Annotated in this window: 54 protein-coding genes (2 of these 54 cut by a window edge); 29 read left to right on the top strand and 25 right to left on the bottom strand. The window is 42.4% G+C overall.

Annotated elements, in window-relative coordinates; genetic code table 11:
• The 4 genes from KJK34_RS12135 to KJK34_RS12120 all read left to right on the top strand — a co-directional run.
• A protein-coding gene (locus tag KJK34_RS12135) for a ribonucleoside-diphosphate reductase subunit alpha (protein ID WP_223054154.1) crosses the window boundary here: on the top strand, positions 1-1220 show its 3' portion. 1192 nt of this gene lie to the left of the window's left edge; 1220 of the gene's 2412 nt are visible here — the last part of the coding sequence; the start codon falls outside the window, past its left edge; it ends in the stop codon at positions 1218-1220.
• Between the two features lie 80 nt (positions 1221-1300).
• Positions 1301-1807, top strand: a complete 507-nt coding sequence (locus KJK34_RS12130; RefSeq protein WP_223054153.1) for an RDD family protein — start codon at positions 1301-1303, stop codon at positions 1805-1807.
• A 12-nt stretch (positions 1808-1819) separates the two neighbouring features.
• Positions 1820-2053, top strand: coding sequence for a hypothetical protein (locus tag KJK34_RS12125; RefSeq protein WP_223054152.1), 234 nt, complete (start codon positions 1820-1822; stop codon positions 2051-2053).
• A 96-nt stretch (positions 2054-2149) separates the two neighbouring features.
• Positions 2150-3490 (top strand): deoxyguanosinetriphosphate triphosphohydrolase, encoded by a 1341-nt coding sequence (locus KJK34_RS12120; protein WP_223054188.1) that lies wholly within the window; start codon positions 2150-2152, stop codon positions 3488-3490.
• A gap of 36 nt (positions 3491-3526) precedes the next feature.
• On the opposite strand, the gene KJK34_RS12115 is transcribed toward KJK34_RS12120, so the two are convergent.
• Together KJK34_RS12115 and KJK34_RS12110 are read right to left on the bottom strand one after the other, a co-directional pair.
• A complete protein-coding gene (locus KJK34_RS12115) occupies positions 3527-4474 on the bottom strand; it encodes a DUF3078 domain-containing protein (protein WP_223054151.1) in 948 nt (315 codons plus the stop codon).
• Between the two features lie 44 nt (positions 4475-4518).
• Positions 4519-6282: a 1-deoxy-D-xylulose-5-phosphate synthase gene (locus KJK34_RS12110; protein ID WP_223054150.1), complete on the bottom strand. Its 1764-nt coding sequence runs from the start codon at positions 6280-6282 to the stop codon at positions 4519-4521.
• Between the two features lie 108 nt (positions 6283-6390).
• Here KJK34_RS12110 and KJK34_RS12105 point away from each other — a divergent pair, with 108 nt between their 5' ends.
• The 4 genes from KJK34_RS12105 (at position 6391) to pbpC (ending at position 16241) form a co-directional block, all read left to right on the top strand.
• Positions 6391-7779 carry a T9SS type A sorting domain-containing protein gene (locus tag KJK34_RS12105; RefSeq protein WP_223054149.1) on the top strand — a complete coding sequence of 463 codons (1389 nt, stop codon included), beginning with the start codon at positions 6391-6393 and terminating at the stop codon, positions 7777-7779.
• A gap of 33 nt (positions 7780-7812) precedes the next feature.
• On the top strand, positions 7813-8259 hold the full coding sequence (locus tag KJK34_RS12100) for a nucleoside deaminase (protein WP_223054148.1): 447 nt from the start codon (positions 7813-7815) through the stop codon (positions 8257-8259).
• Positions 8260-8373: 114 nt separating this feature from the next.
• A complete protein-coding gene (locus KJK34_RS12095; protein ID WP_223054147.1) occupies positions 8374-13878 on the top strand; it encodes an alpha-2-macroglobulin family protein in 5505 nt (1834 codons plus the stop codon).
• Between the two features lie 14 nt (positions 13879-13892).
• A complete protein-coding gene (pbpC, locus tag KJK34_RS12090) occupies positions 13893-16241 on the top strand; it encodes a penicillin-binding protein 1C (RefSeq protein ID WP_223054146.1) in 2349 nt (782 codons plus the stop codon).
• Positions 16242-16243: 2 nt separating this feature from the next.
• On the opposite strand, the gene KJK34_RS12085 is transcribed toward pbpC, so the two are convergent.
• The 3 genes from KJK34_RS12085 to ileS form a co-directional block, all read right to left on the bottom strand.
• Positions 16244-16885 (bottom strand): lipoprotein signal peptidase, encoded by a 642-nt coding sequence (locus tag KJK34_RS12085; protein ID WP_223054145.1) that lies wholly within the window; start codon positions 16883-16885, stop codon positions 16244-16246.
• 147 nt (positions 16886-17032) lie between these two features.
• Positions 17033-17413: a TraR/DksA family transcriptional regulator gene (locus tag KJK34_RS12080; protein ID WP_159799263.1), complete on the bottom strand. Its 381-nt coding sequence runs from the start codon at positions 17411-17413 to the stop codon at positions 17033-17035.
• 6 nt (positions 17414-17419) lie between these two features.
• Positions 17420-21019, bottom strand: a complete 3600-nt coding sequence (ileS, locus tag KJK34_RS12075; RefSeq protein ID WP_236937646.1) for an isoleucine--tRNA ligase — start codon at positions 21017-21019, stop codon at positions 17420-17422.
• Between the two features lie 174 nt (positions 21020-21193).
• Between ileS and KJK34_RS12065 the strand changes: the two genes are divergently transcribed.
• The gene (locus KJK34_RS12065) at positions 21194-21490 is read left to right on the top strand and encodes a hypothetical protein (RefSeq protein ID WP_223054144.1); all 297 of its coding nucleotides are present in this window, start codon (positions 21194-21196) and stop codon (positions 21488-21490) included.
• A gap of 11 nt (positions 21491-21501) precedes the next feature.
• On the opposite strand, the gene KJK34_RS12060 is transcribed toward KJK34_RS12065, so the two are convergent.
• The 3 genes from KJK34_RS12060 to KJK34_RS12050 all read right to left on the bottom strand — a co-directional run bounded on the left by KJK34_RS12060 (position 21502) and on the right by KJK34_RS12050 (position 24204).
• Positions 21502-21885, bottom strand: coding sequence for a hypothetical protein (locus KJK34_RS12060; RefSeq protein ID WP_223054143.1), 384 nt, complete (start codon positions 21883-21885; stop codon positions 21502-21504).
• Between the two features lie 61 nt (positions 21886-21946).
• Positions 21947-23506, bottom strand: a complete 1560-nt coding sequence (locus KJK34_RS12055; protein ID WP_223054142.1) for an Rne/Rng family ribonuclease — start codon at positions 23504-23506, stop codon at positions 21947-21949.
• Positions 23507-23883: 377 nt separating this feature from the next.
• Complete coding sequence (locus KJK34_RS12050) at positions 23884-24204, bottom strand: HU family DNA-binding protein (RefSeq protein ID WP_297334169.1); 321 nt, start codon at positions 24202-24204, stop codon at positions 23884-23886.
• Positions 24205-24309: 105 nt separating this feature from the next.
• Between KJK34_RS12050 and mutY the strand changes: the two genes are divergently transcribed.
• The 5 genes from mutY to KJK34_RS12025 are packed head-to-tail and all read left to right on the top strand — an operon-like array spanning position 24310 to position 28239.
• Positions 24310-25347 (top strand): A/G-specific adenine glycosylase, encoded by a 1038-nt coding sequence (gene mutY / locus KJK34_RS12045; RefSeq protein WP_223054140.1) that lies wholly within the window; start codon positions 24310-24312, stop codon positions 25345-25347.
• Positions 25348-25389: 42 nt separating this feature from the next.
• Complete coding sequence (locus tag KJK34_RS12040; protein ID WP_223054139.1) at positions 25390-25866, top strand: single-stranded DNA-binding protein; 477 nt, start codon at positions 25390-25392, stop codon at positions 25864-25866.
• A 23-nt stretch (positions 25867-25889) separates the two neighbouring features.
• Complete coding sequence (locus KJK34_RS12035; RefSeq protein ID WP_223054138.1) at positions 25890-27176, top strand: gliding motility-associated protein GldE; 1287 nt, start codon at positions 25890-25892, stop codon at positions 27174-27176.
• Positions 27177-27746 carry a gliding motility lipoprotein GldD gene (gene gldD, locus KJK34_RS12030; RefSeq protein WP_223054137.1) on the top strand — a complete coding sequence of 190 codons (570 nt, stop codon included), beginning with the start codon at positions 27177-27179 and terminating at the stop codon, positions 27744-27746.
• A 13-nt stretch (positions 27747-27759) separates the two neighbouring features.
• A complete protein-coding gene (locus tag KJK34_RS12025) occupies positions 27760-28239 on the top strand; it encodes a YcxB family protein (protein WP_223054136.1) in 480 nt (159 codons plus the stop codon).
• Between the two features lie 45 nt (positions 28240-28284).
• On the opposite strand, the gene KJK34_RS12020 is transcribed toward KJK34_RS12025, so the two are convergent.
• Positions 28285-28854 (bottom strand): heavy-metal-associated domain-containing protein, encoded by a 570-nt coding sequence (locus KJK34_RS12020; RefSeq protein WP_223054135.1) that lies wholly within the window; start codon positions 28852-28854, stop codon positions 28285-28287.
• Between the two features lie 125 nt (positions 28855-28979).
• Between KJK34_RS12020 and KJK34_RS12015 the strand changes: the two genes are divergently transcribed.
• Positions 28980-29846 (top strand): DMT family transporter, encoded by an 867-nt coding sequence (locus KJK34_RS12015; protein WP_223054134.1) that lies wholly within the window; start codon positions 28980-28982, stop codon positions 29844-29846.
• 70 nt (positions 29847-29916) lie between these two features.
• Here KJK34_RS12015 and KJK34_RS12010 read toward each other — a convergent pair whose 3' ends face one another.
• Together KJK34_RS12010 and KJK34_RS12005 are read right to left on the bottom strand one after the other, a co-directional pair.
• On the bottom strand, positions 29917-31959 hold the full coding sequence (locus tag KJK34_RS12010) for a M16 family metallopeptidase (protein WP_236937645.1): 2043 nt from the start codon (positions 31957-31959) through the stop codon (positions 29917-29919).
• Positions 31960-31974: 15 nt separating this feature from the next.
• Entirely contained in the window at positions 31975-33300 is a 1326-nt protein-coding gene (locus tag KJK34_RS12005) for a M16 family metallopeptidase (RefSeq protein WP_223054133.1), read from the bottom strand.
• A 196-nt stretch (positions 33301-33496) separates the two neighbouring features.
• Between KJK34_RS12005 and rplU the strand changes: the two genes are divergently transcribed.
• From rplU to KJK34_RS11990, 3 genes are all read left to right on the top strand, one after another.
• On the top strand, positions 33497-33859 hold the full coding sequence (gene rplU / locus KJK34_RS12000; RefSeq protein ID WP_223054132.1) for a 50S ribosomal protein L21: 363 nt from the start codon (positions 33497-33499) through the stop codon (positions 33857-33859).
• Between the two features lie 26 nt (positions 33860-33885).
• A complete protein-coding gene (gene rpmA, locus KJK34_RS11995) occupies positions 33886-34146 on the top strand; it encodes a 50S ribosomal protein L27 (protein WP_223054131.1) in 261 nt (86 codons plus the stop codon).
• A gap of 125 nt (positions 34147-34271) precedes the next feature.
• Positions 34272-34826 carry a CPBP family intramembrane glutamic endopeptidase gene (locus KJK34_RS11990; RefSeq protein ID WP_223054130.1) on the top strand — a complete coding sequence of 185 codons (555 nt, stop codon included), beginning with the start codon at positions 34272-34274 and terminating at the stop codon, positions 34824-34826.
• Between the two features lie 3 nt (positions 34827-34829).
• Here KJK34_RS11990 and KJK34_RS11985 read toward each other — a convergent pair whose 3' ends face one another.
• From KJK34_RS11985 to KJK34_RS11970, 4 genes are all read right to left on the bottom strand, one after another.
• Complete coding sequence (locus KJK34_RS11985; RefSeq protein WP_223054129.1) at positions 34830-35243, bottom strand: hypothetical protein; 414 nt, start codon at positions 35241-35243, stop codon at positions 34830-34832.
• 14 nt (positions 35244-35257) lie between these two features.
• Complete coding sequence (aat, locus tag KJK34_RS11980) at positions 35258-35893, bottom strand: leucyl/phenylalanyl-tRNA--protein transferase (RefSeq protein WP_223054128.1); 636 nt, start codon at positions 35891-35893, stop codon at positions 35258-35260.
• Positions 35894-36037: 144 nt separating this feature from the next.
• The gene (locus KJK34_RS11975) at positions 36038-36430 is read right to left on the bottom strand and encodes a DUF3127 domain-containing protein (RefSeq protein ID WP_223054127.1); all 393 of its coding nucleotides are present in this window, start codon (positions 36428-36430) and stop codon (positions 36038-36040) included.
• Positions 36431-36475: 45 nt separating this feature from the next.
• Entirely contained in the window at positions 36476-37357 is an 882-nt protein-coding gene (locus KJK34_RS11970) for a flavin reductase family protein (RefSeq protein WP_223054126.1), read from the bottom strand.
• Positions 37358-37540: 183 nt separating this feature from the next.
• Between KJK34_RS11970 and KJK34_RS11965 the strand changes: the two genes are divergently transcribed.
• Positions 37541-38707 carry a sensor histidine kinase gene (locus KJK34_RS11965; protein ID WP_223054125.1) on the top strand — a complete coding sequence of 389 codons (1167 nt, stop codon included), beginning with the start codon at positions 37541-37543 and terminating at the stop codon, positions 38705-38707.
• Positions 38708-38760: 53 nt separating this feature from the next.
• Here the strand turns inward: KJK34_RS11965 and KJK34_RS11960 are convergent, their stop codons facing one another.
• From KJK34_RS11960 to KJK34_RS11950, 3 genes are all read right to left on the bottom strand, one after another.
• The gene (locus KJK34_RS11960) at positions 38761-39813 is read right to left on the bottom strand and encodes an Omp28-related outer membrane protein (RefSeq protein WP_223054124.1); all 1053 of its coding nucleotides are present in this window, start codon (positions 39811-39813) and stop codon (positions 38761-38763) included.
• 34 nt (positions 39814-39847) lie between these two features.
• Positions 39848-40573, bottom strand: a complete 726-nt coding sequence (locus KJK34_RS11955) for a T9SS type A sorting domain-containing protein (RefSeq protein ID WP_223054123.1) — start codon at positions 40571-40573, stop codon at positions 39848-39850.
• Between the two features lie 102 nt (positions 40574-40675).
• Positions 40676-42148 (bottom strand): T9SS type A sorting domain-containing protein, encoded by a 1473-nt coding sequence (locus KJK34_RS11950; RefSeq protein ID WP_223054122.1) that lies wholly within the window; start codon positions 42146-42148, stop codon positions 40676-40678.
• A 281-nt stretch (positions 42149-42429) separates the two neighbouring features.
• Here KJK34_RS11950 and KJK34_RS11945 point away from each other — a divergent pair, with 281 nt between their 5' ends.
• The 3 genes from KJK34_RS11945 (at position 42430) to KJK34_RS11935 (ending at position 45709) form a co-directional block, all read left to right on the top strand.
• Complete coding sequence (locus KJK34_RS11945) at positions 42430-42906, top strand: TlpA family protein disulfide reductase (RefSeq protein ID WP_223054121.1); 477 nt, start codon at positions 42430-42432, stop codon at positions 42904-42906.
• A gap of 4 nt (positions 42907-42910) precedes the next feature.
• On the top strand, positions 42911-44626 hold the full coding sequence (locus KJK34_RS11940; protein WP_223054120.1) for a DUF6029 family protein: 1716 nt from the start codon (positions 42911-42913) through the stop codon (positions 44624-44626).
• 108 nt (positions 44627-44734) lie between these two features.
• Positions 44735-45709, top strand: coding sequence for a Gfo/Idh/MocA family protein (locus tag KJK34_RS11935; protein WP_223054119.1), 975 nt, complete (start codon positions 44735-44737; stop codon positions 45707-45709).
• A 158-nt stretch (positions 45710-45867) separates the two neighbouring features.
• Here KJK34_RS11935 and KJK34_RS11930 read toward each other — a convergent pair whose 3' ends face one another.
• Positions 45868-46182 (bottom strand): HPF/RaiA family ribosome-associated protein, encoded by a 315-nt coding sequence (locus KJK34_RS11930; protein WP_223054118.1) that lies wholly within the window; start codon positions 46180-46182, stop codon positions 45868-45870.
• 213 nt (positions 46183-46395) lie between these two features.
• Between KJK34_RS11930 and KJK34_RS11925 the strand changes: the two genes are divergently transcribed.
• The 6 genes from KJK34_RS11925 (at position 46396) to KJK34_RS11900 (ending at position 52961) form a co-directional block, all read left to right on the top strand.
• Positions 46396-47481, top strand: coding sequence for a mechanosensitive ion channel family protein (locus KJK34_RS11925; RefSeq protein WP_223054117.1), 1086 nt, complete (start codon positions 46396-46398; stop codon positions 47479-47481).
• Between the two features lie 100 nt (positions 47482-47581).
• Complete coding sequence (locus KJK34_RS11920; RefSeq protein WP_223054116.1) at positions 47582-48337, top strand: SDR family oxidoreductase; 756 nt, start codon at positions 47582-47584, stop codon at positions 48335-48337.
• A 25-nt stretch (positions 48338-48362) separates the two neighbouring features.
• Positions 48363-50579 carry a hypothetical protein gene (locus KJK34_RS11915; protein ID WP_223054115.1) on the top strand — a complete coding sequence of 739 codons (2217 nt, stop codon included), beginning with the start codon at positions 48363-48365 and terminating at the stop codon, positions 50577-50579.
• A gap of 73 nt (positions 50580-50652) precedes the next feature.
• Complete coding sequence (locus KJK34_RS11910; RefSeq protein ID WP_223054114.1) at positions 50653-51084, top strand: response regulator; 432 nt, start codon at positions 50653-50655, stop codon at positions 51082-51084.
• A 62-nt stretch (positions 51085-51146) separates the two neighbouring features.
• Complete coding sequence (locus KJK34_RS11905; RefSeq protein ID WP_223054113.1) at positions 51147-52193, top strand: AI-2E family transporter; 1047 nt, start codon at positions 51147-51149, stop codon at positions 52191-52193.
• Between the two features lie 48 nt (positions 52194-52241).
• Positions 52242-52961 (top strand): porin family protein, encoded by a 720-nt coding sequence (locus tag KJK34_RS11900; protein ID WP_223054112.1) that lies wholly within the window; start codon positions 52242-52244, stop codon positions 52959-52961.
• A 1-nt stretch (position 52962) separates the two neighbouring features.
• Here KJK34_RS11900 and KJK34_RS11895 read toward each other — a convergent pair whose 3' ends face one another.
• From KJK34_RS11895 to greA, 5 genes are all read right to left on the bottom strand, one after another.
• Positions 52963-53580 (bottom strand): hypothetical protein, encoded by a 618-nt coding sequence (locus KJK34_RS11895; protein ID WP_223054111.1) that lies wholly within the window; start codon positions 53578-53580, stop codon positions 52963-52965.
• A gap of 3 nt (positions 53581-53583) precedes the next feature.
• A complete protein-coding gene (gene rpoN, locus KJK34_RS11890) occupies positions 53584-55044 on the bottom strand; it encodes an RNA polymerase factor sigma-54 (protein ID WP_223054110.1) in 1461 nt (486 codons plus the stop codon).
• Positions 55045-55230: 186 nt separating this feature from the next.
• Positions 55231-55671, bottom strand: a complete 441-nt coding sequence (locus tag KJK34_RS11885; protein ID WP_223054109.1) for a lipocalin family protein — start codon at positions 55669-55671, stop codon at positions 55231-55233.
• Positions 55672-55751: 80 nt separating this feature from the next.
• Entirely contained in the window at positions 55752-56141 is a 390-nt protein-coding gene (locus tag KJK34_RS11880) for an HIT family protein (protein ID WP_223054108.1), read from the bottom strand.
• A 19-nt stretch (positions 56142-56160) separates the two neighbouring features.
• Complete coding sequence (gene greA / locus KJK34_RS11875; RefSeq protein ID WP_223054107.1) at positions 56161-56637, bottom strand: transcription elongation factor GreA; 477 nt, start codon at positions 56635-56637, stop codon at positions 56161-56163.
• Positions 56638-56796: 159 nt separating this feature from the next.
• On the opposite strand from greA, the gene KJK34_RS11870 reads away from it, so the two are divergent.
• Positions 56797-57228 carry a Rieske (2Fe-2S) protein gene (locus KJK34_RS11870; RefSeq protein ID WP_223054106.1) on the top strand — a complete coding sequence of 144 codons (432 nt, stop codon included), beginning with the start codon at positions 56797-56799 and terminating at the stop codon, positions 57226-57228.
• A 147-nt stretch (positions 57229-57375) separates the two neighbouring features.
• Here KJK34_RS11870 and KJK34_RS11865 read toward each other — a convergent pair whose 3' ends face one another.
• On the bottom strand, positions 57376-57671 hold the final stretch of the coding sequence (locus tag KJK34_RS11865; protein ID WP_223054105.1) for a TonB-dependent receptor. It continues 1876 nt past the right edge of the window; only the last 296 of its 2172 coding nucleotides appear in the window; its start codon lies off the right edge, out of view — the gene reads right to left on this strand; its stop codon occupies positions 57376-57378.

The following is a 57671-nucleotide window of genomic DNA, read 5'->3' as shown; positions in this document are numbered from 1 at the left end:
AGACCGGACTGCCATACATGCTGTATAAAGATGCAGCCAACCGCAAATCGAACCAAAAGAACTTAGGTACCATACGTTCGTCTAACCTGTGCACGGAGATTATGGAATATACGGCTCCCGATGAGGTGGCGGTGTGTAACTTAGCCTCTATATCGCTGCCAATGTTTGTAGAAGACGGCGTGTTTAACCACCAGTACCTTTTTGAGGTTACCAAGCGTATAACGCGCAACCTTAACAAGGTTATAGACAGGAACTATTACCCGATTAAAGAGGCAGAGAACAGTAACATGCGCCACCGTCCTGTAGGGCTTGGTGTGCAGGGGCTTGCCGATGCGCTAATATTAATGAGGCTACCGTTTACCAGTGATGAGGCGAAACAGGCCAACCAGGAAATATTTGAAACCATCTATTTTGCTGCCGTTACCGCCAGTATGGAAATGGCAAAAGAAGAAGAGCCTTACTCAAGCTTTAAAGGTTCGCCGATTAGCGAAGGGCAGTTTCAGTACAACCTTTGGGGGCTTAATGACAGCGACCTGAGCGGCCGTTGGGATTGGGCATCACTTCGTAAAGAAGTTATGGAAAACGGGGTAAGGAACTCACTGCTGCTTGCACCAATGCCAACAGCTTCTACATCTCAGATACTCGGTAATAATGAGGCGTTTGAGCCTTATACCAGTAACATATATACAAGAAGGGTACTTTCGGGCGAGTTCATCGTGGTAAACAAACACCTGTTGCGTGACCTTGTTGACCTTGGCCTGTGGAACGAAAACCTGAAGCAGGAAATAATGAGGGCAAATGGCTCGGTACAGGATATAGATGGTATCCCTCAGGATATAAAAGAGCTGTACAAAACCGTGTGGGAGATGAGTATGAAAGATATCATAGACATGTCGCGCCAAAGGGGTTACTTTATAGACCAGAGCCAGTCGCTTAACCTGTTTATGGAAAATGCTACATTCGGCAAACTGACCTCAATGCATTTTTATGCATGGAAGAGCGGGCTTAAAACCGGTATGTACTACCTGAGGACGAAGAGTGCGGTAGATGCTATTAAGTTTACCCTTAATAACGACAAGAAAGAGCAGCCACAACCGGCAGTTGTGGAAGCGGTTGCGGCAGGCGCCGAAGCCGAAGGCATGAGCCAGACCGAATTTAAAGCCATGCTGGAGCGCTCCAGGAACGCAGATCCTGAAGATTGTGAAATGTGCGGATCTTAATTACAAATAAACACAAATAGGATTATCAACCAAAAAACTAAGGAGCAGCCTGTCTGCTCCTTGTTTTAATTTTATCGACTATGAATACAAACATTACTATTGATGTAGATCACACCTTAATGGCATCTTCAGGCAAACGCTTTGCCAACTTGTTGTTAGACTGGGTTGTTGTTTATGCATTCTCGCTGCTTACAGGTGTTTTTCTGGGGCTGCTTTCGCTTTTGGGTATAGATGGGCCTTTAATCTGGTTGTCTCAGGCTGATGGCTTTGATAATCTCGTGGTAACGGTATTTATATGGACCTTTTATTACAGCTTTACCGAAAGTGTTTTTTCACGCAGCATCGGCAAGTTCATAACCGGTACAAAAGTGGTAATGCAGGATGGCAGCAAACCACCGGCAGGCGTAATTATCTTACGCTCGTTTTGCCGCCTTATTCCCTTTGAGGCTTTTTCATTTCTGGGTTCGCCACCGCGTGGCTGGCACGACAACCTTTCGGAAACCTATGTTGTAGATGCGAAGAAACTTAAGGAAGCGATGGAGCTTAAAAGTGCATTTGATGAAATTGGAAAGCCTGAAGTGCTTTAAAACAAACAAAACATGTCTAAAGATAAAAAAGCAATATACACAGGCAAGATAGAGCAGGATGCCGAAGGCAATTATTTTTGCGATATATACCTGCTTGATTACCGGAAAGTTGCTTCAGGTTTTTCACTGGGAGAAGAAATACATATCAACTCGGTAGAAGAAAACCAGAGCGATAAAAGCAACACAAAATACCCGTTTAAATCGAAAAACTTTGTTTCGGCAAGCAAGTCGAAGTTTATAAAGTAGCTGGATGTCCGGTATCCGAAGTATGGGGTAGTTCAAAGTTTAAGGTTTTGTACTTAATCTGAATTCTTAATTCTGAAATCTGAAATCAAAAAAATGATGCAATGGGAGCAGCTCCTGTCATTAAAAAGGCAGGGCGATACAAGCAAGAGGCTACGCAAAGAACAGGACGATACCCGTTTGGGTTTTGAGGTAGATTATGACCGTATTATATTCTCGTCGGCTTTCAGGAGCCTGCAGGATAAAACACAGGTAATACCCCTCTCTAAAACTGATTTTGTGCACACCCGCCTTACCCATAGCCTTGAGGTTTCGGTAGTGGGCCGCTCGCTTGGCAGGCTTGTAGGGAAGCAGATTTTAGAAAAAAGGCCGTACCTGCAGGACATCCACGGTTTCCACATGAACGACTTTGGTGCTATAGTAGCCGCAGCCGCCCTTGCACATGATATTGGCAACCCGCCTTTTGGGCACTCAGGCGAGAAAGCGATTGGTGAATATTTTAAAACAGGGAAAGGGCAGCAATATCGCGACAGCCTTACCGATAAAGAATGGCAGGATTTGGTAGATTTTGAAGGTAACGCTAACGGTTTTAACCTGCTTACGGCCTCACGCCCCGGTATAGAGGGTGGTCTGCGCATATCCTATGCCACGCTAGGGGCTTTTATGAAGTACCCTAAAGAATCATTGCCTAAAAAGCCAACAGCTAATATAGCCGATAAAAAATACGGTTTCTTTCAGTGTGATAAGGATTTCTTTCAGGATGTGGCGCAGGAGCTTGGACTTATACCGAATAAAGAGGGAGAAGATACCGGTTATGAGCGCCACCCGCTTGCCTATCTTGTGGAAGCGGCTGACGATATTTGTTATACTATAATCGATTTTGAAGACGGTATCAACCTTGGGCTTATCGCCGAAGATTATGCTTTGGAATACCTTATAAAGCTGGTTAAGAATACCGTTCAGGTAGAGAAGTATAAAAGCCTTACTACAAAAGAAGACCGTATAAGCTACCTGAGGGCACTCGCCATCAGCAGCCTTATAAATGATGCAGTTGCTGTTTTCCTTGAAAATGAAGAACTAATACTGGAGGGCAAATATCCGTATGCGCTTACAGAGCAGGGGCAATATACCGCACAGATAAAAGATATACTGGATATAAGCCGTAAAAATGTGTACCAAAGCCGCGAGGTGGTAGAAAAAGAAGTTATAGGTTACCGCATTATAAACACGTTACTGGATACCTTTTGTACCGCTTATAACAATAAGTTTGAAGGCAAAGAGAGCAACTATGATAAACTGGTACTGAAAATGCTGCCGGAACGCTTTGTAACCGATAAAATGAACCTGTATGACAGGCTGTTGCACATTTGCCACTTTGTATCAACGCTTACAGATGGTAAAGCAGTATTGCTTTATAACACCATTACCGGAGCGAGATAAACTATGTGTTTTTAATGGATAAGGAGTCGCAGGCTATTAAAAAGTATAGCTTAACCCGAGTGACAACATTTGTTTTAGCTGTAGCTTAGGGCCGCCTTCAATCACTTCTCCGTTAACTTCTTCTTTCGACTTAATATCGTCGTCATAAATAATATGTGCGCCAATATTGGCTTTTACATATTCGTTGACCGTCATATCTAAAGACCATTGCCAGTCAACATCTATATTACCGAAGTTATTGAGGTAATCGGTGTAAAAGCTTATCTTATGGTCAAGCATTATATTCTTAAATATCTGTCGTTTTAAGCTGTTGGTGACTAATATACCTATCTCTGTGCGCGAGGTGCGCCCGTTGCGTATCAGGTTGCCATCTGCATCATAAACCGCTCCTTCTACCCCGAATGCGCCCTGGTTGGCCAGCGTTCGGTTCAGCACAAGGGTGGTTTTATTAGTAAGCGGCGAAAAGTAAGCATTAAGTCCTAAGTCTTTACGTATGTATTCAGAACCTACCCCCAGGAAAATATAAGCAGGTGAGAACGGCCCTGATATCTCGTCTTCGGTGTTTGGATAAGCATAACCGTTGGCAAACTGGGTATTAAAATTAAACTTGGCACTGTAATACCAGTTAGAAACCGTATCGCGCCTGTAGCCGAAAGTTGATGTAAGCTGAATCTGGTCATCCGTTTTTCGCATTTCCTGCCCTTCCTGGCTGTTAAGGCCATAGCGCAGCACCAGCTCATTATCCCAGTTCAGGTTTTTTTTATGGTAGTTCCGTGCAAAATTACCTTTACCCAGTACGGTAACAGAGTTGTTACCACCCACACTCCAGTTAACAAAGGCAATCTGAGAAATATCCATCCCTACTTTATTTGTACGCTCCCAATATGTAATAGAGTCGGGCAGGGTAGTAACTATCATTTGAGGATATGCAAATTGTATAATGGCTGTAACCAGCAATGCTGTCAGGCAGGCTCTAAGTCTCATTAAAATGTGGGTTTAATTTAGATGCGGTGCAAAATTCGTTATTTTCAGTAAGCTGAAAAAATTTCTTTTAAGCTTTTAACGTCAATACCGCAGTATTGTTGTAGTTCCGCTACAGTTCCGTGTTCTATGAACTTATCAGGTACGCCTAAAATACTGATTTTTTGCTGGTAACCGTTTTTTGCTGCAAAAGAGGCAACACTGCTGCCGAAGCCTCCTGTAACGGTGCCGTCTTCAATAGTAATTATATTAGTGTATTGCCTGAAAATAGTGTGCAGTACTTCTTCATTCAGCGGCTTTACAAACCCGAAATGATAGTGCGCGATGGTATTATCAAAACAGGCAAGCGCTTTTATAACGTTATTGCCTATGGTGCCAGTAGAAAGTACTGCTGTATCAATACCCTGTTTTAGCCGGGTTACGCGGTTCATTTCAATAGTTTCAAAAGGTTTTTGCCAGTCGGCGCCCTCAGCCCTGCCGCGCGGATAGCGTATGGCAACGGGGTGGGGCAGCCCAAGCTGTGCGGTGTAGAGTATATTGCGCAGTTCGGCTTCGTTTAGCGGAGCAAAAATAATAAGGTTAGGTATGCAGTTAAGATATGCCAGATCAAAAACACCGTGGTGGGTAGCGCCGTCTTCGCCAACAAGCCCCGCCCTGTCAAGGCAAAAAATTACGGGCAGGTTTTGCAGTGCCACATCATGTATAACCTGGTCATAAGCCCTTTGCAGGAAGGTGGAATATATGTTACAAAAAACCGTCATGCCCTGTGTAGCCATGCCTGCCGCCAGTGTTACGGCATGCTGCTCGGCTATGCCCACATCAACAGCCCTTTCGGGGAAGGCTTCCATCATAAACTTCATAGAGCTGCCCGATGGCATGGCAGGGGTAATGCCTATAATCTTTTCGTTCTGCTCTGCCAGCTCTACCAGCGTAAGCCCGAAAACATCCTGGTATTTGGGTGGAAGCCCCGCTTCGGCTTTGGCAAGTATTTCGCCGGTAAGCCTGTCAAACCTGCCGGGTGCATGGTAGCGCACCTGGTCTTCCTCGGCCTGTTTTAAGCCTTTGCCTTTAGTGGTTATTACATGTAGGAATTTTGGGCCTTTTACCCGTTTTAACCGCTCTAATTCTTTCAGTAGGGCAGTAAGGTCATGACCGTCTATTGGGCCTGTATAATCAAAATTAAGTGACTTGATCATGTTGTTGCTGCGGGGGTTACGCCCTTCCTTAACTTCGGTAAGGTAATTTTTAAGGGCACCCACGCTGGGGTCTATCCCAATAGCATTGTCATTAAGCACAACAAGCAGGTTGGCATCGGTTACGCCGGCATGGTTAAGCCCTTCAAATGCCATACCTGATGCAATACTCGCATCACCAATCACGGCTATATGGTGTTTTTCGGTGTCGCCCTTTAACTTAGAGGCAACCGCCATACCCAGTGCGGCAGATATAGAGGTGCTGGAGTGCCCCACGCCAAAAGTATCATACTCGCTTTCGCTGCGTTTCGGGAAACCGCTTATGCCGCCCCACTGGCGGTTGGTTTCAAACTTATCCTTTCGCCCGGTTAGTATCTTGTGTCCGTAAGCCTGGTGGCCTACATCCCAAACCAAAAGGTCATTTGGAGTATCAAAAACATAGTGCAGGGCAATGGTAAGCTCTGTTACACCCAGGCTGGCACCCAGATGGCCTTCTTTAACCGACACTACATCTATAATAAAACTGCGCAGTTCTGCCGCTAGCTGTGGCAGTTGCTCCGGCTTTAGCTGCCGCAGGTCGTGTGGTGTGTTTATGTTCGCCAATAAGGTGTTTGCCATTGCCGTTTAAGAAAGTTAAGCAAATTTACAATATTAATTTTGTGTGTGCTAAAGCGTTGTAGGGCTTTTAAGCTATATAAAAAAGTGTATTTTTGAAGAAAAATTACTATGAAAAAATTATTTACTTTTTTGATGTCGGTTATTGCGGTAACCGCTTTTGCACAGGCAGGCAGTTGGGACGATACTTTTAATGTGGGTACAGGTGCTGACGTAGATGTCTATTCCATACAGCAGTTATCAGACGGTAAAATACTGATAGCAGGCCAGTTTACCGAATATAACGGGCAACCGGCCGAAAGGATAGCAAAACTGAATGAAGATGGCAGCCTTGATGCGTCATGGGTTTCGGAATATGATGGCCCGGCCGTAGCCCAGGTTATGGAAGAACCGGACGGCAAATTGCTGTTAGGCGAGCTTTTTGGCGGACTTAAAAGGTTGAATGCCGATGGCACTTTAGATACAGGCTTTAGTGCGCCTTATAACTTCGGATATGATACCAGCTTTATTGCAAAGCAGGGCAATAAGTACATTATTTCGGGCGTGTTTAATATTTATGCAGGCGATGGCTTTTACCGAAATATTATGAGGCTTAATTATGATGGCAGCATAGATACTACTTTCCCTCCGGTACAGCTTTATGGTGATTATGCAAGGGCTTATGTGCTTGAGGATAACCGCATTTTTGTTGTTGGAAAAATAGAGTATCATAATGATACGCCAGTAGGGAATGTATTTATTTTAGATGAGGATGGCGCATTAGATACTTCTTTTGCCCAGGGTACAGGCTCAGATAATGGAGTTGTAAGGTGTATGGCGGTGCAGCCCGATGGAAAATTTGTTATAGGAGGTGCTTTTTCAATAGTAAACGGCGAAGAAAGGTATATGCTGGCAAGGCTGAATGCAGATGGCAGCCTTGATGACAGTTTTATTCCACAGACAGGTGACGCTATAAATGTCATGAACATGGTAATACAGCCTGACGGTAAAATTATAGGCGGAGGATATTTTTTTGATTCTTATGTAGATCTTAATGCCCCTGTAGATGATAGTGTGCCTGTTTATTTAATCAGGTATAATACTGATGGCACTATAGATACAACTTTTGATACCGGTAGTAATTTTGGTAATGTTGTGCTTAGTGTAGCCCTGCAGGATGATAACAAAATACTTGCAGGCGGCTCGTTCGAGTCTTTTGATGGCGAAGAGCGTCCACGCGTTGCAAGGCTTAATCCGGGTGCTCTTTCAATAAAAGATACCAAAGCCTTTTCTGTGTCTCTGTATCCTAACCCTGTAACTGATAATCTTACACTTAGCCATAATAACCTGAATGCTGATGCAGAAGTTATAGTTACCGATATAACCGGCAAAACAGTACACACAGCAACTTGTAACGGTGCTGTGGCTACTATAGATATGTCAGGATTGCAACAGGGGCTTTATATAATAAAAGTAACTGCCGGGCAGCAGAGCTTTACTTCTAAAGTTATAAAGCAGTAGTCATGCCAATGTAAAGTGTGTAACAGCTAAAGTATGGATGTATTTACCGACGAATATTTCATGAGGAAAGCCCTGCAGGAAGCGCAGGCTGCTTATGATAAGGGCGAAATACCCGTAGGCGCTGTGGTTGCTGTTGACGGTAAAATAATAGCCCGTTCGCATAACCTTACAGAACTACTTCATGATGTTACCGCCCATGCCGAAATGCAGGCCATTACCTCGGCTGCAAATTTTTTGGGAGGTAAATACCTAACAGGCTGCACACTTTATGTTACGCTCGAACCCTGCCAGATGTGTGCAGGCGCATTATACTGGAGCCAGGTTTCGCACGTTGTTTTTGGCGCTGCCGATGAGCAGCGCGGCTATCGGGCAATGGGCACAAAGCTGCACCCGAAAACAACCGTAAAAGAGGGTGTCATGGCTGAAGAATGCGGCAGCCTGGTATTGCAATTTTTCAGGGAGAGGCGAAAAGGGCACTGAGTCATTGCCTTCCTCCATAGTTTAAAAAAATAATCCTATATTTATTACAATATTGCTGTGCTTCTTTTTGTTACAGTGGTAAACCCATACATTAACCTGTAAACCCATCCTGCCATGAAAAATTTCCGCCTGCTGCTGCTATTTTCGGCAATGCTGCTTGTACTCTCATGCTCTAAAGATTCCCGTGAAGATTTTGAATCAGATCCTTCCCTTTACAGGGAATACATAACCAGCTATACCTCCGGCGTTATTTCTGCAAAAGCAGATATACAGGTTGGGCTTACCTTTATGAATAAGGACTGGGCAGTGAATAAGGAACTCGACCGTGACTATTTCAGCATATCGCCGGCAGTAGATGGTAAGGTGCTGTTGCTGGAAAATAATATGCTTACATTTCGGCCTGATGAGCGGCTTGATGAAAATAAGGAATATCGCATTACACTGCACTTAGGTAAAATTACAGATGTACCGAAAGAGCTGGAGGAGTTTCGCTTTATCGTAAAGACACTCGAGCAGGATTTTATGGTAACCTCACTCGATTTACAGTCGCACTCCCGCGACTGGCAGTACCTCAACGCAATGATTAAAACCAGCGATTATCTTGATGCGCAACTTGCAGCCAAGCTGGTAAGCGCAGAGCAGGATGGCAGGAGGCTGCCCATTCGTTTCGACCAGAAGAAAGGTGAGGCAACACAATTCTTGTTTGTAATTGACAGTATTGAACGAAAGGTTGAGGACAGTAAAATACTGATAAGTTGGAACGGCGGTGCTATAGATAAAGACAAGGCAGGCAAAGAAGAGTTTGTAATTCCTGGTAAGAATAACTTTAAGGTTATAAGTATAGACCCGGGTACCGATGATAATAAATCATTGCTCATTAACTTTTCTGACCCGGTAAAAAAAGACCAGAATTTTGACGGGCTTGTGGCGGTTGAAGGAGCAGGCAGTATGAAGTTTGCTACCGATGGTAACCTGCTTAAGGTATTTTTCGACCAGCCGCTTAACGGTAAATCAAAGGTTGAAGTTTTTCAGGGGATAGAAAGCACAGACGGTTATAAAACCAAAGCCACTTATACAGCAGAGGTGTCGTTTGAGCAGATGAAGCCCGAGGTGCAGTTTTTAAAGAGCGGTACCATACTGCCTGCATCAAGCAACCTGAAGCTTAACTTTAAAGCGGTTAACCTTAGCGCGGTAGATGTTAAAGTGTACCGTATTTATGAAAACAATGTATTGCAGTTTCTTCAGGATAATGAGCTTAATGGTGCTTACAGCCTCAGAAAAGTTGCGCTGCCTGTTGCCAAGAAAAAGATTGTGCTTAACGCCGACAAGATGTTTAATTACAGCCGTTGGAACAATTATGCGCTCGACCTTTCTACCATCATCAAGCCTGAGCAGGGTGCTATATACCGTGTAGAACTTACTATCCGCAAATCATATTCCCTCTACCGTTGCGGAGCAGGTACGGTTAATGAAGAAGAGGAGGAAGAAGATGAATCACGCGAGGATGCTGAATTTTATGGTGGCTTTGATGATGAATACTATGACTATTATGATTACGACTACAACTGGAGCGAGAGGGAAGACCCTTGTGCCAGGTCATATTACTACAATAAAAAGGTTGCCACCAACGTACTGGCAACTGATTTGGGCGTAATAGCCAAAGGTGGCGAGAACAACACCTATTTCTTCTCCGTAAACAGCATTACTACTACAGAGCCGGTAAGCGGCGCTAAAATAGACATCTATAATTTCCAGCAGCAAAAAGTAGCTTCTGCCGAAACAGGGCCTGAAGGCTCGGCAACTATTACGCTTGATAAAAAAGCCTTTTTTGCCATTGTGAAAAAGGGTGAGAATACCACCTATGTAAAAATGGCTGACGGCAACTCCCTCTCGGTAAGTAATTTTGAGGTAGATGGTACCAAACTGCAAAAAGGGCTTAAAGGCTATATATATGGCGAGCGTGGGGTGTGGCGCCCCGGAGATACGCTGTACCTCGGTTTTATACTGAATGATAAAGCGGCCAAGCTGCCGCCATCGCACCCTATAAAGCTAAGGCTGAATGATCCTAATGGTAAGCTGGTTTATGAAGCGGTGCAGACCTATAACGAAAAGAACCATTATACATTTATGGTGCCTACAAGTGCTAATGCGCCAACAGGCAACTGGGAAGCGGTTATGAATGTAGGCGGTGCTAAATTCTACAAAAGCATTAAAATAGAAACCATTAAACCCAATAGGCTTAAAATTAAGAACGGCTTTGATGGTAAAACACTTTCGGCTAATGAGCCAAATACGGCAGGGCTTGATGTTACATGGCTGCATGGTGCGGTGGCAAAAGGGCTCAAGGTAGAAATGCAGGCTAAATTCATGAAACAGGAAACAACCTTTAAAGGCTATCCTAATTATGTTTTTGATGATCCGGCACAGGATTTCCGTACGCAGGAAGTTAATATATTTTCCGGTAAGGTAGATGATAACGGGCACGCAAACGTAACACTGCAGCCATCATTAGAGAGTGCCGCGCCCGGCAAACTAAAAGCGGCCATTATTACCAAAGCCTATGAAAGGGGTGGCGACTTCAGTACCGATGTAATAACCGCTACTTATTCGCCTTATGAAACGTATGTAGGGGTTAAATCGCCGGAGCCAAATAAGTATGGAGTGCTTGAAACCGGCAAAGACCAGCGTTTTGATGTTGTGGCTTTAAGCGAGGGTGGCAAGCCTAAAGCAGGGCGAAAGCTTAATGTGCGCGTGTTTAAAGTAGAATGGCGCTGGTGGTGGGATGCCACACATGATAATATGTCGTCTTACAGCCAGGCGCTCAGCAATACGCCTTTCTTAGAGAAGAACGTAACCACCGATAGTAAGGGCAAGGCGTCATTCTACGTAAAAGTTGAAGATGATATGTGGGGGCGCTACCTGGTTTATGTAACTGATGAACAGGGAGGGCACTCTGCAGGTATGACGGTTCTTATCGACTGGCCTTACTGGTACGGGCGCAGCAAAAATTCCGGCGGCGAAGAAGCGGCTATGCTGGTATTTACAACCGATAAAGAGAAATATGCAACAGGCGAAAAAGCGGTAGTGTCTTTTCCTTCCGGCGAGGGTGGGCGAGCGCTCATATCGCTCGAAAATGGTTCTGAAGTGGTGCAGACCTATTGGGTGAATACGCTAAAAGGCGAAACGCGGGTAGAAATACCAATAACCGAAAAAATGGCTCCCAATGTATATATCAATATTACGTTGCTGCAGCCGCACGCCAATACTAAAAACGATTCGCCTATACGCATGTACGGCATAGTGCCGATTGAGGTGGTGGATAAAAACACCATACTCGAGCCGCAGATAACCATGCCCGAAGTGCTGAAACCTGAGCAAAAAGTAAAGATAAAAGTAAGCGAAAAAACAGGCAAGGCTATGACCTATACCATTGCGATAGTAGATGATGGCTTGCTCGATCTTACCCGTTTTAAAACGCCCAATGCATGGGATGCCTTTTATGCTAAAGAGGCACTGGGCGTAAAAACATGGGATGTATATGATGATGTTATAGGCGCTTACGGCGGTAAGGTAAACCAGGTATTCAGCATAGGTGGTGATGAAGACCTTGGCGGCGGCAAAGCTAAAAAAGCCAACCGCTTTAAGCCTGTAGTAATATACCTGGGGCCATTCTCTTTGGCAAAAGGACAAAGTAAAATGCATGAGGTTACGCTCCCAAAATATATTGGCTCAGTACGTACTATGGTGGTTGCTGCCAATGATGATATGAATGCTTATGGCAAAGCCGAAAAAACGACACCTGTTCGCAGTCCACTGATGCTATTGGCATCTTTGCCGAGAAAGGTAACGCCGGGTGAAAAGGTAACGCTTCCTGTTACCGTTTTCGCGATGGAGAACAAGATTAAGAATGTCTCATTACAGGTAAAAGCAACCGGGGGACTTAATGTCGCTAACGGAACAACACAAACAATTGCGTTTACCCGACCTGATGAGAAAATAGCTTATTTTGATATTGAGGTTGGCAATACAACGGGAATTGGTAAAGTGACCGTTACGGCCTATTCGGGTAACGAAAAGGCAAGCTATGATGTAGAAATTGATATAACCAACCCTAACCCTGTAACGCAGAATTTTAAGGAACTGGTTATAGAGCCGGGTAAAACAGGCACGCTGAACTGGGATGCCTTTGGCGTGCCGGGCAGCAATAAGGCGGTACTCGAAGTATCTTCTTTCCCGTCTATAGATTTTAACCGCAGGCTGGCTTACCTGATACAATATCCGCACGGCTGCCTTGAGCAGACGACATCTGGCGCGTTCCCGCAATTGTATCTTAACGATATAGCCGATATTGATAAAGACAGGCAGCAAAAGATACAGCGCAATGTAACTGCGGCTATTAACAAGCTGGCGGGCTACCAGACAGGCAGCGGTGGTTTTGCCTACTGGCCGGGCAACACAAATCCTGATGACTGGGGCAGTACTTATGTAGGGCACTTTTTTATCGAAGCTGAGAAAAAAGGCTACAAGCTGCCGCTTAATACAAAAAGCTCATGGCTGTCTTACCAAAAGAAAATGGCAAGGCAATGGCGTTATAACGAAGCCTACCATAACGATTTTCCGCAAGCATACAGGCTCTATACATTAGCTTTGGCAGGTTCTGCCGATCTCTCTGCCATGAACAGGCTTAGGGAGACCAGAGGGCTTAGTAACGAATCTAAACTGCGCCTGGCTGCTGCCTATGCACTGGCAGGGCAAAAAAGCGCCGGCCTTGCATTGCTCAACCAAAGCAGTATAGATGCTAACGACAACCGCAGCTACTATTACTACTATGGCTCGCCGGAGCGTAACAGGGCTATGACACTTGAAACGCTGATATTGCTCGGGCACAAGGAAAAGGCTTACCGCGTTGCACTTCAGATTGCGGGGCATCTTTCGTCCGGGGAGTGGATGAGCACGCAAACTACAGCGTTCTGCCTGTATTCTATGTCAAAATTCGCTAAGGCAAACGGCCCGCAGGGGTTGGATGTTGCCTATACCGTTAAAGGCAAAACTCAAAGTATCAAAACGGGTAAAACCTTTGCGGAGCGAAATCTGCCTTTATCAGCAAATAACGCTGTCTCTATACGCAATAACAAGCAGGGTACACTTTATGTAAAAGTGGTATATAGCGGCATACTGCCTGTTGGTAAAGAACTGGAAGAGCAGCGTGGGCTTAGCACCATCATAAACTTTAAAGACAGGGCGGGGAATATTATCAACCCATCGCAACTGGCTCAGGGTACCGAGTTTGTTGCCGAGGTAACCGTGATGAACCAAAAAGGCGAATCGGTAGATAATGTGGCGCTGACGCAGATTATACCTTCAGGCTGGGAAATTGTAAATACCCGGTTTACCGATTTTGGTGCATTTGCCGATAATAAAGCCGATTACATTGATATACGTGATGACAGGACTAACTTCTATTTCCCTCTAAAAGCCAACGAGGCTAAAACCTTCAGGATATTACTGAATGCTTCTTATCAGGGAACGTATTACCTGCCGGGTGTGCAGTGTGAAGCCATGTATGATAACAATTTCCTGTCGCGTACCAAAGGGCAGTGGGTTAAGGTGGTGAAGTAGTATAAAAGGCAATAATGAGGCTTATACGCTGGATAAAAAGAAATAAAATAAAATCGGGTATCCTATTAGCTTTGCTGGTATGGTACTGGTTTTGCCTGCCCCGGCAGCTTTTTGATGCGCCGTATGCCACCGTTATAGAAAGCCGTGAGGGCGACCTGCTTGGCGCACGCATAGCAGATGACGGGCAGTGGCGGTTTCCCCAACAGGACAGCGTGCCTTACAAATTCAGGCAATGTATTGTTTACTTTGAAGATCAGCACTTTTACAGCCATCCGGGTTTTAACCCCGGCTCTATAGTTAATGCTGCAAAGCAAAATTATAAAGCAGGGCGTGTGGTGCGTGGCGGCAGCACACTCACGCAGCAGGTAATACGCCTCTCCCGCAACGGGAAAAAACGCAGCTACTTTGAAAAGCTGGCTGAACTCATCCTTGCAACAAGGCTCGAAATAAGGTATAGTAAAGATGAGATACTTGGGCTTTATGCGGCGCATGCACCTTTTGGTGGTAACGTGGTAGGGCTGGAAATGGCTTCGTGGCGTTATTTCGGCGTGCAGCCGCACCAGTTATCATGGGCAGAAAGCGCCACACTTGCGGTATTGCCCAATGCCCCAGCATTAATCTATCCCGGGCGCAATCACGATAACCTGCTGGCTAAACGCAACCGCCTATTAAAAAAGCTGCACGACGAAGATGTTATAGATGCTGTTACCTATGAGCTTGCACTTGAGGAAAGTTTACCCGACAAGCCATTTAACCTTCCTGAAACAGCTCCGCATTTGTTGCAACAGGCGGCTATACGTCATAAGGGCGAAAAAATAAAAACTACGGTAAGCCATACATTACAGCAGCGGGTCAACCAGATAGTTTCGCGCTACTACAACGAATACAGGCAGACTGAAGTTCATAACATGGCTGTTTTGGTTGTTGACGTGCAAACGCGCAATATTATAGCTTACGTAGGGAATACTCCAACCGACAGGCAGCACCAGAAGGATGTAGATATCATACCCGCGCCGCGCAGTACCGGCAGTATCTTAAAACCTTTGCTTTATGCGGGTATGCTTGATTCAGGGGAGCTGCTGCCGAATACTCTTATAGCTGATATACCTACGCAAATAGCAGGCTATAGCCCGCAGAATTTTGATTTTACGTATGATGGCGCCGTGCCTGCACAAAGAGCGCTTGCACGCAGCCTTAATGTGCCTGCTGTACTGATGCTGAAAGAGTATGGTGTAAACCGTTTTTATGAACAGCTTCAGCAATACAGGCTAAGGGATATTAACAGGCGAGCCGACCATTATGGGTTGTCTTTAATTCTCGGGGGAGCCGAATCTAACCTGTGGGATTTATGCCGTACTTATGCGGGGCTGACTTCTACCCTGACTTATTTTTCTTCAAACGATGCAAAGTACCGTAAAGGGGAGTTTGCAGAACTTAACTGGAACAGCAGTACAAAGCGCACTTTTGGTAAAGAAACATTTAATAAGCCTGTAATTGGGGCAGGTGCCGTTTGGTTAACCTATAATGCCATGAAAGAAGTGAACCGCCCGGAAGGTGATGAGGCATGGCATTTTTATGATTCCTCTTTAGAGATTGCCTGGAAAACGGGTACCAGTTTTGGCGGTCGCGATGCTTGGGCTATAGGTACAAGTCCACGCTATGTGGTTGGTGTCTGGGTGGGCAATGCATCGGGTGAGGGGCGGCCATCGCTTACGGGGGTGGGCAGCGCAGCGCCTGTATTGTTTGATGTTTTTAACCTGTTGCCGCGCCAACCGTGGTTTAAAGCTCCGCTTAATGATCTTGAAGAAGCTGAGGTTTGCAGCCTTAGCGGGCAACTTGCAGGCGAATATTGCACACCTGTAAAGCAGTGGGTGCCTTTAAGCGGTAAAAAGACAGAGGCGTGCCCTTACCACAGGCTGCTGCATTTAGATGCCTTTCGCCAATACCAGGTTAACAGCAGTTGCGAGCCTGTGGAAAATATAATTTCTGAATCGTGGTTTGTGCTTCCCCCGGTTATGGAGTGGTATTATAAAAAACAGCATGTAAACTATATGCCCCTGCCGCCTGTGCGCAGCGATTGCGGTTTGGCTGCCTCAAGCCGTATGGACTTTATCTACCCAAAGGAAAACGGAAAAATATACCTTACCAAAGATTTTAACGGTAAGCTGCAACCTGTTATTTTTAAGGCTGCACATGCATCTGAAAAAGAGCAGTTGTTCTGGTATCTTAACGGGCAGTACCTGGGTGCTACAAAAACATTCCATGAAATGCAGGTTACCGCTAAGACAGGAAAGTACTATTTAACCGTTGCCGACGAAAGCGGGAATGATATAAGCAGGCGAATCGAAATTATTGCTAAGTAGCCTTATGCGCCTGTAGTAATGTTTTCCTGAACGGCTGGTTCCGGTTTTGCAAAGGCTCTTTTGTTAAATACGATAAGTATGCCTACACCTACAGATATGGCAGCGTCTGCCACGTTAAATATGGCATTAAAGAAAGAAAATTCCTGCCCGCCCCATATCGGCAGCCATGAAGGCAGGTTACCACGCCATAGTGGAAAGTAGAACATATCTACCACCTTGCCGTGAAAGAGCCTTCCGTATGGGTCGTCTGCAAAAAGGGTAGCCAGTTGCCCATTACTGTGATCGAAAATTACCCCGTAAAAAACAGAATCTATAATATTACCAAAAGCTCCTGCCAGTATAAGCGCTATAGAAACGATGAGGTAGGGTGAAAGGTGTTTCTTTACAGAATCATACAACCACCAGCCTATGGCGCCTACTGCTGCTATCCTGAATAGTGTCAGCGTTAGCTTACCGCCCAGCCATGAAGGTATCTTAGCGCCCCATGCCATGCCCTCGTTCTCTATAAAATGAATCCTGAACCAGTCCAGTCCCATAACCCTGATTGATTCATCATGGACAAAATTGGTTTTGATATATATTTTGGATATCTGGTCTATCAGCAATACAAGAATAACAAGGATGTAGGCTTTCTTTAGCGACATTATAAAAATTTTATCCGCAAAAATAATGGAAATTATTTTTATAAGCCGCGAAATTAAGTATTTACTATTGTAAATAAACTAGTTGTTGCTGTGGGTTGCTTAAGCACCTGAAAAATAAAACCGCCCTTTTAAGGGCGGTTTGTATAATTATCGTTGCATATTTTTAGCCTCGATGCTCATAGTGGCATGGGGCACAAGCTTAAGCCTTTCTTTGCTGATAAGCTTGCCGGTAACCTTGCAGATGCCGTATGTTTTGTTCTCTATACGGATAAGCGCGTTTTTAAGGTCGCGGATAAATTTTTCCTGGCGGATGGCCAACTGCGAGTTAGCCTCTTTACTCATGGTTTCGCTGCCTTCTTCAAAAGCCTTGAACGTTGGCGATGTGTCGTCCGTTCCGTTATTAAGGTCGTTCATATATGCGCTGCGGATAAGTTCCAGGTCAGCTTTGGCTTTCTCTATCTTTTTTGTAATAAGTTCCTTAAACTCTGCAAGGTCAGCATCAGAGTATCTTATTTGCTCATCTACCATATTCCACTATTTTGAAATTAATAATAAGGTTTTTATGTCATCAAATTCTATTTCAGTTCCGTTTTCAATATCATTCTTAAATATCAGCTCTTCCGTAAGCGTTTCCGATTTTATGTAATCTTCATTCGCGGTAACGGCGGCATTAAGTGTTTCGTTTGCCTGCAGGTACACTTTTATCTTATCGGTAACCTCAAAACCTGAGTCTTTCCTTATGTTTTGTATCCTGTTTACAAGCTCGCGGGCTATGCCCTCTTTCCTTAATTCATCCGTAATGGTTATATCCAGCGCTACTGTTATACCGTTAGCATTTGCTACCAGCCAGCCTTCTATATCCTGAGACGAAATCTCTACGTCTTCAGATGTTAAGGTAACACTTTTTCCTGATATTTCTACTTCGATACTGCCTGTTTTCTCTATGGTTGCAATGTGTTCCTGTGAGAAATTTTGTATTTCTTTGGAAATCAACCCCATATCTTTGCCAAAACGCGGGCCAAGTACTTTAAAGTTAGGCTTTATCTGCTTAACCAGTACTCCCGAAGCATCATCCATCAACTCTATTTCCTTTACGTTAACCTCTGCTTTTATAAGCTCTGATACCGCTTCTATTTCTGCCTTCTGTTTAGCGTCAAGTACCGGAATCATTACCTTTTGCAGTGGCTGGCGCACTTTTATCATTTCCTTTTTGCGGAGGGACAGTACCAATGATGAAATAGTCTGGGCCTTCTCCATCCTGCTTTCTAACGATTTATCAACAAAGTTTTCAGCATATGCAGGAAAATCGGACAAATGTACACTGTCATATCTTTCTGACTGTGAAGCCTGTGTTAAATCTTTATAAAGCCTGTCCATAAAAAACGGAGCTATCGGTGCACTTAGCTTGGCAACATTAAGTAGGCAGGTATAAAGCGTTTGGTATGCCGCTATTTTATCCTGTGCATATTCGCCTTTCCAGAAACGCCTCCTGCACAGCCTTACATACCAGTTGCTCAGGTTTTCCTGCACAAAGTCAGATATAGCGCGTGCAGCCTTTGTAGGCTCATAATCGGCATAGTAGCTGTCAACATTCTTTATAAGTGTGTTTAGCTCGCTTAGTATCCAACGGTCTATCTCCGGCCTTTCTGCTAGCGGAACTTCCGGTTCTGCATAAGTAAAGTTGTCGATATTCGCATATAACGCAAAGAAGGAGTAGGTATTATACAGCGTACCGAAGAACTTGCGGCGTACCTCTGCCACGCCCTCTATGTCAAACTTAAGGTTATCCCACGGGTTAGCATTGCTAATCATGTACCAGCGAGTGGCATCGGGGCCATATTCCTTAAGCGTTTCAAAAGGATCTACGGCATTGCCCAGGCGCTTACTCATTTTGTGTCCGTTCTTGTCGAGCACTAAACCGTTGCTCACTACATTTTTGTAGGCAACCTCATCAAACACAAGTGTAGCTATGGCATGCAGCGTATAGAACCAGCCGCGTGTCTGGTCAACACCTTCTGCTATAAAGTCGGCCGGGAATGCCTTGTGGTTGTCTATAAGCTCTTTATTTTCGAAAGGATAGTGCCATTGTGCATACGGCATGGCACCACTGTCAAACCAAACATCTATCAGGTCGGCTTCGCGCTTCATCGGTTTGCCCGAAGGCGATATCAGCGTGATGCTATCCACCACGTTTTTGTGGAGGTCTATCTTGTCATAGTTAGCTTCATCCATATTGCCCGGCTCAAATCCTTTAAACGGATTTTGCTGCATTACCCCGGCTGAAACCGCCTTTTCTATTTCATTATACAGTTCTTCTGCTGAGCCGATTATCATTTCTTCCGCTTTATCTTCTGTGCGCCATATTGGTAACGGTATACCCCAGTAGCGTGAACGCGAAAGGTTCCAGTCGTTAGCATTTTTAAGCCAGTTGCCAAAACGCCCTTCACCTGTTGCCTTTGGCTTCCAGTTGATGGTATCGTTCAGGTCGGACATACGCTCTTTTACATCGGTCATTTTTATGAACCAGCTATCAAGCGGGTAGTACAGCAAAGGTTCATCCGTACGCCATGAGTGCGGATAGCTGTGTACATACTTCTCTACTTTAAAGGCTTTATTGTTCTCTTTAAGGTATATGCTTATCTCTACATCGGCAGATTTATCAGGGGCTGTACCCGCATCATAATACTCGTTCTTTACATATTTGCCTGCCAGCATTAGCGGCTTGCCGTTAGGGTTGTCGAGGCTCTCGAGGTGTTGAGTAAACCTACCCTGAAGGTCAACAAGCGGCACAGGGTTACCGTTTGCATCGAGTACGAGCATAGGCGGTACTTCCGGCTTGGCTTCTTTGGCTACCTTGGCATCATCCGCGCCGAAAGTAGGGGCAGTGTGCACTATACCGGTACCATCTTCGGTAGTAACAAAGTCACCCGAAATTACGCGGAAAGCATTTTCAGGGTTTTGGTACGGCTGTACAAATGGTAATAGCTGTTCATAGCGGATACCTACAAGGTCTTTGCCTTTGGCTTCGGCAAGGATTTTATATGGGATACCTTTAAAATTTCTTAGAGTTTCAATTCTTTCTTTTGTTTCATCTTCAGATTCTTCAAAATTGCCGAGTCCCAGACCTATCGTTAAATTATTTAATTCATCTCTTAAGGCATTTTCTAAATTAGAATTTGACTCTATATCAAACAAAAATTCAAAAATAGAATTTTGACTAACGTCCTTATATCTGCCTGAAAACTGCTTGCCTACTAAGTTTTTAGCCAAAACTACAGTTATAGGCTCGAATGTATATTGGTTAAATGTTCTTACCAGTACATAATCAATATTAGGGCCTACCGTTAGTGCCGTGTTGCTTGGCAGTGTCCACGGGGTAGTGGTCCATGCCAAAAAGAAAGCCTCCCCCTTCCCCTCCAAAGGAGGGGTGAGCGCGAAAGCTTTACTTATGGAGTTTTCCTCTGTTCCCCCTTTGGGGGTTAGGGGGCTCCTAAACTGCGCTACTATGGTAGTATCGGTAACATCACGATAAGCGCCCGGCTGGTTTACCTCATGCGAAGATAAGCCCGTACCCGCTTTTGGTGAGTACGGCTGTATAGTGTAGCCTTTGTACAGCAGGCCTTTGTCGTATATCTGTTTCAGGAGCCACCAAACCGACTCCATATATTTTGGCTTGTAGGTTACATAGGGGTCGTTCATATCTACCCAGTAACCCATTTTTTCGGTAAGGTCGTTCCATACGTCAGTATAGCGCATAACGGTGCGCTTACATGCTTCATTATACTCTTCTACCGATATTTTGGTGCCAATGTCTTCTTTAGTGATGCCAAGCTCTTTTTCCGTTCCCAGTTCTACCGGAAGTCCGTGGGTGTCCCATCCGGCTTTACGCTTTACCTGATATCCCTTTTGGGTTTGATAACGGCAAAAGATATCTTTAATGGCGCGTGCCATAACATGGTGAATGCCCGGCAGTCCGTTGGCGCTTGGCGGGCCTTCAAAAAATACATATTGTGGTTTACCCTCGCGGGTAGTTACACTTTTCTCAAAAACGTGTTCTTTTTTCCAGAATTCAAGCACTTCGTTTGCTACATTAGGCAGGTCAAGTCCTTTATATTCAGTAAACTTCTTACTCATTACAGTGTGTTCTAAAAAATCAATTTGCGAAAGTAACGATTTTTTTTATGTAATGGTAGCATTTGCCGCAATTGCAGTAGAATTAAGGATTTGGTAAAATGGCTGGGTAAATTTTTAAGTTTTGTTTGTAAAGAATCATTTTGTAATTATGCAATGAAATAAATGTAAGATACCATGCCTGATAAACAAGCTGACGACAAATTATTAGCTGCCGTTTTTACTTCCCTCATAGCTGAGCTTGTTTTATTAACACTTATAGTACTTGTAACACAGTATTGGAGTACAGCAAGTTTTGCATTGGTTGCATGGGTAGTAGCAGTACCGGTGAATAATATTTATTTTATGGTAAAGCTTGTTAGGGTAAAACCAAAACTGTATGTGTTACATACTTTGCTAATGCTCTTGCCAATTGTTTTTATTGTGGTTTCGTCATTCTATCTGATATATTCTTTCAGGGATATTACCTGCTGACATCATTCTGTTTACCTCTTCTCAAAACGTATAACAGGCGCGTTAGGCCCGCTATTACCGGATAGTATTAATTCATTATCATTTCGCGTGTAATTCCATTCGCTGTCGCCGCCTGCTATAGAGATAGTTATCTTTTGTTCTCCCTGCTCAATAGGGTAAAAGCCGGACTGTAGCATGTAAGGATATTCATCTTCTACGTTATTGTCAACAGTAAGGTTACCGTTGTTTATTTTCCAGATGATGTCGCCATTTTCCAGTACAGGCGGGTTAGGTACTGTGGCAGTATACGATTTCATGTTCCAGTTGCCGTTTAGTGGGTTCATGGCGTCGTCTTCATTATCAGAGCAGGAAAACATGCAGAATGTCAGGACTAAAAAGAGTAGCGCTTTTTTCATGGCTTTTTTTGAGGTAAATATATAAAAAAACCGCCCATACATTCCGTAAGGGCGGTTTTTGCTATTCTGTTACAATGGGTTTGCCTTTGCTGTCAAAAAAGCGGTATTCTAAATACGTGTAAGCGTCACGCGGTATAATTTTTATCCATTTTTTATGCTCAAAAAACCATTTAGAGCGAATGGACGGGAAACCTTTGGTAAGGTATGCGGCCACAAAAGGATGTGCGTTAAGCACTATTTTTTTGCGGTTCTTTATAATTCTTTCAAGGTCGGCTGTTATCCTGTCAATCACAAGAATAGGAGCTTCTATCTCGCCGGTAGGCTTGTTAGGGTCTTCTTCGCGTGTCTTGATGTTTACTTCTGGCCGTACTCTTTGTCGGGTAATTTGGATGAGCCCAAATTTACTCGGAGGCAGGATCTTGTGTTTTGCCTTATCGTCGCTCATTTCCTGTTTCAGGAAATCATAAAGTTTTTTCCTGTTGTCCGGATTGCTCATATCAATAAAATCGACAACAATAATACCACCCATGTCCCTCAGCCTTAACTGCCTTGCAATTTCGGCAGCGGCAATCATGTTTACTTCAAGGGCGGTGTCTTCCTGGCTTTGCGCCTTGTTAGAGCGGTTACCGCTGTTCACGTCTATAACGTGTAGTGCCTCGGTATGCTCTATAATAAGGTAGGCGCCCTTGCTCATGGAAACCGTTTTCCCGAAAGAGGTTTTAATCTGCCGTTCTATATTATATTTTTCAAAAAGCGGCAGCTCACGGTTTTGGTAAAGCTTAACGATGTTGGCTTTGTTAGGGGCTATCTCCTGCAGATAGTCCTTTGTTTGGTAAAACAGGTCTTCATCATCTACATAAATGCCGGTAAAAGTGTCGTTAAACACATCGCGAAGTATAGAGGAAACCCTGTTTACCTCGCCCAGCACTTTGCTCGGATGGTGTGCAGAAGGCATACGCTTGCACATGGCTGTCCATTTCTCCATAAGGTTCTGGAGGTCTTTATCCAGCTCGGCAACTTTTTTGCCCTCGGCTACTGTTCTTACAATAACACCAAATCCTTTTGGCCTTATGCTTTGCACAAGACGCTTAAGGCGGTCTTTTTCTTCCTTAGATTCTATTTTCTGCGAAATCGAGATACGGTCAGAAAAAGGCACAAGCACCACATAGCGGCCTGCCAGCGAAAGCTCTGAGCTTATGCGCGGCCCTTTTGTGGATATCGGCTCTTTTACCACCTGAACGAGGATTGACTGGTTGGCGCTTAACACATCTGTTATAACACCATCTTTGTTAATCTCTTTCTCGAACGGAAAATTTTTCAGGGAATAATCTTTTAATTTACCTGCGCTTACAAGTTTTATGAATTTTATTAAAGAGGGCAGGTTAGGCCCCAGGTCGTGGTAATGCAAAAAAGCATCTTTTTCGAACCCCACGTTAACAAAAGCGGCATTAAGGCCGGCAACAGGCTTCCGTATCTTGGCTATAAAAATATCGCCTACAGAAAACTTGTTCTTGTCTTCCTGTTCTTTATGCAATTCAATTAGTTTTCCATCTTTTAACAAGGCAAAATCTACTGCTTCAGAACCAGACCGAATAATCAGTTCTTTATTCACGCTGTACATTTTTATCTGCTTTGTTGTTACGGGTTTAGAGCTTCATGTTTCGGGAAAACCTTGTACTCGAAACTCATAACGCGCAACAGGGTTGGCAGATGGATTAAACATTTTATTACAGGTAGTTTAGTACCCGGAGATATCAGTTTTAAGTTTACAGTTTACAGCTTACAGTGTGTAAATCTTAAATCTGAATTCTTAACTCTGAAATCTTTTTTGTCAATGAACGTTTTAAAAAAGAAAAAGTAGTATTAAACTACTTTTTCTTTTTGTGACGGTTAGCTCTCGCCCTTTTTTTACGTTTGTGCGTAGCTACTTTATGTCTTTTTCTTTTTTTCCCACTTGGCATAATGTCTAAGGGTTTTGGATTAATAAATTAAGTTTTGTTACTTTACTTCAGTATTCGTTTTAACACCGTCAACAAACACTTTGGCAGGTTTAAATGCAGGTATGTTGTGTGCAGGTATTTTTATTGTAGTGTTTTTGGATATATTCCTTCCGGTTTTTTCAGCACGTGTTTTGATAATAAAGCTTCCAAACCCTCTCAGATAAACATTATCGCCGGTTTCCAAAGAGTTTTTTACTTCCTCCATAAAAGACTCTACTGTTGCTTGCACATCTCCTTTTTCAAGCCCAAGTTTTTCAGAGATTTTTGCTACGATGTCTGCTTTCGTCATTTTCTTTCTAAAATTTATGTTTGTATGTATTTTTTTCGAGTGTGCAAATATATGAATTAAAAAAACAATATTTCAAGGTTAATACATTAAAATTTAATAACATAAAGTTTTAATTTTGCTAACCTCTCCTTTACTATGAGTTTTTCTAAGCTGCTGATAAATTGGTATTTACAAAACCGCCGCGATTTGCCCTGGCGCAAAACACCCCAACCTTACCCGGTGTGGCTGTCAGAAATTATGTTGCAGCAAACGCGCGTGGCGCAGGGCATGCCCTATTTTTTGAAGTTCATAGAAGCATTTCCAACCGTAAACCATCTTGCTGCCGCACCCGAAGAGCAGGTGCTTAAATTATGGCAGGGGCTTGGCTATTACAGCAGGGCGAGAAACCTTCATGCAACCGCCAAGTATATAGCAAATGAACTGGGAGGGGAGTTCCCTGATAGTTATGAAGGCCTGCTAAAGCTTAAAGGCGTGGGCGATTATACCGCAGCCGCTATTGCTTCTATATGTTATGGAGAACCCGTGCCGGTGGTAGATGGCAATGTTTACCGGGTGCTGTCGCGCTATTTTGGCATAGAGGCCGATATATCTTCACCTGCTGCAAAACCGCTTTTTAAAAACATTGCAGCCGAACACCTGCCGCCGGGGCAGGCATCTGAGTTTAACCAGGCCATGATGGAGTTTGGTGCTTTGCAGTGTGTGCCTAAAAACCCTGACTGCCCCAACTGTGTGCTTAGTAAAGAATGTGTCGCTTATAATTCCGGGCGGGTGGCAAGCCTGCCTGTAAAACTCAAAAAAACAAAAGTTACCAACAGGTACTTTAATTACATTATTGTTAAAGACGGGCAGGGCAGGAGCCTTGTTAACAAACGTTCAGCAAAGGGTATATGGCATAACCTTTATGAATTTCCTTTACTGGAAACCCAAAATGATGTACAGCCCGAAGAGATAATGCCGCTTATTGAAAATAAGTTCTTTGCTGAATTTACTGTCGCATCTGTTCAACTTTTGCAGGATACTATTGTGCATAAACTCTCGCACCAGCACCTGCATATACGCTTTTGGCAGGCAGATATTTCTGTCGCCATAGATGAAGCCCTGAGCCGCGAAGAAATAAAGCTGCTGCCTGTGCCTGTGGTTATCCATAATTTTATAGAGAAGCATTGGGATTGATGCTAAATTTTATTATTTTTGGTTAAACGCTAAACAGTTGCTATGAACGGAACGCTTAACAAAGTAATGCTTATAGGGCATTTAGGAGACGATGTAAAGATGCACTATTTTGATGGTGGTAACTGCATAGGGCGCTTTCCGTTGGCCACTAATGAGGTGTATATCAACAAACAAACCAATGAGCGCATTACCAGTACCGAATGGCATAATATAGTTGTGCGTAATAAAGCTGCCGAAATTTGCGAAAAATACCTTAGCAAAGGCGATAAGATTTATGTGGAAGGCCGCATTAAATCGCGCCAGTGGCAGGGAGATGACGGTACTACAAAATATACTACAGAAATTCAGGTGACTGAGTTTACATTTTTAACCACTAAAAAAGAAATGGAAGGCAATAACAATAATACAGGCAACAGCAACAGGCAGCAGCAACAGCAGCCATCTGTTAACGAGCCTGCAAGGCCGGCACATGATTATAATATGAACGTGCCCGATCCTGACGATGACCTCCCGTTTTAATTGTTTAATCAATACTCATAATTTTGGACCCCGACCCCTCGAGTATATTGTTTGATTACAGCCTATTGTTTGGCTGCGCAGGTATTCTTATCCTGCTGTTCTTTTCTGCTGTAATATCCGGAACCGAAGTAGCTTTTTTTGCCTTAACCCCCGAAGATATAAAGGGCATTGCCCAAAAGAGCCCTAAAAAAGGGAAATTGATTGTAAGGCTTTTAGAGAAACCCAAAAAGCTGTTGGCAACCATAGTTATAGCAAACACCTTTATCAATATAGCTATCATTATTTTATTCTTCAGGATAACAGGCCCTTTGTTTGATGGCATATACCTGCCTTCTCTTCGCTTTATAGTTCAGGTGGCTGTTATAACCTTTTTTGTGCTTCTTTTTGGTGAGGTGGTGCCTAAAGTTTATGCCACCCGTAACAGCGGTGCTTTTGCAATGAGGGTGTCTTACATGCTTTTTTATTTAAATAAGCTGCTTTCACCTTTCAGCATACCCATGCGGGAGGTAACACTTGCGCTGTATAAAAAATTTAATGTGCAGCGTACAGGTATATCGGTAGATCAGCTATCCCAGGCACTTGAACTGACGGATTATGCCGATGCAACAGCCGAAGAACAGAAGATACTAGAAGGTATTGTAACCTTTGGTAATACTGATGTACGGCAGGTAATGAGTCCGCGTATAGACATTTTTGCGCTTGATATAGAAGAAGGGTTTGCAGAAATTTTTCCGAAAATTGTAGAAAGCGGGTTTTCAAGAATACCGGTTTACCGCGAAAATATTGACCATATAGAAGGGGTGCTGTTCATAAAAGACCTGATACCATATATAGATAAGCAGGAGTTTGAGTGGCAGACATTGCTGCGTGAACCTTTTTTTGTACCCGAAAACAAGAAGCTGGACAACCTTTTAAAAGAGTTTCAGGGAATGAAAAACCACCTTGCAATTGTGGTAGATGAATATGGCGGTACTTCAGGGCTTATTTCGCTGGAAGATATTCTTGAGGAAATTGTTGGTGATATAAGTGATGAATTTGATGATGAGGATATTATTTATTCTCAGATAGATGATAAAAACTTTTTGTTTGACGGTAAAATAGGGCTCAAAGACTTTTACAGGATTACCGACGTGGAGGAGGAAGATTTTGAAGCATCAAAAGGTGAGGCGGAAACACTTGCCGGTTTTATACTCGAAATATCAGGTAATTTTCCTAAAAAAGGGCAGAAAATTAATTTTAATGACAATATCTTTACCGTCGAATCAGTTGATAAGAGAAGGATAAAACAAATTAAAGTTACCCTGCCATAAATGAATATTATTAAAAAAGTTTTTGCAGCCGTGGCGCTTTTTGCGGTTAGCGCAACGTTTGTTTCATGCGGAGAAGATGCCGTGCCAAAGCCAAAAGCATTCCTTCGGCTGGATTACCCGGTAGAAGATTATGTACTCTATACCGGTAAATGCCCGTTTACATTTGCGTTTAATTCTCAGGCTATAATAAGCAACAAAGGGAATTGCAATTTTACCCTGCAATACCCACGGATGAAAGCCACCATATATCTTACTTACAAGCCTGTGGAAGGTAACCTTGAAATGCTCTTGAGGGATGCCCAGAAACTTACTTATGAGCACGTGATTAAAGCTGACGCCATACAGGAGCTACCTTTTGTAAATGATATGCAGAATGTATATGGCATGTTTTACCAGGTTGGGGGGGATGCCGCCACAAACGCACAGTTTTATGCCACCGACAGCACAAGGCACTTTCTTACAGGCTCTATGTACTTTTATGCACGCCCCAATTATGACTCTCTTATGCCGGCCGCCAGTTATATAAAAGACGATATGCGTAATTTGATGGAAACCCTTAAGTGGAGGTAATATATCTTATTATATGATCACAACAAAGGAGGAGGGTTTAACTCAAAAAGAGTTTTTCAGGCTACTGATACATCTTTATCTTAAAAAGCGTTGGTGGTTTCTAGTATTTATATTTCTCATGGTGCTAGTGCAGTTTTCTGTACAGGGAAAGTCCGAGGGGATGAACTTCTTCATCATTTTCGCTTTCCTCTATCCTTCACTGTTGCTTTACCAGTACTATCGGTATGCTTATTCTGATAAGAATGAGAATATATTACGGACAAGGCATCATATAATTACCGAAGATGCTATTAAAACATATGTTGACGATGGCTCAATGAGCGAATTAAAACTAAGTGCTTTTATAAAAGCGGAAAAAATAAAGCAGTATTATTTGTTATACATTTCAAAAAACCAATATCTTATCATCAAAGAAAAAGAGTTTGCGTCGGCTTACGATAAGGAGTTGTTCGAAAACAAAGTTTTTTTCATGATAAAACATCATAGGGTATAAAAAAAGCAGCCATTGGCTGCTTTTTTATACTTAATAATTCCTGTATTAAAGGCTTCCGCCTGAGGAAGTAGTAGTGCTTTCTGAATGGCATGATTTCTTAGCTTCGCCGGAGCAGCAGCTTTTCTTTTCGCCGCTGGCACAGCCTGCTTTTTCTTCTTTCTTAGCCTTTTTCTTTTCTTTCTTCTTTTCAGCCTTTTTCTTAGGCTCCTGGTCTGCTTTATACAGCATGGCCTTGTCAGCAGAGTTCTTAACGTCAGCTACTTTATAAGTGCCGTCAGCAATTTTTTCTACAGTTTCAACTATCGTTTCCGGTGTTTGCTTTTCTGCGTTATAAGATATAGTAGCGGTTTTGGTATCAAAATCTACTTTTGCGTTTTCTACACCGTCAAGCCCGGCAAGTTTGCTTTCAATTGTTTTAGCACAGCCAATAGCGCAGGTCATGCCCTCAATTTTAAATAAAGTCGTTTCAAGGTTAGCTGCTGTTTCTTTTTGTATGGTGTCGGTAACCGTTCCTTCTTCAGGCGTTTCTATGTTACCGTCTTTAGCCGTGTCTTTGCAGCTTACAAAAAGCATTGCAGCAAGGGCAAAAACCGAAATGTGTTTAATTACTTTCATCGTATATATTATTAGGTTCTTTTATAAAATGCTCTTTAAAAAGCGATTACAAATTTACTAAAAAACGTTTGCCATCCGGATTTATTGTCGGATTTTTAGCCCGAATTTTAAGTTAAAGTTAATCTATGCAGTCACAACAGCTAAAATGGTATCTACTTGCGGTTCTCGCCCTGATATGGGGCAGTTCTTTTATCCTGATAAAAAGAGGCTTATTGGGTTTAACCCCGTTTCAGCTCGGTTCACTCCGCATCATCTTTTGTGCCGTCTTTCTCCTTATTGTAGGCTTCAGGAGTTTGCGCAATGTACCGCAGGGCAAATGGAAGTACCTTGCGTTAACAGCACTGTTCGGGACATTCCTGCCGGTTTACCTTTTTTCGGTGGCACAAACCCAGATTCATAGCTCAATAAGTGCCATCCTTAATTCGCTAACACCGCTTAGTACACTTATAATTGGTGCTGCTGTTTTTGGCCTGCAGTTTCAGCGCAGGCAGTTGTTCGGAGTGCTTATAGGCCTTGTTGGGTGCGGGCTGCTTATCTTTAAAGGCGCGGCTGATAACCCTAATCAAAATTACTGGTACACGCTTTTTGTAGTAGCAGCTTCGGTATGTTATGCCACAAATGTGAACCTGATTAAAAAACATCTGTCCGACTTAAGCCCGCTTAGCATCAGCACAGGTAATTTTGCAGTTATGCTGCTGCCTGCCGTTATAGTACTTTTCCTTTCCGGTTTCGGCAGTGTTGCTACAGCGCCCGAAACACAGCAGGCAATGCTTTATATAGCGGTACTGGGTATAGTGGGTACGGGTATTGCCAATATTATATTTTTCAGGCTGATACACATGTCATCGCCTATATTTGCTTCTTCGGTTACTTATATGATTCCGGTTGTAGCCTTTGGCTGGGGCTTGTTCGACGGCGAATCGTTAGCACCGCTGCAACTGGTGGGCGCTGCCATAATACTGGTGGGTGTCTATTTCTCCTCAAGAAAGTAAGCTGTTATAAGATAATGCTAAAGCAAAGGCCCGCAATTGCGGGCCTTTTTATTATAATATGTAAATTATTTTACTGAAAATCTGAAGCGCTAACGCCTTCGTTTACCTTAACATCTGTAGCGGTAAACTCCATTTCCATTCCACCCATATTTACGATGTTCTTGTATGGTATCTTCACGCCTTTTACATCCCTGTAATCGGCAAGAATTGTAGTTTGTACGGCCTTTTGGCCCATTTGCTCCTCTTCTTTGCTTTCAGCTATTTTAAGGCCTGTAGTAGTGTCATAGTAATAAGTAGATCCTTCGTTCTTAACTGCATAAGCATCTTTACCGTTTATCTGCTCAATACCTGTAAGTGTCCAGGCTTTATCATTCATCATGTTAAGCTCTTCAAACGGAACGGCACCTTTCTTAGCATCAGCAAGTTCTTCGCCTTCAAGCTCAGTGCGCTGGCCCTGTACTACGCGGTATCCGCCTTTTTCGTTTATTACCTGCTTCATCATTGTCATGCCCATAGCTTTCATTTCCATTGCAAATTTCTGGTCGGCAGTTTGCTTAACTACTAATTCAAGCGGAGTTCCCTGAATGGTTGCAGTAGCTGTTTTAGCGACAGACTTAACGCCTTTAACCGCTTTTTCGCCACCAATAGCTTTAATATAGTTGTCTAATACTGTTTTTACAGTTACACCGGCAGGTACAGGCTTGTTAAGTACAGGCTTATCTGTAGGCTTGCCCCACTTGTCGAAGTACTGTACCGGAATGTTCCTGCTTTCAAGGCCAGGAAGTACATCGGCAGCTTTACCAACTACCACTATACGTGCGTTTTCTGCAAGGAAGTATTTTTTTGCAGCATTCCTTACATCTTCCGGAGTTACGGCGTTTATGCTCTTAATATAGTTTTCGTAGTAATCTTCAGGAAGGTTTTGTGTTTCCGTTAAAAGTGCATACTGCGCAATTGTAGATGGTTTTTCCATCTGCATTACAAAGTTACCAATATATTTAGCCTTAGCATTTTTAAGGTCTTCTTCAGATACAAGGTCTGTCCTTATCTTCTTGATCTCGTTAAGTATTTCTACTATTGCGCTGTCGGTTACCGCATTCCTTACAGATGTAGATGACCTGAAAGAAGTTACATACTTGTTAGCACCTATAGATGAATAAGCGCCATACGTCCACCCGTGAGCTTCACGCAGGTTAAGGAAAAGCCTTCCTTCGCCACCACCACCAAGAATCTGGTTGGCAAGAAGTGCTGCGAAATAGTCTTTGTCAGTCCTCTTAAGGTTTACAACGTTTACAACAGATATTTCACTCTGTACTGCATTAGGCATATCTACAAAGTTTATCTGGGTATATTGTACATCTTTAGGGTCGCTGTATGTTACTTTAGGAGCTGTGTTAGGAGTCCAGTCGCCAAAAAGTTTCTTAACCTGCTTTTTAACGTCTTTTGTCTTAACATCACCTACCACAACAAGGTAAGCATCACCCGGCACAAAATAGGTGTTGTAGTTGTTAACAACATCTGCAAGGGTTACATTGTTTAGTGTTTCTTCACTCAGGTATTCGCCGTTAGGGTGTTTTTTGCCATAGATAAGCACATCTGTTACCCTTGAAGCTACCGATGGTACACTTTTCTCGTCTGCCTTTAGGCCTTCTATAATCTTTGCTTTTTGCTTGTCAAATTCTTCCTGCGTGAATTTCGGGTTAAGTGCACCGTCAGCCATTAGCTCAAGTATCCTTTCAGAATACTTAGAAAGCCCGCTTGCTGAAGCGCCTTCTGCCCAGAAGTTAATATTAGCACCTAAAAAGTCTGTCTCTTCGTTAAAAGCGTCTTTAGACATTTTTTTGGTGCCGGTACCCATAAGTGCACTCACCATATCAGATACACCTTTTTTATCGCCTTCAGCGTAAGGGGCATTATCCATGGTAAGGGTATAAGATACCCTTGGAAGTTTATGGTTCTCTACAACCAAAACTTTAAGTCCGTTTTTAAGTTCAAAAGTTTCCGGTTTGCCAACATTTACTGTCGGTGCCGGTCCCGGTTTTGGCATTGGCCTGTCTTGTGCCTGCATACTAATAAAGAATAAGCCGGCTAATAGATATATTGCTTTTTTCATGATTCTCAATGATTCTTAGTTTTGTGCTTTGTCTTTAGCTGGTACATAATCTAATATCAACCTCTGGTTAGGGTTAAGGTATTTGCGTGCAACATCCCTTATCTCTTCCCTGGTGATAGAACGGTAGATATCAATCTCATTGTTTATAAGGTTAACATCGCCATAAAGCATATAGTAAGTAGCAAGGTTGCTGGCAATACCTTCAACGCTGCTGTTGCTATTTACGTAGTTGCTTTCGTAGATGTTTTTAAGCTTCTGGAACTCTTTTTCAGAGATAAGCTCGTTCTGAAGTTTTTTGATTTCTTCATCGGCTTCTTTTAAAAGTTCTTCAGAAGTATGTCCCTGCATCGGGATACCATATACTATGTAAAGGCCGTAATCTTCCTGGCTGTAGTTGAAAGCACCCATCTGAAGCGCCATCTTTTTATCATCTACAATCTTCTTGTACATCCTCGAGCTTTTTCCGTCGCTAAGAATGGTAGATATCATATCAAGAACACGTGCATCCCTTGTTTTCATAGAAGGTGTCCTGTAGGCAGCAACAACCATTGGCAGCTGTATGTTAGGATCTTCATAAGTAGCGTGAAGCGTTTGTGTTATCGGTTTTTCTTCAAAAGTCTGGCGTGTAACCGGAGCTCCTTTAGGTATTGGCCCAAAGTATTGCTTTATCCATTTTTTTGTCTTTTCTATGTCAAGGTCGCCCGCTACTACAAGTACTGCATTGTTAGGCACATAGAACTTTTTGTTGAATGCCTGGAATTCTTCAAGTGTTGCGGCATCAAGGTGATCCATAGAACCAATGGTTGCCCAACGGTATGGGTGCACCTGGAACATGTTCCTTTTTACCTCTGCAATAAGGTTACCATAAGGCTGGTTATCTACGCGAAGCCTTTTTTCTTCTTTTACAACCTCATTTTGTGTATCAACACCTATCTGGTTAATAACCGGGTGCATAAGCCTTTCCGACTCCATCCATATAGCAAGCTCAAGGTTGTTGCTCGGGAAAACCTCATAATAGTAAGTCCTGTCGTCGCTGGTGTTTGCGTTGTTGTTACCGCCGTTTGCAGTAACTATTTTAAACCACTCGCCACGTTCAATGTTTTTGGTGCCCTCAAACAGCAAGTGCTCAAAAAAGTGCGCAAACCCTGTTCTTTCAGGATTTTCGTCTTTAGAACCAACATGATACATTACCGAAGTAATTATAACCGGTGCTGTTTTATCCTGGTGCAGGATTACATGCAGCCCGTTGTCCAGATCATATTCCTCAAATGCTACTTTCTGGGCAGATGCTACTCCGCCAAGCATGAGGAGTGAACCCAAAGCCATTAAAGATTTTTTCATAAAGAGTTTAATTATTGATTTTGATAATTGGTGTGCAATTTCGGTATTTTGTTACAATAAAGCTAAATTTTTTTCTTTTGATGATTATCAGGCTGTTATATTCGCGATTTTTACTTTAAAAATTAACGTTGCATATTGGCTGATAAATAAATAGTTGTATATTTGCAGCCTTAAAATTTAATTAAACCATATTGTTATGTATGCAATCGTAGAGATAGCAGGGCAGCAATTTAAAGTTAGCAAAGACCAAAAGGTTTATGTTCACCGTTTAGAAGGTAAAGAAGGAGATGCAGTAACATTTGCAAAAGTTCTTTTACTTGATGACAGCGGAAACATAACACTTGGCGCCCCGGCTATAGAAGGTGCTTCAGTAGAGGCCAAAGTGCTGCAGCACTTAAAAGGAGACAAGGTAATTGTTTTCAAAAAGAAAAGGAGAAAAGGTTACAAAGTTAAGAATGGCCACCGCCAGTCTTTAACCCAAATCTCTATTACAGGTATAACTGCACCGGGAGCTAAGAAAAAAGCTTCTAAAAAGGCAGAAACTGAAACTGCAGAATAATATTAACAATTAAAAACTAAAACATCATGGCTCACAAGAAAGGTGTCGGTAGTTCCAAGAACGGTAGGGAATCAGAGTCGAAACGTTTAGGCGTTAAGATTTTTGGAGGCCAGGCTGCCATTGCCGGTAACATTATTGTTAGGCAAAGGGGCTCTAAGCACAACCCGGGCGAAAATGTATATATGGGTAAAGACCATACCCTGCATGCAAAAGTTGACGGTGTTGTTCAATTCCAAAAGAAACGTGATAACAAATCATATGTTTCTATAGTTCCTTTTGAAGCTTAAGACATAAAAAAGCAGATATAAAAAACCCACCTTTAAAGGTGGGTTTTTTATTGGCTGTCTAAAATGGAAAGCACAAGCCTCTTGTTAAGTATGCTATTGTTAATATATTCACCGGGTAATACATTATGATTAAAGAAACCTTACGTGACTTGCTTTTGTTTTTAAGGATGCCAGATGATGTGCAGTATAATGTGTCAGCTATAAAGAAGGTGAAGATTTTTATCATTCTCTTTTTAGCAAAAGCATTTATTTTTCTATTGCTTATCTACCCTTTGCTGATACTACTCAATAATATTACAGACTTACATCACAGGGGGGAGTTCGTTGAAGATTCACTTTTCACATTAATTGCAATAAGCATAATTGCCCCGATAACAGAAGAGTTGTTATTCAGGCTTGTACTAAGGCGGCAGGGTTTGGTTGCTTCAATATTTTCTGAACAAACGTGGTACAGAGTTTTTCCCTTGCTTTGCCGCATATCTATTGTAAGCTTTGCCATAGTACATTTAAACAACTACCATAATTCAGAAACATTATTCTATATACTTTCACCCCTGATTGTGCTTTCTCATTTTATTACCGGATGCTTCATCACTTTTGTGAGAGTGAGGCTAAGTTTTTTATATGGCCTGCTCCTGCATTCCCTTTGGAATTTTTCAGCTTACCTGCTACTATCGTAATGTCTATCCTATAAAATTAAGCAGCCACGATATCAGTATTATCATGATAAAATGCAGCAGGAATGCTTTGCGTTCCTGGTCTTTAAAAAAGGAGTAGATCATAAAAAAGATGTTTACTATTGCAAGCCCGTAAAGTATGGTGCTTAACCCGGGAAAATTTTTATCTGACACGGCAACAAGCGACGCGGCTATTATGCCTGCAATAATAAATGAAGATGTTACCTGTACACCTGTTTGTTTAGTATCTATGCTGGCGATTGCAGCTACAAGCCGTACCGGAACAAAATAAAGGGCAATTGCCGCTGCGGCAATAAGATATACATAGGGTTCAAAAACTTCTTTCCTGAACAGGAGAAAAGCTATGAGTACCACGAGCAACATAAATGCCTCGTAGTATTTTTTTATTACAGTGGTCATATACTTAAAATTAATTAGTTGATAATTATCTTTAAAAATGCTTCCCTGCTGATTTCGCGTGCACCGAGGCTTTCCAGGTGGGGATTGTGTACCTGGCAGTCCAGAATGCGGTAGTTTTCGGCTTCAAGTTTTTTGGCAAGCGCTATAAACGCCATTTTACTTGCATTCGCCACTTTACTAAACATACTCTCACCACAAAATACATGCCCCAGGTCTATGCCGTAAAGCCCGCCAACCAGCTCATCACCCTGCCATACCTCTACTGATTTGGCATGGCCCAGTTCGTGCAGCTTTATGTAGGCCTCTTTCATTTCTGCGGTAATCCAGGTTCCTGCCTGGCCCTGGCGCTTAATGCTGCTGCACTGTTCTATTACCGCCTTAAATGCGGTATTGAATGTAACACGAAAAATACCCCTGTTAATTACATTGCGCATACTCTTTGAAACTTTAAGTTCTCCAAAGAATAGTACCATACGCTCCGGAGGGCTCCACCACAGTATTGGGTCATCATCATCAAACCACGGAAATATACCGTTTCTGTAAGCCAGCATAAGCCTTTCGGGCGATAGATCTCCGCCAACTGCAAGTATGCCTTCGGGTGAAGCATGCTGTGCAGGAGGAAAATATAACTCGCGGGACAGGAAATACATAATTAATTAAAAATTAAATAATTATCAAATAATTTGCATATTTGTTTTCTATTAACACACTGTTATCTATAAGAAAAAATTTATGTAATAAAAATCCCGCGTGTAAGTGCACGCGGGAATATTTTAGTAGATAAGAGCTATTCACTAGAAAGGAAGGTCGTCATGGTCCTCTTCCCTAAAATTTGTGGCAGGCTCAAACGAGTCCTGTGCACTTGGCATTGGCGGTTGTGCCTGGTAGCCGCCTCCTGCAGGTGCTTCAGGTTGCAGTTTTTCTATCCTCCAGCCCTGTATAGAGTTAAAATATTTTGTTTCGCCCTGAGGGTTTACCCACTCCCTGCCACGCAGGTTTATAGATACTTTTACCGGCTCGCCAACCCTGTAGTTGTTCAGCAGGTCGCATTTATCCTGAGTAAATTCTACCATTATATGCTGCGGGTACTGCTCATCTGTAGTAACCACCATCTCCCTTTTCCTGAAACCATTGTTGCCAAACATCTTGGTTTCGTCAATCATCTTGATTCTTCCTGAAACTTCCATAATTATCCTTGTTTTTTTTCTGCCATATGGCAGCAATCGTTACTGTTAAAAATCTTTCTTGGCCAAAAGCACTTTCCATGCTTTTAAAACTTCATTATTGTCGAGGCACTGCTTGGCCTTTTTATATCGTTTGTCTTCATCATCACTGCTAAGTATGCCTTTAATCTCAAAGTCTTCCTTAACAAACCCGGTTAGTTCTTCTTCCGAAGGTACAGCTTCTACATTGCCGAGCTTCCCTAAATCGTTGCCGTCAAAAAAGCCGCATTCTTTTACAAAGGCAGGCACATTATCTACCCCAATACCAAGTGTTGTTAATGGCTTTTCAACTTCAAACAGCCCCTGGTTGGCCCTGCTGTACCAGTTGCCGCCCATACGCGCTACAAGGTCAATCTTAGTCTGGTCAACCGCGCCGTTTTCATCAAGCACGTTTTCATCAACATGAATTTTAACCACTTCACATATTATCAGGTTGCCCGCGCCTCCGCCTGTTCCAAGCGCAATTATGTCATTAACCTTACACTCAAACTGTACAGGAGATTCTTTTACCCTGAAAGGCTTCACAATATCGCTTGGCAGCATGGTAAGCCCCGCTTTCTCAAATTCATTTACGCCCTCATCATACTCAGTACTCGACAGCGATGCCTGTTGTACTATAGCATAGTTAACCACATTTATAACAACCTCCCTGTTAAGCTCTGCATTTATAAGGGTGTGCTTTACAGTAGTATCCCTAACCCGGCGTGCAGGCGAAAAAACCAACACAGGCGGATTGGCACTAAATACATTAAAAAAACTGAAGGGCGAAAGATTGGGCACATTATTTTTATCTAATGTACTGGCAAAAGCTATCGGCCTTGGGCCTACTGCCCCCTGAAGGTAACCCTGCAGTTTGGCGGTAGGTATTTCTTTTGGGTCTATACTTAACATTTTGCGGTTGTTTTTACAAAGATACTTTTTATATGTGTAGTTATAAATGCCGATAGCAAATTTAACCCTGTGTGTTAACAATTAATACTAACTGCCTGAAGTTGCCGTTTTCCGTTTACACATCTTACACCTATTAAAGCTTTACCAACTTTTAGTATCTTTAATGCTCAATTAAATATAAATATGCAAATTTCGGATAACAGGGATTTTACCCGTTGGTTCATTATAGTAGTTTCGTTTCTTATTGTGGTTCTTATCGTATGGAATACCTACTATCTTTTCCAGGCTTTCAAAGAAGAGGAACGCATGAAGATGGAATTATGGGCGGATGCAACTGAAGCCATAAGCAGCCCTACTGACGATAAAGCCCTTGAAACAGTAAGCGACATTACCACTAAAAACAATACTATACCGCTTATTCTTACCGATGCCGAAGGAATTATCCGTGAGTCAAGAAATATTGATGAAAGCATTCTTGAAGGTGGTAAAATAAAAGACAGTATAAAGGCATATAAATTATTAGAAGAGTTTAAGTCGCAGAACAACAGGCTTACGATTGAATATCTTCCAGGAGAGTTTCAGTATGTATATTTTGGTAATTCTACTTTGCTGAATGTGTTGAAATATTATCCGGTGGCACTGGTTCTTATTATACTTTTGTTTGGTGTAGTGGTGTATATATTCTTTAAAGCCAATAAGATTAGTGCACAAAACAGGTTATGGGCAGGTATGGCTAAAGAAACCGCTCACCAGATTGGTACGCCGCTATCATCATTACTCGGGTGGATAGAGATTATGAGAGCCGACAATGTTGACGAAACTACCGTGACAGAAGTTGAGAAGGATGTTTTGAGGCTGCAAACCATAGCAGAACGTTTCTCTAAAGTAGGGTCTGAGCCGGAATTGCAGGAGCTTGATATTATAGCGGAAACAGAAAGGTCTTTCGCCTACCTGAAGGCGCGTGCATCAAAGCAGGTTGAATTTATTTTTCATGCCCCGGCCACTCCTGTAAAGGTTATGCTTAACCCTGAACTGCATAGCTGGACGGTGGAAAATCTTGTAAAGAATGCCATAGATGCCATGAAAGGCAAAGGCAGGCTCGAAATAATACTGGAGGAGCGTGAAAAGTATGTAAAGCTTAAGGTTTGCGATTCGGGTAAGGGTATTGCAAAGAGCCAGTACAAAAAGGTTTTTGAACCCGGCTTTACTACCAAGAAGCGAGGATGGGGCTTAGGGCTTTCTTTAACCCGACGTATAGTGGAAGAATATCATAAGGGCAGGATTAAGGTGCTGCACAGCGAAGTGGGCAAGGGTACAATAATGCAGGCCAGCTTCCCGAAACTAAGGTAACAAATAAGGGCTGCCGGTAACGGCAGCCCTTATCATATAGAAACAGAACAAATCTAAAACTCTTCAAATTCCTGGGTTTCTCCCGGATGGTTTCTCCTCACGTTTAGTGCGTGCCCCTGTGCATCTACCATAAACGCTACAAACTCAAGATTAGCAGCATTTTCTACCGTTGCAGGTATCTGGGCGGTAAAGCTTCTGGTGTAGGTTTCACCGGTTCTGGTTTCGGCGCTGCTTACGGCATCGCCAAGCAGGCTTGTTAAGCATCCCCTAAGCACATGGTTGTGTTCAAAGTTCTGAATAACATCTTCTCCGTTATAGTAAGTGGTATAATTGTGCTGTTTGTGAATAAGCCCGTTTTCAAGGACATATACTACCAACTTTAAGCCGTCAAAGTTTTTACCGAATTTTACATTAACATCAAGGTTTATAGTGTTACCGCTAACTGATGATGTCATGGCAACACCCAGTTTTGGGTTTTCGCCCTGCGTTAAGGCAATAGCCTGGTTAATATTGTTAGGCTCAGGGTAATTCCATTGTGTCATGCGGTTAAGCAGGCCTTTAGGGTATCCAGGTATGTTTATCATGTTCTCCAGTTCTGTAGAGTCATAAGTATAAGGGTCATAAGTTGGGTGGTTAGGGTTAAGGCTTGCACGGTGTATTGCTACCGGAACCACATTTTCTGTCTGGTTCATTACAAGCTCTATACCATAAGCTACCCTTGGGCAATAGCCACACCAAGTACCTGTATAGTCTTCAATCAGCAGGCGCTTGGTAAAGTTGGTTTCAGAACCGTCATGAAAGCGTACAGTAATAGGTTCTGTATCAAGCCCTGAATATTTTGCAACCACTTCATAATTCCCTACTGCTTCTGTAGTAAAAACAGCGCCTTCAATAGGGTTTCCCTGCACATAAATTACCGCTTCGGCAGTAAGGTCATTCCCCTCATTGTCTTTCACGGTAAAGGTAATTGGGTCACCCACAGTGCGTGCAGAACGGTCGGCTGTAAGCACAAGGCCATCAACCGAATCCAGTATCTGGTAGTCTTCTGTACATGCTGTCAGCAGTATAGAAAATATGGCAATAAACGCAAATAATTTCCTTTTCATTTTTTTGGTATTAGCCTCTTAAAGAGGTGTGTTGTTACTGCTTAACAACTCTTAGCTGTGCCGTTTTATTGTCTGCAGTTGTAAACCTCGCAATATAAACGCCTGTAGCAATGCCCGACATATCTATCAATTGCTCGCCTGTTGTTAATGCTGCTTTTTTAATAACCTGTCCATTAGTAGCATAAAATGTAACAGAAGCATTTTGCTGTGCTGAAACTTTTAAAGCATTACCAATTACTGTACTTTCTAAAGCTATGCCTGCTTTTTCAAGTGCTGCAAAATCTTCGGCAGATGCAGTAGGCTGGTAGCGATAAGTAAATGTAATAAGGTTCCCCTGCTCATTGCCTTCTGCGTCATATTCTACAAAAGAAATAGTATAAACAATTGGTGTTGTGCCATCACCCGGGTTATAGTTCCAGATATGATCGTCAGTAGATTCTGTAGTAGAGTTAGCAGGTATTTCAATTAAAAAGCTTGGTACTGTTAATCCCTCATATAAGGTATAAAGGCAAACGCCAAAGCAAAGCTGGACTTCGCTTCCATCTGTACCACTCATTTCATTTACCCTTGTCCTTAGACGAATAGTTTCGTTTGTGTTGTTGGTTACTGTAAATGTAAGCTTAGAACTTGCATCAAGCGTGTTAAAGGTAAATGTCTCGTTATCCTCAATTGTGCCTCCGCCGGTAACGTTCACCGTAATGTCTTGAGCCTGTACTATTCCGTAAATAAATAATGCAGTAAAAAGTAATAGTTTTTTCATTGTAAAAGTTTTTAATCAGCAATAAGTGTTAATGCAAAAAAGGCTACCGGGAGATTTTGCTCCCGATAGCTTCTTTAGTAAGAGTTGTAAAAATACTATAAATTATTTTATAACAAGCTTTTCAGTTTTCTCAAAGGTTTGTCCTTTAACCTGTGCAATATACATACCTGTTTGTAGCTGGCCAAGGTCAATACTTCCGCCGTTGTTTACCTGTGCAGCAGTATATACTACTTTTCCTGTAAGATCGGTAACAGTTACAGAAACAGTTTCTGATGTGTTAAAGTTAAACACCCCGTTAGAAGGGTTAGGATAAACCGCAAATGTAGTTGTTGTAAGGTTATCTCCTGCTGACAGTATTCCAGCAGTTTTGAATGCTGCATTTAAAGTCATGCTGTTACCAAAATTTCCTGCAGAGTAATCAAATACTGGTTCCGGCATACCCACGGAGTACACTTCAATACCATGTGCTGTGTTGCCTAAACTCCACCCGTCGCCATAGCTGTCAAGAAGTTCTACAGAAAAACAATCTGCTACACCGTCAGGTATTGCAACATAGTGTGTTTTTGTAGTGTTGGCATCAGGTCCGCCTGCACCTGCCGCTCCCGGACCTGCCTGGTATGGGCCGCCATTTGCTACAACACCGCCATTACTGTCTTTAATTCTCCATGACATTTCACCAGGATAGTTGTCTGTATGTACTAAAACCACAAGGCTGTTGTTGTCTGCAGTTTGCGGAATGTTTATATCAGCAACTTTTGGCTCGCTAAGTGGGCCGTCAAAAGGAGTTCCGCCGTTTACCTGCGATAATTCCAGGGTGTATTCAGAACTTTCATTTATAGTGATATTATCAAATGAAACCGTTCCTGAGCCATAAGTGCTTACATTGCCGGTAATAGCTGATGTAGCTATTGTGTTGCCGTTTTCTTTTAATACAATTTCGCCACTGGTAACAGGGTTAGTACCATAGTTAGTAAAATCAATATTAAAACCTACAGGAGAAGAAGCATCACAAATATCTAATGCTACATTTTCTATTTCTACATTATTTTGTGAACCTGTAAGTGCCTGGCTGCAACCATTTTGAACACTATTCCTTAGGTTAACAGCGTTTTGTGCACCTATTTCTGTTACAATACCGCTAGGGCAAATCCTGTAAACAGTCGGAAAGTAAGTAATCTGGTAAAGGCTCGCAATCTGCGCGCTGTCTATAATCGGATAAGGGTCTGTTGTCCAGTCACCCTGTGTGTTACCACCTGTTCCCTGCAGGTCGGCAAGGGTTGTAGCGCCGTCACCCTCAATAAAAAGTACTACAATTTCATCACTGCCATTTGGCCCGTAATTATTATAAAAATTCTTAAGTGCATGGCTCGCATGGTAGTTCCAGCAAGGGCCGCACCAGGTTGCCGAAATGTCAATAATTACAGTTTTTCCCTGGTCAAGGTACTCCTGAAGGTGGTGTACATTGCCATTAATGTCTGTTGCCGTAAAATCCGGGGCTGTGCTTCCGGCCGGCAATTGGGCATGTGCAGTAAAACCTGCCAATGCCATAAATCCAAGTAGTAGAGTTTTTTTCATAAAATATATTCAAAGTTGTTAGTTAGTAGAAAGTTTAACATTTGTATAACTAATTGTTATATTGATAACTTTTAGCTGTCGGATGGAAAATTTCATTCGAAAATATAGAAAAAAAGTAAACAACCAAAAATAATATCCAAAAATTTCTGAATTAATGGCAATCACTATTGCTTTAACATGCAGAAACATATTTTATTTATTCTTTACCGTGTATTACTGTGAAAAAATTTTTAATATTGCCCTGCAAACAACACTGTTTTTAAAAACATAACTATTTTATAATGAAAAAGCTATTACTGCTGTTGCTGATTATGGGATTTTCGGCCTATGCCCAAAAAGAAATGCCAAGCGTTACACTTAAGTCGGTAAACAACAAAACCCACAACGTAAAAAACGATTTCAGCGAAAAAGATAAACTGTATGTATTCTCCTTTTGGGCTACGTGGTGCGCCCCGTGTATCAACGAACTTGATGCCATTAAAGAGCAATATGCAGCCTGGAGCAAAGAACTTAATATGGAGGTTGTGGCAGTATCTGTAGATGATGCCCGTACCCAGAAAAGGGTTAAACCTTTGCTTAATGGTAAAAACTGGCCTTATACTATATTGTTAGATACCAACCAGGACCTTAAAAGGGCGCTCTCTATAGTAAATGTACCATATACTATAGTAGTTAAGAACAAAAAGGTGGTATATGTGCACAACGGTTACAGCCAGGGTGCTGAAAAAGAACTTTATAACAAACTGAAGGAGCTGTAATCTGATGAAGAATAAATTACTTTTCTTTTTGCTGCCTTTTGCAGCCTGTTCGCTCTATGCCCAGGATACAGAAACAGAAACTACCGAAGAGCAGCCAAAAGAGCGGCAGGAGGTAAGGGTATATGGCGGGTTCGAGTCGAATGTGCAGTGGTACCTTAATGATAAAGGCAGGAATATTGAGCAACCTGTTAACCCGATACGCTCTAACAATTACTTTCTTGTAAACTATCAGTACAGCCGCTTTACAGCGGGATTTCAGCTTGAAGCCTACGAGAGTGATGCATTGCTCAATTATAATCCCGGATTTACAGGTGCCGGACTGGGCACATATTACCTTAATTATAAAACAGGCAAGATAGATCTTACTGCAGGTTACTTTTACGAGCAGTTTGGTAGTGGCTTATTGCTACGTGCCTGGGAAGACAGGGCTTTGGGTATCAATACCGCTTTAAGGGGCGGCAGGGTACAATACCGCCCTTCAGAAAATGTGCGTTTAACGGCATTATTCGGCCAGCAGCGTACGGGCTTCGAAGTGTCAGACGGGCGTGTTTATGGTTTTGATTCGGAATTTAACCTGAGCAGCCTGTTTAAATTTGAAATGTCCGACCTTTCTGTGGGCGCATCTTATGTTGGGCGTTATGAGAGGGTAGATATACCTGACCCGAACTTTAATGAACTTACCAATGCGTTTGCCGGAAGGTTAAGCTTTATTCATAATTCCTTTTATTTTTCGGGAGAGTATAACTACATGCAGGAAGATGCCGTGCTTGATGTGCAAAACCGGATAAACAATAACTTTGTAAAGCCCGGAAATGCAATTCAGTTGAACTTTGGCTATACGGGTGACGGACTTGGTATTGATGCCACAGTAAGAAGGATAGAGAACCTGAAAATACTTACCGAAAGGGAACCGTCTTTTGTTGATGCCACATCATCAAGCCTTAACTTTAATGACAAAGTGCTTAACTATACCCCGGCACTTACCAAACAGCACCACTCTAACCTTGCCAATATATATGTATTTCAGGCGCAGGCTAAAGTAGATTTTATAGACCCGTCTATAATGAAAGCAGGGGAGACCGGCGGACAGATAGATATTTTCTACGAAATACCAAAAGAAACGCCACTTGGCGGCAAATACGGAACCAAAGTAGCCGTAAATGCGGCAAGCTGGTATAACCTGCCGGGCCAGTACAGGTTTACACCTGCAAATTATGATACCAACCTTTTTGGTGCGGGTAAAAAATACTTTTCTGACTACAACATAGAAATTAAGAAAAGGTTTACGGAAACACTCATAACCAATTTTTACTACATTAACCAGTATTATAACAAGCTTTGGCTTGAAGGCGGAGAAGAGGTTAATGCCAATATTGCAACAGGCGAGGTAATATATAACTTTGACACTACAAAATCCATTCGCTTTGAAGCCGAGCATATGTGGGCTGATGCTGATATGAAAAACTGGGCAGGCGGCACGGTGGAGGTTAACCTGAATGACACCTACTCTGTTTATGTGTGGGACATTTATAATTATGGTAATGACGACAGCAACAAGCAAACGCATTATTATAATGTGGGTGGCGCTTACCGCCACGGTGCCACAAGGGTAGCTGTTAATTATGGCAGGCAGCGCGGCGGCTTGGTGTGTGTGGGCGGTGTATGCCGCTTCGTACCCGAAAGTACAGGCTTTACCCTTGCATTAAGTACAGCTTTTTAATAACTAACTCTAACTATACTTCTATTTAAACCCTGCGTAAAACGCAGGGTTTTGCATTATGCACAGTTCAATTTTATATTTTTATATCCTGACTAACTACAAAACGTTATGGATAAGATAATAAGGCGGGGTATTATTGGCTGCGGCAGTGTTACCGAGCGTAAAAGCGGTCCGGCATATTATAAAACGGATAGCTTTGCGCTTCAGGCGGTAATGCGGCGCGATGCCGGAAAGGCTGCCGACTATGCCAAAAGGCATAATGTCCCTACTTTTTATACCGATGCGGAAGCGCTAATAAATGATCCGGCCGTAGATGCCGTGTATATTGCAACACCGCCCGATACACATAAATATTATGCGCTGATGGTGGCTAAGGCAGGCAAACCCTGCTGTATAGAAAAGCCCATGGCGCCACGCTATAAAGATTGTGTTACAATCTGTAATGCATTTCAGGATAAGGGGTTGCCGCTTTTTGTGGCTTATTACCGCCGCTCGCTGCCTCGTTTTGCAAAAATTGCCGAATGGATAAGCAGCGGTGCTATTGGAGAGATAAGGCACATTAGCTGGCTGTTAACCCGCACGCCTTCGGCTGTAGATGTATCAGGCGAATATAACTGGCGTACCGACAGCAATATTGCTACAGCAGGTTATTTTGATGATCTGGCAAGCCATGGCTTAGACCTTTTCATACACCTGCTTGGCGATGTCACAGATGCGAAAGGCATAGCAACTAACCAGCAGGGACTATATACCGCTAAAGATGCCATAACTGCATGCTGGATACATGAAAATGGTACAACTGGCTCGGCTTCATTTAATTTTGGGTGCCATACCCGCAGGGATGAAGCTGAAATTATGGGTAGTAAGGGTGTAATAAAATTTTCTGTATTTAACGAAGTGCCGCTTGTGCTTGAAAATGAAAGCGGGGTTACAGAAGTATTTATAGAGAATCCGGAGAATATACAATTATATCATGTCCGTAATATAAAGGAGCACCTGCTGGGTAATGCTGTGCATCCTTCTACGGGTGTAACCGCTGCACATACTGCCTGGGTTATGGACAAGATACTTGGAGCGTTATAAAAAAGAGGTTGTCTCAAAAGTGTCATTCTGAACGAAGCGGTAGCGAAGTGAAGAATCTTAAATAGTTGATTTAGTTAAGATTCCTCCTGTCGTCGGAATGACAAAATGCTGGTAAAAGCATTTTTGAGGCAGCCCCTTGTATTTAGTTTGTCGTATTTTTAATGTGCATTAAGTTTCCCGAAAGTATGCTCAAGTGCATGTTTAATCCTGTCCGTCGCGCCCGATACTGCTTTTTCTATTGTGTCGGCATGGTGCACAACTCCAACAGGTTTTAATCCTGCTACACGTGCCTCAATCATACAGCGTTTATCGCCGTCTCCGCCTTTGTTGCTGTTTTCATCGCCCAGGTGTACTTCAAGCCTAGTTATTTTGTCTTCATACTTTTTTAGCGCATTCTGCAAAATACCGCTAAAGTAGCTTTCCATTCTTTCGTGCCCTTCAATGTTCTTATCAGTGTTGATCTGTATTAACATGGTCTTTTATTTTGTGGTTATACACAAATATACTAACATTTACGGTTGCCTGTTATGACAAAAATCATAGTTAACTAAAGATTAAGTCTTTGTATGCAATCCGTTAGCATTTGTAGAACACCCTTCTTTTTTGTTAAGGTATTCTTTAATAGGTTTTCTTTAAAAACAGGGTTAACTAATTTTATATGCCAAATCAATAAAAGCAACTTATTTATGGATTTAGCAAACCTGGATTCAGACCTTATAAAATATATTATTTTTAGCGTTGCAGGGCTTGTGGTGGCATTTACAGTTATCTTTTTTATATTAAAAAAAGTAGGTAAAAATCCGCGTAATATACTCCCTGTAAACTTTGCACACCGCATTAAAGTCCCCCTCATACTCTTTATTATATCTCTGGTAATCCGCATAGGTGTTGCGGCAGATATTTTTGATGATTCCTATTCCGGCATAGTAGGGCACATTGGTATCCTGCTGCTCATCCTGAGTATTACGTGGTTCCTCATCATAATGGTAAGGGTGGTTAAGAGCGGGCTTATCAGGAAATATGATATAACAGCCGCTGATAACCTTGCAGCACGCCGCGTTTACACACAGTTTAATATCCTGGAAAGGGTTGCCGTTTTCGTGATAACTGTTCTGGCGATAGGTGCAGCGCTTATGAGTTTTGAAAGCATACAGTCGATAGGGGCAAGCGTGCTGGCTTCGGCAGGTATAGCGGGTATAATTATAGGTTTTTCGGCACAAAAAGCACTGGGTACCCTGCTGGCAGGAATTCAGATAGCCATAACACAGCCCATCCGGCTGGACGATGTTGTAATTGTAGAAGGCGAGTGGGGCAGGATTGAAGAAATAACACTTACTTATGTAGTAATAAGCATTTGGGATAAGCGAAGGCTTGTAGTACCCACCACATATTTTATAGATAAGCCCTTCCAGAACTGGACACGCACGACATCTGAAATTCTGGGCACGGTATTTATTTACACTGACTTTCATGTGCCGGTAGATGAGCTTAGGGGAGAGCTTACAAGGCTGCTGAATGACACACCACTTTGGGATGGTAAGGTAAATGTCATGCAGGTTACAGATGCAAAGGCTGATGTAATGGAAATACGGGCATTAATGAGTGCAAAAGATTCGGGCACAGCATGGGATTTGCGGGTTCATATACGGGAAAAGCTGATAGATTACCTGCAAAGAAACTATCCTGAAAGCCTGCCGCGCACCCGTGTTACAGTAATGAACAACGAAAGTGGCGACACTGATAAAAGCCTTATTAATAATAATTTGCCTTAAAGCATAAATCTATATTAAATATAACACTCATTACAAGCCGCCTTGCTACCTTTAAAATACACTAAAGGCTTTAGAATTGTTAAATTTTATATATAGGATTATGGAGAATATACAGGAATACCTGCCGCAACAAGTGCAGGGTAAAAAGGTTTTAATTTCCGGAGGAACAACAGGTATTGGCAGGGCAACAGCCGTTTTGCTGGCAAAGCTTGGCGCAACAGTAGCCGTGTTTGGCAGGCATGAGCAGGAGCTTAATGATGCGCTTCGCGATATTGAAGAACAGGCTGGCGTTACTGTTATCGGCTTTACAGCAGATACCGCTAAAGAAGAGGATATCAAAAAAATATTTGATACTGTTAAGGAAGAATTGGGGGGGCTTGATGTACTGATAAATAATGCCGCGATAGGCTTCGGCAGTGTGACGGATGGCGGTTATAAAGACTGGGAGTATGCCGTAAAAACCAATTTGCTGGGTTATCTTGCCTGTGCGGGTGAGGCCATTAAAATCATGAAAGATAACGGTGGGGGGCATATTGTGAATATTGGCTCTATGAGTGCAGATGTGAGGGAAGAAAAAAGTGCGGTTTATGTGGCTACAAAGTCAGGCATACAGGGTTTCTCAGAAGCGTTGCGCAAGCAGGTAAACCCCGACGGCATTAAAATAAGCCTTATTGAGCCCGGCGCTGTAGATACCGACATGCAACAGCAGGACACCGAAAAGAAACGTGAAGAAGTTGCATCAGGAAAGATGCTAAAGGCAGATGATATTGCCATGGCTGTGCTGTACTGCATTTCGCAGCCAAAACGTTGTGATGTGGTAGAGCTTAAAGTAAGGCCGCACCTTCAGCTTATTTAGTAGTAAAAATTTAAATTCGTTTGTTATGAAGCCAATTTCTGCATCAACGGCGGCAGCGCAAAGGGATTTGGAAACCTGTAACCCCCTGTTCGAAAAAGAACTGCGTGGTTATACATTTATGCTTTGTGCTACACAAAACGGGCTTTTGGTAAAAGTGTTGTGGCCCAAAGGATCGGGTATGGCATTCAGGCCTGTATATACTCCTGCCGGGCCTATGGAACTGTTGAGTATATCAGAAGATGATGAAAAAAATAGTATAGTTAATGTAAAAGATGCCACAGGTACATATACATCAAAAATATCTATTATAGAGGATGATTATCTGTACCTGAAGTATGAAACGGTTTATACCCCTGCTTTTGATGTTCATATACCGCATTCCCCCCGCGACATTATGCCTGTAACAAAAAGCGGCAGCCTTCAAAATACGTCGGGCGAAATCCATGTCCATCAGGTGGGTACTTGTTCAGGCCTTCTCTTTATGAGTATGCAGAAACCTGCTACGGGGTCGGTTTTTTATTTTCAGAACCTTACATCGTTGAACGATTATTGCAATGCTACCGAAACATCTGCGGCAGAGCTGGTAGGAGGGCAGTGGCCCGAAACAGGCTTCAGGCTCCCGCATAGTACAGACAAGCCCTTACCCGGTGGGGAAAAATTTAAAATAAGTGATGCATCCATAATCCTTTCAGAAAATATTCCGGGTGATGATTTTGAGATAACGCAGCAGTTTATAGATTACCTTGCAGCCATATACCTTAAACTACCCAGGCCACAAACAAAATACTACCCGTGGCCTGAAATTGTACATAAAGGGCTTGAAGGGCTTATCAATCATAAAGGCTGCTGGAAGTTTGTAGGCGGGCGCTCATATCTTAATGCGTATGTAAGCGATTATGATAACCCTCCTGAAATTATGGTTCAGCTTGCGGTGTTGATGCCGCTAATTGATTATGACCTTTGGAGCGGTGAAGACCACAGCTATTTAATTAACACACTTAAAGACGGGCTTCCTGCATTTTATGATGAGCAATTAAATACAATTGTACGCTGGCACCCCAAATGGCAAGACAAGCTGGATGGTGCTGAAGAACAAAAAAAGCCGGAACTGATGGATTCCTGGTACCTGCACCACCCGCTGATGAACCTCTCACGGCTTGCCCTTAATGGTGATGAGCAGGCAAAAAAATTAGTTTTAGAATCTGTTGGCTATGCAATAAAAGTGGCAAAGCATTTTAATTATGAGTGGCCTGTGTTTTATAAAATGTCAACCCTTGAAGTTATTAAGGCAGAAACAAAAGAAGGCGAAGGTGGTGAAAAGGATGTTCCCGGTGCTTATGCACACCTTATGATACAGATATGGCAGCTAACCGGTGACAGGTATTACTTGAACGAAGCCGTACGGGCAGCTAAAAAACTGAAGGGGCTCGGCTTTTCTATATTTTACCAGGCAAATAATACTGCTTTTTCTGCAGGGGCAATGCTGCGGCTGTATAAAGAAACAAAAGATGAAACCTTTCTTAACCTGAGTTATGCCTGTATAGCCGCGATACTTAAAAATGTACAGCTGTGGGATTGCGGCTACGGGTATGCGGCACATTATCCTACTTTCTTTTCTGTTTATCCGCTTAACGACGCACCATATACCGCGGCTTATGAAGAGCAGGAGGTATTTGCGGGACTGCATAATTATCTTAAAGAAGCTGAGGGTATAGATATAATGCCATCGGTAAGGCTGCTGGTGGCTGAAATGATTAAATTTCTGATTAACCGCATGCCTTTTTATTACCCGCCAATGCTGCCGCAGGAGGTGTTGTCGGGAGAGGTAAAAACGGGAGAGATAGACCCCAATCTGTGGATAGCACTGGAAGACCTTCAGGATGGCTGGAACAAATCGGGGCAGGTGGGACAGGAGGTATATGGCGCAGGCATAGCATTTGGGGTGTTGCCGCGGCAATACCATAAAATTAAAAATGAAAATTTTATGGTATATACCGATTATCCGGTAAGAAAGATAACATCATATAAAAAATCGGCTACAATAACCCTTAACGGAGACCCGAGGCTTGAGTGCTGCTTAATTCTTATTGCGCGCGAGGATGCCAAACTTCCTGATTTTAGTGTAACCATGCTTTCTGGCAAAAACGGGGTTGCCTTGCGGGGAATAGAAAGTGATGGGGCAAAGCAGAAAAGTATATCATTTGCGGTAACAGGTAATAGTACCGTAAAAATTAAATGGTAAAGTTTAAGGGCTTATATCTTGCTGTCTGCTTTATAATTAGTATTTTTATTTACAAACGCAAAAAGATACCGTTATGAATAAAACAAGCCCCATAGTGTTAGTGGAGGATGATGCAGATGATAAAGAAGTTTTTGAAGATATTGTAAAAGAGCTGGGATATGAAAATCCTGTGGTTTGGTTTGATACTACACTTAAAGCGTATGATTATCTTAAATCGACTAAAGATCCTGTTTTTATAATCTTCAGTGATATCAACATGCCTTATGAAAGCGGGCTCGAGTTTAAATGCAGGATAGACTCTGATGATTACCTTCGCAAAAAGAGCATACCTTTTGTTTTTTATTCTACCACCGTAAACCAAAAGGCTGTTAATGAGGCTTACATTAAAATGACGATACAGGGTTTTTTTCAGAAAGGTGATGATTACAAAGACATGAAAGAACTTATTTCTATCATACTTAAATACTGGACATACTGCCATCACCCCAATGCCAGCGAATATTAAAGTTTCCTAAAAAACTTTTGGTTTTGTTACAGGATAAATACCTTTAACTAAAACCTTACACTATGAAACTCGGAAGCAAGATTCTTTACGGGGGCGCAGCTTTTTTAATAGGGATATATTTCCTGTTTCTATGCCTTGCTGATGGTAAGCCCTTCCTTGCGCCATTTGTTACTGCTGTTATACTTTCGCTGCTTATGGTGCCGGTATCAGCAAAGCTCGAAAAGTGGGGCTTTAAGCGTGTATATGCTTCGTTAACAAGTACTATATTCCTGCTGTTGCTAAGTATTGGCTTTGCTTTTATTGTCTCGCTACAGATATCGCAGTTCCTGAATGACTGGGACAAGGTTAAAGAGCGCATGATGCCCCATGTAGAACAGTTAGAGCAAAAAGTATATTCCAATACTCCTATAGACAAGCAGGATCTTAAGCTGCAGGATTCTATTTCGGCAAAAAGTGTTGGCAAGCGTGCGCTTGGCTTTATAAACAGTTTCTATTCTTTCATGGGCGATTACCTGCTCACCTTCATCTATATTTTCTTTTTACTGAACTACCGCAGTAAATTCCGCAAATTTTTCATAAAGCTGTTCCCTGATGAAAAAAAGCAGGAGGTCTCTCAGGTTTTAGGCGAAACCGCTTCTATAACCCAGGGTTATCTTTTCGGTAAATTCCTGCTCATGATTTTCCTCACGGTGCTTTATGCAATAGGTATGGGTGTTTCGGGCGTAAGCAATTTTATAGTAATAAGCATACTTGCCGCGCTGCTTACCATAATTCCGTACATTGGTAATATTATTGGTTTTGTACTGGCTATCGGGTTGGGCTATGTTACTAATGGCGATACCGGTGCACTTATAGGCATTATTGTAACATTTACGGTTGGGCAGTTTGTGGAAAGCTACATCTTACAACCGTATGTAGTAGGAGAGAAAGTAAACCTCGACCCTTTAATGACTATTATAGCCGTTGTTGCAGGAAGCCTCCTGTGGGGTGTTATAGGCATGATTTTATCAGTTCCTGTACTTGCTATAGCCAACGTGATTTTCGGCCATGTAGAGCCTTTAAAACCGTTTGGTTACCTGTTGGGCAACAACAGCCAAAAAGATAGCTGAAGTATAAGCAAAACTTTCGCATATTTGTAAATAATTCAATACGGCTCCATGCGACTGCTACATACCTTTATTTTATTGCTTACAGGCCTGGCATGTGTTGCACAGACTGAGGAAGAAATGCCTGTAACGGATACAGACAGTATTACAACTTTTTCTGACCCAAAATACCGTGAAGACCAATTTTATGCATCTGTTTCGTATATACTGATGCAGAACAAGCCCGGTGATTATTCGCAAAATTCTTTTTCTACAGGTATCTCTTTCGGCTTTTTAAGGGATATTCCCGTTAACGAAACGCGAACCTATGCCATTGCAGTTGGTTTGGGCTACGCTTACAGCAATATAAAGCATAATCTTAAAATCACGGAAGCAGCAGGTGCAATGCTGTATGAAGAACCCAACAGCAATGATTTTGACAAGAACAAGCTGGTGCTGCATTGCTTAGAGCTGCCGATTGAATTCCGCTGGCGGAATTCAAACAGTTCAAGCCATAAGTTCTGGAGGGTGTACACAGGCTTTAAAGCAAGTTACCTTTTTGCCGATAAGGCTCAATTTTACCCGTTAAGCGGAGGCAGTACCAAAGTAAAGGGCAATGACGATATGAACAGGCTTTTATATGGTGCTTATATAGCGACAGGGTGGAACACGTGGAACTTTTATGTGTACTACGGGCTCAACCCGCTTTTTAATAAAGATGCTAAACTGGACAACGGGCAGCAGGTAAACCTTAATGCTGTTAACTTCGGGCTTATGTTTTATATACTGTAACCTAAACTACAGGAAACAGCCATGCAAACCACAATAACACCTGCGGCACAATACCAATAAGTGCTCCCAGCAAAATACCGCTTAGTGTATGCTCCTTTACTAAAAGCCTGGCAGATGCCACAAAACCGCAGCAGGTTATAAGTGTCGCAATTATCCATAACAACTGTATGTGGTAATAGGCAGAAATACTGATAACAAATACCGTTAACGATGACACCCCAAGCACATGCAGGCTTATTTTGTAGTTGAATAAAACCAGGGCTAAAGCGCCTGTTATACTGATAAGGCTGCCAAGGAAATAATAATAAAGTTCGGGCAGTACAAAGTCGGCGAGGCTGTGCTTGATGAGTATAAAGAGCAATACTGCATATATGGCCAGCGGAAGCCTGCGTTCTTTTTTGTCGAGCAGCATCCGCGTTTTAATAAGCCCCAGCGAGCGCAACAGGTAAAATATAGATACCGGGAGCAATACCGTAACTATAAGCACCTGTATAAACACAAGGTACACCTCATGGGTATGGAAGTAATTGATAGTTATTAAAAAGTAGAAAAGCGTAGCATATACCGGTATAAGCAGTGGATTGAAAATGTATGAAAAAATAAGTGCCGGCTTTTTCATCTGCTATATTTTCTTGCGCATGCGGGCAACGGGTATATCAAGCTGTTCGCGGTATTTTGCAATTGTCCTTCGGGCTATAGGGTAGCCTTTGTCTTTAAGTATTTCGGCAAGCTTATCATCAGGGAGTGGTTTCCTTTTATCTTCGTCCTCAATAACGTTTTGCAGTATCTTTTTAATTTCAATGGTAGAAACATCTTCTCCTTGGTCGTTTTTCATGGCTTCAGAAAAGAATTCCTTAATCAGCTTGGTGCCATAAGGGGTTTCTACATATTTGCTGTTAGCCACACGGGATACTGTAGATATATCAAGCCCGACAAGGTCGGCAATATCTTTAAGTATCATCGGCTTAAGCTTGGTTTCGTCTCCGGTAAGGAAATACTCTTCCTGAAAATGCATTATGGCATTCATGGTAACAAAAAGCGTTTCCTGCCTTTGCCTTATGGCATCTATAAACCATTTGGCAGAGTCCAGCTTTTGCTTGATGAACTGCACCGCATCCTTCTGTGCATTCGATTTTTCGCGCGAATCTTTATAGCTCTGCAGCATTTCCTGGTAATCCTTGCTCACGTGGAGCTCCGGAGCATTCCTTCCGTTTAAAGACAGTTCCAGCTCGCCATCAATAATCTTAATACTAAAATCAGGCACAACATGTTCAACCGCTTTGTTGCTGTCATAAGCGCCGCCCGGCTTAGGGTTCAGCCTTTCAATCTCGTCAATTGCTTTTCGCAACTGCTCCTGCGATATATCATATTTTTGCAGCAACTTGTCATAATGCTTTTTGGTAAAAGCATCAAACTGGTTTTCTATAATGTCTATGGCAAGCTCTATGGCTTCGGTAGGCGTTTTGTGCTTAAGCTGGAGCAAAAGGCATTCCTGTAAATCGCGAGCGCCAACACCTGCGGGCTCTAACTGGTGAATAACGTGCAGTATGTTTTCTACAGTCTGCTCATCGGTATAAATGCCCTGAGTAAAGGCCATATCATCCACAAGGTCGGCTATGCTGCGCCTTATATATCCTGTGTCGTCTATACTTCCCACTAAAAATTCGGCAATATCCCTTTCGTTTTCGCTCAGTATAAAAGTATTTAGCTGGTCGGTAAGGCTTTGGTGAAAGCTCACATTTGCCGCAAAGGGCATACTCCTGTCTTCATCATCATCGCTATAGTTGTTTGCCTGTAGCTTGTAGTTGGGTATCTCGTCGTCGCTAAGGTATTCGTCTATATTAATCTCGTCGGCATCAATCCTTTCGTTGTCATAGTCGTCATATTCATCGTAGTCGTCATTTCCAAAATCGTCTGCGTCATATTCTTCTTCCCGACCCGATTCTAATGCCGGGTTTTCTACCATTTCTTCCTTCAGGCGTTGCTCAAAGGCCTGCGTAGGCAGTTGTATCAGCTTCATGAGCTGGATTTGCTGCGGAGATAATTTCTGCGATAACTTTAACTGTAAATTCTGCTTGAGCATAAATACTGTAAATTTTCTGTATAAAATTACAAAAAAGCACCTTTACAACCCTTCGGTTTTTTGATAAAATTAATACTGCCTTTTCTTAGGGTATAATTTTTGATACTAAGGTGCATTCATTAAAAAAGCGGGAAATTATTCCCGCTTTTCCTGATTTGATTTCGTTTTCTTGATTGATGAAAGAAACTATGGCTGGCTGGTATAAGTCTGGGTAACGGTTTCGGGAGTACCATCTTCATCATAATCATACTGAGATTCCAGTACCAATGTTTCAGATGTCAGCCTTTTTACATTCGCCCCAAGTGTAAACCCTGCCATGTTTATTACAATGTTTTTGCTTGTTACATTATAAGTTCCGGGTATTGTTTCTGTTTCCGGTGTGTTGCCGTTACAATTCCATACATCAACATGGCTTACAGTGCCTGTAGTAGTAAACTCTACATAATCTTTACCGCAGGTTTCATGGTCGTCATAAGGTATGGTTTCACCATTTACCCTGTCCGATACATAGTACCACTTTTTGGTGGTAAGCAAAGACATGTTTACATTATTTGAATTGTCATCGTCTGATGAACATGAGGCCATAAAAAGCCCTGCTAAGCCTAAAGCTAAAAATTTGTGTTTCATAAAAATTTAATTAACGTTTTATTAATTTGAAAAATGCATTAACAAAGCGTGTGCCAAATTTTTATGATTTTAATAATCGTTTAAAGATTTTTGCTTATAGAATCTGCAAGTGCCTGAAATTCTTCTTTTTCCAGTTTAACTTTATTAACAAACCTGAAGTCGTCCATATCATTAAGCGGTATAAGGTGCACATGCACATGGGGTACTTCAAGGCCCACAACGGCCATACCCACGCGTTTGCAGGGCACGGTTTTTTCTATGGCATGGGCAACTTTATAGGCAAACTGCATAAGCCCGGTATAAAGTTGCTCATCCATATCAAATATTTTGTTTATCTCCTGCTTGGGTATGCACAGCGTATGACCTTTTGCGTTAGGATTTACATCTAAAAATGCAAGGAAGTTATCATCTTCCGCTACTTTGTAGGCCGGTATTTCGCCGTTTACAATTTTAGTGAATATAGTGCTCATACGTCTGTAGTTTTAGGAGTTAGTCTCTGGTTATTTCAAGTATCTCAAAATTAAGCGTGCCGTTAGGTACTTTTATTTCAGCCACCTCACCTACAGATTTGCCCAAAAGCCCTTTGCCAATAGGTGATGTTACGGATATCTTTCCGGCTTTAAGGTCAGCTTCGCTCTCGGCAACAAGCGTATATTTCATTTCCATGCCGTTGGCACGGTTCTTAATTTTAACAGTGCTAAGTACAAGTGCCTTGCTTACGTCCAGCTGAGATTCGTCTATAAGGCGTGCGTTGGCTACAAGCTCTTCCATTTTAGCAATTTTAAGCTCAAGCAGGCCCTGTGCCTCCTTTGCGGCATCATATTCTGCATTTTCAGATAAGTCTCCTTTATCCCTTGCCTCGGCTATTGCCTGAGATGCTTTGGGCCTTTCTATACTTTTTAGCTGGTCAAGCTCATCCCTTAGTTTTTTTAATCCTTCGGCTGTGTAGTAAGATACTGTACTCATAACTTCATTGTTTATATAAATAGAAAAAATCCCATTCGCAACGGGATTTCTTTCTGCAAAGATAATATTTTTTTAATTCGTCTGTTTTTAACTATGTGCAATAGCACCTGTCAAAGTTAATTAAATTAAATTTGTTTCATAATTATTATGCAAAATTTTATGAATATAGCTAAATACCTGTGTGTGCTTGCTGTTACGCTTTTTATATGCAGCTGCAGTAATGATGATAACAGGTACCGTAACCCAAACCTGCCCGATTATAATTTTGCGGTAGATATAGATATGAACCTGCCCCAGTACAGCCAGCTACTGTTTACCGGTAACGTGGTTTATGTTAACCAGGCGGGCATAGGCATAAACGGTGTTTATATAATTAACACAGGTGGCGGCTTTGTTGCTTATGAAGCAAGCTGCCCCAACCAGCCCTTAACTGACTGCTCCCGCTTGCAACGTGATGGCGTTATAGCAACCTGCCCGTGTGACGGCGCCGAATATAACCTGTTTAGCGGTGAAGCCGAAGGCCAGAGATATACGCTAAAGCCTTACCGTGTTGAAATTACAGGAGAGAATAAGATAAGGGTGTCGAATTAAAAAAGGTCTGTCTCAAAAGAATTATAGCCTATTGTCATTCTGACGAAGGAAGAATCTCTTCGAATAATTGTTGAGATTCTTCACTTCTTTTCATTACGTTCAGAGTGACACCTTTGAAACAGCCCTTTTTTGCTATGTCTAAATATCTTAAAACTTTAATGTTGCCCCTACAAGAAAGTTGATACCTGCCTGCGGGTAATAATAAGGGTCGCCCCACATATAGCCGTTAGATACATATTCTGTATCAAACATATTGTTTAGCAACCCGCTAAATACGATTGACTTAAATATCTTTTCTGTTTTAAGCTCGTAGCTTATGTTGAGGTCGTTCACGAAGTAGCTGTCCAGCTTTGCGTTGCCCGACTCATAGTTGTCCATATACTGCTCACCAACATATTTGCTCAGCAGAGCTATCTGTAAGTTTTTGTATGGAAGGAATATAA

It is taken from the genome of Flavobacterium coralii, from assembly GCF_019891545.1.
In the GTDB taxonomy this organism is placed as follows: Bacteria; Bacteroidota; Bacteroidia; order Flavobacteriales; family Flavobacteriaceae; genus Flavobacterium; species Flavobacterium coralii.
Note: the sequence above shows the minus strand (reverse complement) of the source record. Positions and strands in the feature narration are given on the sequence as shown.

Coding starts and splice junctions, on each gene's coding strand:
- KJK34_RS12020 (WP_223054135.1), bottom strand. CDS start 28,854: ATGAAAGTAATTAAACACATTTCGGTTTTTGCCCTTGCTGCAATGCTT.
- KJK34_RS12025 (WP_223054136.1), top strand. CDS start 27,760: ATGATCACAACAAAGGAGGAGGGTTTAACTCAAAAAGAGTTTTTCAGG.
- mutY (WP_223054140.1), top strand. CDS start 24,310: ATGAGTTTTTCTAAGCTGCTGATAAATTGGTATTTACAAAACCGCCGC.
- KJK34_RS11955 (WP_223054123.1), bottom strand. CDS start 40,573: ATGAAAAAACTATTACTTTTTACTGCATTATTTATTTACGGAATAGTA.
- KJK34_RS11900 (WP_223054112.1), top strand. CDS start 52,242: ATGCGACTGCTACATACCTTTATTTTATTGCTTACAGGCCTGGCATGT.
- KJK34_RS11990 (WP_223054130.1), top strand. CDS start 34,272: ATGATTAAAGAAACCTTACGTGACTTGCTTTTGTTTTTAAGGATGCCA.
- KJK34_RS12085 (WP_223054145.1), bottom strand. CDS start 16,885: ATGTCGCTAAAGAAAGCCTACATCCTTGTTATTCTTGTATTGCTGATA.
- KJK34_RS12005 (WP_223054133.1), bottom strand. CDS start 33,300: ATGAAAAAATCTTTAATGGCTTTGGGTTCACTCCTCATGCTTGGCGGA.
- KJK34_RS12130 (WP_223054153.1), top strand. CDS start 1,301: ATGAATACAAACATTACTATTGATGTAGATCACACCTTAATGGCATCT.
- KJK34_RS12080 (WP_159799263.1), bottom strand. CDS start 17,413: ATGGTAGATGAGCAAATAAGATACTCTGATGCTGACCTTGCAGAGTTT.
- KJK34_RS11925 (WP_223054117.1), top strand. CDS start 46,396: ATGGATTTAGCAAACCTGGATTCAGACCTTATAAAATATATTATTTTT.
- KJK34_RS11870 (WP_223054106.1), top strand. CDS start 56,797: ATGAATATAGCTAAATACCTGTGTGTGCTTGCTGTTACGCTTTTTATA.
- rpmA (WP_223054131.1), top strand. CDS start 33,886: ATGGCTCACAAGAAAGGTGTCGGTAGTTCCAAGAACGGTAGGGAATCA.
- ileS (WP_236937646.1), bottom strand. CDS start 21,019: ATGAGTAAGAAGTTTACTGAATATAAAGGACTTGACCTGCCTAATGTA.
- KJK34_RS12095 (WP_223054147.1), top strand. CDS start 8,374: ATGAAAAATTTCCGCCTGCTGCTGCTATTTTCGGCAATGCTGCTTGTA.
- KJK34_RS11915 (WP_223054115.1), top strand. CDS start 48,363: ATGAAGCCAATTTCTGCATCAACGGCGGCAGCGCAAAGGGATTTGGAA.
- KJK34_RS12055 (WP_223054142.1), bottom strand. CDS start 23,506: ATGTACAGCGTGAATAAAGAACTGATTATTCGGTCTGGTTCTGAAGCA.
- KJK34_RS12065 (WP_223054144.1), top strand. CDS start 21,194: ATGCCTGATAAACAAGCTGACGACAAATTATTAGCTGCCGTTTTTACT.
- KJK34_RS11950 (WP_223054122.1), bottom strand. CDS start 42,148: ATGAAAAAAACTCTACTACTTGGATTTATGGCATTGGCAGGTTTTACT.
- KJK34_RS11975 (WP_223054127.1), bottom strand. CDS start 36,430: ATGGAAGTTTCAGGAAGAATCAAGATGATTGACGAAACCAAGATGTTT.
- KJK34_RS12060 (WP_223054143.1), bottom strand. CDS start 21,885: ATGAAAAAAGCGCTACTCTTTTTAGTCCTGACATTCTGCATGTTTTCC.
- aat (WP_223054128.1), bottom strand. CDS start 35,893: ATGTATTTCCTGTCCCGCGAGTTATATTTTCCTCCTGCACAGCATGCT.
- KJK34_RS11970 (WP_223054126.1), bottom strand. CDS start 37,357: ATGTTAAGTATAGACCCAAAAGAAATACCTACCGCCAAACTGCAGGGT.
- KJK34_RS11985 (WP_223054129.1), bottom strand. CDS start 35,243: ATGACCACTGTAATAAAAAAATACTACGAGGCATTTATGTTGCTCGTG.
- KJK34_RS11895 (WP_223054111.1), bottom strand. CDS start 53,580: ATGAAAAAGCCGGCACTTATTTTTTCATACATTTTCAATCCACTGCTT.
- KJK34_RS11905 (WP_223054113.1), top strand. CDS start 51,147: ATGAAACTCGGAAGCAAGATTCTTTACGGGGGCGCAGCTTTTTTAATA.
- KJK34_RS11880 (WP_223054108.1), bottom strand. CDS start 56,141: ATGAGCACTATATTCACTAAAATTGTAAACGGCGAAATACCGGCCTAC.
- rpoN (WP_223054110.1), bottom strand. CDS start 55,044: ATGCTCAAGCAGAATTTACAGTTAAAGTTATCGCAGAAATTATCTCCG.
- gldD (WP_223054137.1), top strand. CDS start 27,177: ATGAATATTATTAAAAAAGTTTTTGCAGCCGTGGCGCTTTTTGCGGTT.
- greA (WP_223054107.1), bottom strand. CDS start 56,637: ATGAGTACAGTATCTTACTACACAGCCGAAGGATTAAAAAAACTAAGG.
- KJK34_RS11920 (WP_223054116.1), top strand. CDS start 47,582: ATGGAGAATATACAGGAATACCTGCCGCAACAAGTGCAGGGTAAAAAG.
- KJK34_RS11960 (WP_223054124.1), bottom strand. CDS start 39,813: ATGAAAAGGAAATTATTTGCGTTTATTGCCATATTTTCTATACTGCTG.
- KJK34_RS12105 (WP_223054149.1), top strand. CDS start 6,391: ATGAAAAAATTATTTACTTTTTTGATGTCGGTTATTGCGGTAACCGCT.
- KJK34_RS11935 (WP_223054119.1), top strand. CDS start 44,735: ATGGATAAGATAATAAGGCGGGGTATTATTGGCTGCGGCAGTGTTACC.
- KJK34_RS11910 (WP_223054114.1), top strand. CDS start 50,653: ATGAATAAAACAAGCCCCATAGTGTTAGTGGAGGATGATGCAGATGAT.
- KJK34_RS12015 (WP_223054134.1), top strand. CDS start 28,980: ATGCAGTCACAACAGCTAAAATGGTATCTACTTGCGGTTCTCGCCCTG.
- rplU (WP_223054132.1), top strand. CDS start 33,497: ATGTATGCAATCGTAGAGATAGCAGGGCAGCAATTTAAAGTTAGCAAA.
- pbpC (WP_223054146.1), top strand. CDS start 13,893: ATGAGGCTTATACGCTGGATAAAAAGAAATAAAATAAAATCGGGTATC.
- KJK34_RS12115 (WP_223054151.1), bottom strand. CDS start 4,474: ATGAGACTTAGAGCCTGCCTGACAGCATTGCTGGTTACAGCCATTATA.
- KJK34_RS12100 (WP_223054148.1), top strand. CDS start 7,813: ATGGATGTATTTACCGACGAATATTTCATGAGGAAAGCCCTGCAGGAA.
- KJK34_RS11885 (WP_223054109.1), bottom strand. CDS start 55,671: ATGAAACACAAATTTTTAGCTTTAGGCTTAGCAGGGCTTTTTATGGCC.
- KJK34_RS11945 (WP_223054121.1), top strand. CDS start 42,430: ATGAAAAAGCTATTACTGCTGTTGCTGATTATGGGATTTTCGGCCTAT.
- KJK34_RS11965 (WP_223054125.1), top strand. CDS start 37,541: ATGCAAATTTCGGATAACAGGGATTTTACCCGTTGGTTCATTATAGTA.
- KJK34_RS11930 (WP_223054118.1), bottom strand. CDS start 46,182: ATGTTAATACAGATCAACACTGATAAGAACATTGAAGGGCACGAAAGA.
- KJK34_RS12125 (WP_223054152.1), top strand. CDS start 1,820: ATGTCTAAAGATAAAAAAGCAATATACACAGGCAAGATAGAGCAGGAT.
- KJK34_RS12040 (WP_223054139.1), top strand. CDS start 25,390: ATGAACGGAACGCTTAACAAAGTAATGCTTATAGGGCATTTAGGAGAC.
- KJK34_RS11940 (WP_223054120.1), top strand. CDS start 42,911: ATGAAGAATAAATTACTTTTCTTTTTGCTGCCTTTTGCAGCCTGTTCG.
- KJK34_RS12010 (WP_236937645.1), bottom strand. CDS start 31,959: ATGAAAAAAGCAATATATCTATTAGCCGGCTTATTCTTTATTAGTATG.
- KJK34_RS12120 (WP_223054188.1), top strand. CDS start 2,150: ATGCAATGGGAGCAGCTCCTGTCATTAAAAAGGCAGGGCGATACAAGC.
- KJK34_RS12110 (WP_223054150.1), bottom strand. CDS start 6,282: ATGGCAAACACCTTATTGGCGAACATAAACACACCACACGACCTGCGG.